The 41,607-nt window shown below is 68.8% G+C and carries 38 protein-coding genes and 2 pseudogenes; 16 read left to right on the top strand and 24 right to left on the bottom strand.

What is annotated here, in order from left to right:
* Together ACE3UA_RS16165 and ACE3UA_RS16160 are read left to right on the top strand one after the other, a co-directional pair.
* Positions 1-101 (top strand): annotated as a pseudogene (locus ACE3UA_RS16165) (IS5/IS1182 family transposase); the annotation flags it as partial.
* Complete coding sequence (locus ACE3UA_RS16160; protein WP_374646943.1) at positions 98-1,153, top strand: HNH endonuclease family protein; 1,056 nt, start codon at positions 98-100, stop codon at positions 1,151-1,153. The pseudogene ACE3UA_RS16165 and the gene ACE3UA_RS16160, both read left to right, overlap by 4 nt.
* A 122-nt stretch (positions 1,154-1,275) precedes the next feature.
* Here ACE3UA_RS16160 and dacB read toward each other — a convergent pair whose 3' ends face one another.
* Positions 1,276-2,751, bottom strand: a complete 1,476-nt coding sequence (dacB, locus tag ACE3UA_RS16155; protein ID WP_374646941.1) for a D-alanyl-D-alanine carboxypeptidase/D-alanyl-D-alanine-endopeptidase — start codon at positions 2,749-2,751, stop codon at positions 1,276-1,278.
* A gap of 66 nt (positions 2,752-2,817) precedes the next feature.
* Complete coding sequence (locus ACE3UA_RS16150; RefSeq protein ID WP_374646939.1) at positions 2,818-3,420, bottom strand: nicotinate-nucleotide adenylyltransferase; 603 nt, start codon at positions 3,418-3,420, stop codon at positions 2,818-2,820.
* 116 nt (positions 3,421-3,536) lie between these two features.
* On the opposite strand from ACE3UA_RS16150, the gene ACE3UA_RS16145 reads away from it, so the two are divergent.
* The 3 genes and pseudogenes from ACE3UA_RS16145 (at position 3,537) to ACE3UA_RS16135 (ending at position 6,079) form a co-directional block, all read left to right on the top strand.
* A complete protein-coding gene (locus ACE3UA_RS16145) occupies positions 3,537-4,004 on the top strand; it encodes a GNAT family N-acetyltransferase (RefSeq protein WP_374646937.1) in 468 nt (155 codons plus the stop codon).
* Positions 4,005-4,088: 84 nt separating this feature from the next.
* Positions 4,089-5,723: pseudogene (gene ettA / locus ACE3UA_RS16140) on the top strand (energy-dependent translational throttle protein EttA); the annotation flags it as partial.
* Between the two features lie 197 nt (positions 5,724-5,920).
* Positions 5,921-6,079 (top strand): DUF3309 family protein, encoded by a 159-nt coding sequence (locus ACE3UA_RS16135; protein ID WP_197645210.1) that lies wholly within the window; start codon positions 5,921-5,923, stop codon positions 6,077-6,079.
* A gap of 171 nt (positions 6,080-6,250) precedes the next feature.
* Here ACE3UA_RS16135 and parA read toward each other — a convergent pair whose 3' ends face one another.
* Complete coding sequence (parA, locus tag ACE3UA_RS16130) at positions 6,251-6,871, bottom strand: ParA family partition ATPase (RefSeq protein ID WP_374646935.1); 621 nt, start codon at positions 6,869-6,871, stop codon at positions 6,251-6,253.
* Positions 6,872-7,106: 235 nt separating this feature from the next.
* On the opposite strand from parA, the gene ACE3UA_RS16125 reads away from it, so the two are divergent.
* On the top strand, positions 7,107-7,313 hold the full coding sequence (locus ACE3UA_RS16125; protein ID WP_103258321.1) for a cold-shock protein: 207 nt from the start codon (positions 7,107-7,109) through the stop codon (positions 7,311-7,313).
* Positions 7,314-7,352: 39 nt separating this feature from the next.
* Here ACE3UA_RS16125 and ACE3UA_RS16120 read toward each other — a convergent pair whose 3' ends face one another.
* Positions 7,353-7,721 (bottom strand): hypothetical protein, encoded by a 369-nt coding sequence (locus tag ACE3UA_RS16120; RefSeq protein WP_197645214.1) that lies wholly within the window; start codon positions 7,719-7,721, stop codon positions 7,353-7,355.
* 327 nt (positions 7,722-8,048) lie between these two features.
* Here ACE3UA_RS16120 and ACE3UA_RS16115 point away from each other — a divergent pair, with 327 nt between their 5' ends.
* Together ACE3UA_RS16115 and betC are read left to right on the top strand one after the other, a co-directional pair.
* Complete coding sequence (locus tag ACE3UA_RS16115; protein WP_374646933.1) at positions 8,049-8,795, top strand: class II aldolase and adducin N-terminal domain-containing protein; 747 nt, start codon at positions 8,049-8,051, stop codon at positions 8,793-8,795.
* 87 nt (positions 8,796-8,882) lie between these two features.
* The gene (gene betC / locus ACE3UA_RS16110; RefSeq protein ID WP_374646931.1) at positions 8,883-10,388 is read left to right on the top strand and encodes a choline-sulfatase; all 1,506 of its coding nucleotides are present in this window, start codon (positions 8,883-8,885) and stop codon (positions 10,386-10,388) included.
* A gap of 184 nt (positions 10,389-10,572) precedes the next feature.
* Here the strand turns inward: betC and ACE3UA_RS16105 are convergent, their stop codons facing one another.
* The 8 genes from ACE3UA_RS16105 to ACE3UA_RS16070 form a co-directional block, all read right to left on the bottom strand.
* Positions 10,573-12,186, bottom strand: a complete 1,614-nt coding sequence (locus ACE3UA_RS16105) for a GMC family oxidoreductase (protein WP_374646929.1) — start codon at positions 12,184-12,186, stop codon at positions 10,573-10,575.
* Between the two features lie 172 nt (positions 12,187-12,358).
* Complete coding sequence (locus ACE3UA_RS16100) at positions 12,359-12,829, bottom strand: OsmC family protein (RefSeq protein WP_374646927.1); 471 nt, start codon at positions 12,827-12,829, stop codon at positions 12,359-12,361.
* A 69-nt stretch (positions 12,830-12,898) separates the two neighbouring features.
* On the bottom strand, positions 12,899-13,702 hold the full coding sequence (locus tag ACE3UA_RS16095; RefSeq protein WP_374646925.1) for a carnitinyl-CoA dehydratase: 804 nt from the start codon (positions 13,700-13,702) through the stop codon (positions 12,899-12,901).
* Complete coding sequence (locus ACE3UA_RS16090) at positions 13,702-15,693, bottom strand: acetate--CoA ligase family protein (protein ID WP_374646923.1); 1,992 nt, start codon at positions 15,691-15,693, stop codon at positions 13,702-13,704. Before ACE3UA_RS16090 ends, ACE3UA_RS16095 begins: the two co-directional genes overlap by 1 nt.
* Before the next feature lie 268 nt (positions 15,694-15,961).
* Positions 15,962-17,125, bottom strand: coding sequence for an acyl-CoA dehydrogenase family protein (locus tag ACE3UA_RS16085; RefSeq protein ID WP_374646921.1), 1,164 nt, complete (start codon positions 17,123-17,125; stop codon positions 15,962-15,964).
* A gap of 4 nt (positions 17,126-17,129) precedes the next feature.
* A complete protein-coding gene (locus ACE3UA_RS16080) occupies positions 17,130-18,608 on the bottom strand; it encodes a carnitine 3-dehydrogenase (RefSeq protein WP_374646919.1) in 1,479 nt (492 codons plus the stop codon).
* Between the two features lie 10 nt (positions 18,609-18,618).
* Complete coding sequence (locus ACE3UA_RS16075; protein ID WP_374646917.1) at positions 18,619-18,948, bottom strand: hypothetical protein; 330 nt, start codon at positions 18,946-18,948, stop codon at positions 18,619-18,621.
* Positions 18,945-19,859: a 3-keto-5-aminohexanoate cleavage protein gene (locus ACE3UA_RS16070; protein WP_374646915.1), complete on the bottom strand. Its 915-nt coding sequence runs from the start codon at positions 19,857-19,859 to the stop codon at positions 18,945-18,947. The genes ACE3UA_RS16075 and ACE3UA_RS16070 overlap by 4 nt, the downstream gene beginning before the upstream one ends.
* A 73-nt stretch (positions 19,860-19,932) precedes the next feature.
* Here ACE3UA_RS16070 and ACE3UA_RS16065 point away from each other — a divergent pair, with 73 nt between their 5' ends.
* Entirely contained in the window at positions 19,933-20,895 is a 963-nt protein-coding gene (locus tag ACE3UA_RS16065; protein WP_374646913.1) for a GlxA family transcriptional regulator, read from the top strand.
* Between the two features lie 48 nt (positions 20,896-20,943).
* Here the strand turns inward: ACE3UA_RS16065 and ACE3UA_RS16060 are convergent, their stop codons facing one another.
* The 4 genes from ACE3UA_RS16060 to ACE3UA_RS16045 form a co-directional block, all read right to left on the bottom strand.
* Positions 20,944-22,953, bottom strand: coding sequence for a M3 family metallopeptidase (locus ACE3UA_RS16060; RefSeq protein WP_374646911.1), 2,010 nt, complete (start codon positions 22,951-22,953; stop codon positions 20,944-20,946).
* Between the two features lie 169 nt (positions 22,954-23,122).
* Positions 23,123-23,917 carry an amino acid ABC transporter permease gene (locus ACE3UA_RS16055; protein ID WP_374646909.1) on the bottom strand — a complete coding sequence of 265 codons (795 nt, stop codon included), beginning with the start codon at positions 23,915-23,917 and terminating at the stop codon, positions 23,123-23,125.
* 34 nt (positions 23,918-23,951) lie between these two features.
* A complete protein-coding gene (locus tag ACE3UA_RS16050) occupies positions 23,952-24,734 on the bottom strand; it encodes a transporter substrate-binding domain-containing protein (RefSeq protein WP_374646907.1) in 783 nt (260 codons plus the stop codon).
* A gap of 68 nt (positions 24,735-24,802) precedes the next feature.
* The gene (locus tag ACE3UA_RS16045; protein WP_374646905.1) at positions 24,803-25,117 is read right to left on the bottom strand and encodes a hypothetical protein; all 315 of its coding nucleotides are present in this window, start codon (positions 25,115-25,117) and stop codon (positions 24,803-24,805) included.
* Between the two features lie 287 nt (positions 25,118-25,404).
* On the opposite strand from ACE3UA_RS16045, the gene ACE3UA_RS16040 reads away from it, so the two are divergent.
* Complete coding sequence (locus ACE3UA_RS16040) at positions 25,405-26,832, top strand: amidase (protein WP_374646903.1); 1,428 nt, start codon at positions 25,405-25,407, stop codon at positions 26,830-26,832.
* Positions 26,833-26,882: 50 nt separating this feature from the next.
* On the opposite strand, the gene ACE3UA_RS16035 is transcribed toward ACE3UA_RS16040, so the two are convergent.
* The 5 genes from ACE3UA_RS16035 to ACE3UA_RS16015 are packed head-to-tail and all read right to left on the bottom strand — an operon-like array spanning position 26,883 to position 31,324.
* On the bottom strand, positions 26,883-27,914 hold the full coding sequence (locus tag ACE3UA_RS16035; RefSeq protein ID WP_374646901.1) for a ThiF family adenylyltransferase: 1,032 nt from the start codon (positions 27,912-27,914) through the stop codon (positions 26,883-26,885).
* Positions 27,911-28,381: a dUTP diphosphatase gene (dut, locus tag ACE3UA_RS16030; RefSeq protein WP_374646899.1), complete on the bottom strand. Its 471-nt coding sequence runs from the start codon at positions 28,379-28,381 to the stop codon at positions 27,911-27,913. Before dut ends, ACE3UA_RS16035 begins: the two co-directional genes overlap by 4 nt.
* Positions 28,382-28,437: 56 nt before the next feature.
* A complete protein-coding gene (gene coaBC, locus ACE3UA_RS16025; protein ID WP_374646945.1) occupies positions 28,438-29,634 on the bottom strand; it encodes a bifunctional phosphopantothenoylcysteine decarboxylase/phosphopantothenate--cysteine ligase CoaBC in 1,197 nt (398 codons plus the stop codon).
* Between the two features lie 52 nt (positions 29,635-29,686).
* Complete coding sequence (locus ACE3UA_RS16020; RefSeq protein WP_374646897.1) at positions 29,687-30,391, bottom strand: gamma-glutamylcyclotransferase; 705 nt, start codon at positions 30,389-30,391, stop codon at positions 29,687-29,689.
* Positions 30,392-30,445: 54 nt separating this feature from the next.
* Positions 30,446-31,324, bottom strand: coding sequence for an RNA polymerase factor sigma-32 (locus ACE3UA_RS16015; protein WP_374646895.1), 879 nt, complete (start codon positions 31,322-31,324; stop codon positions 30,446-30,448).
* A 42-nt stretch (positions 31,325-31,366) separates the two neighbouring features.
* On the opposite strand from ACE3UA_RS16015, the gene cobU reads away from it, so the two are divergent.
* From cobU to ACE3UA_RS15995, 4 genes are all read left to right on the top strand, one after another.
* A complete protein-coding gene (cobU, locus tag ACE3UA_RS16010; protein ID WP_374646893.1) occupies positions 31,367-31,897 on the top strand; it encodes a bifunctional adenosylcobinamide kinase/adenosylcobinamide-phosphate guanylyltransferase in 531 nt (176 codons plus the stop codon).
* A 37-nt stretch (positions 31,898-31,934) separates the two neighbouring features.
* The gene (locus tag ACE3UA_RS16005; protein WP_374646891.1) at positions 31,935-32,501 is read left to right on the top strand and encodes a histidine phosphatase family protein; all 567 of its coding nucleotides are present in this window, start codon (positions 31,935-31,937) and stop codon (positions 32,499-32,501) included.
* Positions 32,502-32,571: 70 nt separating this feature from the next.
* Positions 32,572-33,444, top strand: coding sequence for a glutathione S-transferase (locus ACE3UA_RS16000; RefSeq protein WP_374646889.1), 873 nt, complete (start codon positions 32,572-32,574; stop codon positions 33,442-33,444).
* Between the two features lie 176 nt (positions 33,445-33,620).
* Positions 33,621-35,138 carry a YifB family Mg chelatase-like AAA ATPase gene (locus tag ACE3UA_RS15995; RefSeq protein WP_374646887.1) on the top strand — a complete coding sequence of 506 codons (1,518 nt, stop codon included), beginning with the start codon at positions 33,621-33,623 and terminating at the stop codon, positions 35,136-35,138.
* Positions 35,139-35,251: 113 nt separating this feature from the next.
* Here the strand turns inward: ACE3UA_RS15995 and gshB are convergent, their stop codons facing one another.
* Genes gshB through rsmI form a run of 3 tightly spaced genes read right to left on the bottom strand, consistent with a single transcriptional unit; the run spans position 35,252 to position 37,546 of the window.
* On the bottom strand, positions 35,252-36,196 hold the full coding sequence (gene gshB, locus ACE3UA_RS15990) for a glutathione synthase (RefSeq protein ID WP_374646885.1): 945 nt from the start codon (positions 36,194-36,196) through the stop codon (positions 35,252-35,254).
* Positions 36,197-36,253: 57 nt separating this feature from the next.
* On the bottom strand, positions 36,254-36,652 hold the full coding sequence (locus tag ACE3UA_RS15985) for a YraN family protein (protein ID WP_374646883.1): 399 nt from the start codon (positions 36,650-36,652) through the stop codon (positions 36,254-36,256).
* A 3-nt stretch (positions 36,653-36,655) separates the two neighbouring features.
* Positions 36,656-37,546, bottom strand: coding sequence for a 16S rRNA (cytidine(1402)-2'-O)-methyltransferase (gene rsmI / locus ACE3UA_RS15980; RefSeq protein ID WP_374646881.1), 891 nt, complete (start codon positions 37,544-37,546; stop codon positions 36,656-36,658).
* A 71-nt stretch (positions 37,547-37,617) separates the two neighbouring features.
* On the opposite strand from rsmI, the gene ACE3UA_RS15975 reads away from it, so the two are divergent.
* Together ACE3UA_RS15975 and ACE3UA_RS15970 are read left to right on the top strand one after the other, a co-directional pair.
* The gene (locus ACE3UA_RS15975; RefSeq protein WP_374646879.1) at positions 37,618-38,793 is read left to right on the top strand and encodes a penicillin-binding protein activator; all 1,176 of its coding nucleotides are present in this window, start codon (positions 37,618-37,620) and stop codon (positions 38,791-38,793) included.
* A 4-nt stretch (positions 38,794-38,797) separates the two neighbouring features.
* Complete coding sequence (locus ACE3UA_RS15970) at positions 38,798-41,563, top strand: [protein-PII] uridylyltransferase (RefSeq protein ID WP_374646877.1); 2,766 nt, start codon at positions 38,798-38,800, stop codon at positions 41,561-41,563.
* Positions 41,564-41,607: the final 44 nt, after the last annotated feature.

Below are 41,607 nucleotides of genomic sequence, written 5' to 3'. Positions count from 1 at the left end.
GTCTGAAGGACTGGCGCAGGGTCGCGACCCGCTACGATAGATGCCCAAAAGTCTTCCTCTCCGCCGTCGCACTCGCCGCAACCGTCATGTTCTGGCTATGATCCGAGAACGAGTCCTGACCCTAGCACTTTCTGATCTACTCAAAAACCACTTTACGAAAACGATCAAACAGAGAACTCCGGTAAATTTTGCGAAAGTCCATTGGACCGAGCTTCTGTCTGTAATCAATCAAAGTCCAATTGATATCGACCCTGACACGTTCTTCACTCACTCCTGGTCATCCAGGTTCGAGGCCACGACCCAACAGAAAGCTTACAAGGCGATCAAAGCAGATGTTGTTTCCACAAATGCAAAGAAGCACTTGCTGGATTTTGTTGAAGACGCACGGCACTATCTTTCAATTTTCAGCCCGGAAACGGGATGGCAGAAGGGGCAGGGGGAGATCGTTCGATCTCTTCAAGCCTTAAGAATATTTCGTGTTTCTCAGCACACTCCGGGCGTTCTGTCACTAGTTCGGGCCAATAAATCTGGCATCATAGCCGACAAAGCGTTGAAGCGGGCGCTTCGCGCCATTGAGAACTTTCACTTTCAATTCACGGCCGTAACATCGTCTAGATCTTCCGGCGGTATTTCTGCCATGTACTCATCCTTTGGCCGGCGCCTCTACGAAGCGCCAGACTCAAATGCTGCGGGGATTTTAATTTCTGAATTGATTGATAAACTTGAGGAGCGTAAGCCATCGATCTCCGAATTTATGGCCGGTTTTGAGCAAATTAATTTTTTGAACAGCAATACGAAGCAATCTGCGCTTGTTAGATACATCCTGCAGAAAATCTCAACCCATTTGGAGCTGGCCTTTACAGAAGATCAAGCAATGCTCACAATAGAGCATCTTCATCCGCAGTCTATGATAGATCATGCTTGGACACCAGATATCGTCGGCAGTATTGGGAACCTCATTCTGCTTCCCAGCAAGCAGAACGGGTATTTAAAGGACGACGACTTCAAGACGAAGTCTAAAACTTTGCAAGCATTTGGGGCGTCCATCCCGCGGGATATTTTGAATGCATCTGAATGGGAACCTGATCAAGTCTGGCAGCGAACGTCGAACCTTGCAGAGCTTTCCTACTCTACTATCTGGAAGATTGGGTGAGGTAAGGGTTTGCTTTACCAACCCATTAACCACCCCCTTAACAAACCCTTACCACCCACACCCATTCCCCAGCAAAATCAACCCCTTACCAAACCTGTCCACCGTGGACACACGCCCCCCCCTCACCCATAGGCCCCCGCCCAGCGGCTCACCAGCTGCCCCTGCAGCCGCCGCGCCCGGCGGGTCCAGGACTTGGCTCCCTCCGGTGCCTCGCGCAGGCTGACCGGCACCGCGTCCCGCCGCGCCGGGTCGCCCGAGAAGATCGCGAAGACCAGTTCCCTGCCGCCGTTTCCTGAAGTCGGGGGCACCACCACATGCCCCGCCAGCCCCGAGACGAAGTTCAGCGTCCCCGACTTCGCCAGCACCTTCACCGGGTGCTTCTCGATCACCTTGCCCTGGTCGTCCTTCATCCCCACGTCGCGCAGGATCGGCTTCAGCCCGCGCCCCTCCCGCTCCGCCTGGACCAGGACTCGCGCCATCCCCCCCGCCGTCACCCGGCTCGCCCCCCCGAGGCCCGAATGGTCGCGCAGGTCGAACTCCACCCCGAATGTCGCCTTGACCCAGGCCTGCATCGCCCGCGCCGACCCCTCCAGGTCCCGCACCCCCGAGGCCGTCAGCCCCACGCATTCCGCCGTCAGGTTGGTCGAATAGCGCAGCATGTCGCGCAGGACCTCGGGCAGGGGCGCGCTTTCCACCCGGCCGATCTCCTGCCCCGGCGGCAGCACCTCGATCCGCTCCCCCGGCTCCAGCCGGATCCCCTGCGCCCGGGCGAGCGTGCGGAACACCTCGGCCACGTAGCGGCCCGGTTCGCGCACCGGCAGCCAGCGGCTTCCCCCCTTGCCCAGCGCGGCGGAGGCCACGGTCCATTCCTCGACCTGGCCCCGGTCATAGGTGAACAGGGGCGCCTCGCGCGAACGGATGCCGACGCGGACCATGCCGACCTCGGGCCGGAACCGCTCGCCGCGCGCGTCGACCGCGACCTGCCAGTCGCCGCCGGCCCGCTGCCACTCGAAATGCACCCGGTTGAAGTTCAGGCACAGCCCCGAGACGGCGGCGTTGTAGCCGACATGCTCGGGCTGGTCCGCCGCGATCCCCTCGACCCCGGGCAGCGCGCCCTCCCACCAGAGGAACCGTCCCGTCGCCCCCTTCAGCCCCGAGGCCGCCAGCCGCGCCACCAGGTCGCCCAGCTGGTCGGTCTGCAATGTCGGATCGCCGCCCCCCGCCAGCACCAGGTCGCCCTGCACCATGCCGCCCGAGACCGGCCCCGTCGCCAGCACCCGCGTGGCGAAGCGGTGCCCCGCCCCCAGCCGGTCCAGCGCGTAAAGTGCGGTCACCGCCTTGGCGACGCTGGCGGGCGGCAGCGGCAGGTCGGGTTGCCGCGACTCGAGCACCGCGCCGGTCTTGGCGTCGACCACCACCCAGGCGACCTCGCCGCCAAGCTTGGCCGCCGCGACCAGCGCCGAGGCATCCCCCAGCGGGGCGGGCGCCGGCCGTCCGCCGCGCGGCACGGGGCGCGGAGAGCTGACGAGCCCCTCGCCCAGCGCGGGCAGGGCCACCCCTGCCAGGAACCCGCCCAGAACCATCCGCCGCGTGATCACGCCATCACCCTCCCGCTTTCGCCGGTGATACCGCCTTGCGGGGCGATTCCACCAGTCCGCACCAGCCTATTCGCCGCGTCCCCAGCCGCCCCTGGCCCGGATCTCGGTCGAGGAGGCGTCGTTCATCGGCAGGTTCACGAAGGCCCAGACCGGGGGCTTGCGGCCCCGCAGCGTCTCGCCCCGTTGCGTGCGATGCACCCGGAAGGCGCGGGCCGCCACGCTCAGCCGCGCGGCGACGCCCGAGCCGGGCCGCGCCAGCACCCCCACCGGGACCGAGCGCAGGATGTCGCGCCAGCGGTCCCAGCGGTGGAACTGCACCAGATTGTCCGCCCCCATCAGCCAGACGAAGGTGACGCCGGGATAAAGCGCGCGCAGCCGCGTGATCGTGTCGAAGGTCGCCCGCGTCCCCAGCCGCTCCTCCAGCGCGGTGACCTTCACCCTGGGGTGCTGCATGACCTTGCGCGCCCGGACCAGCCGGTCGGCCAGCGGCGCGGGCTGGCGCGCCTTCAGCGGGTTGCCGGGCGTGACCAGCCACCAGATCTGGTCGAGCGCCATCCGCTTCAGGGCCTCGCGCGTGATATGGACATGCCCCTCATGCGCCGGATCGAAGGAGCCGCCCAGAAGCCCGATCACCATTCCCCGGCGCGCCACCGGAAACCCTTGCCGCATAAGACCATCCCTGTCCCTCGGCCGCCACTTGACCGCAAAGCCCCAGGCTTGACAATGGCGCGATGCCGCCGCGTAGGGTGGGCGATATTGCCCATCCTGCCCCGCATGGAACGCCGATGTCCCGCCCGCCGCCTTTCGCCGAGGCCACGATCACCCTGGCCGATCCCGCCGGACCCGAGGCGCAGCACTGCCTCTCCGCCTATTTCCACGAGCTTGACCGCCGCTTCCCCGGAGGCTTCGACCCCGGCCCGCCCACCGATCCCGCCCGTTACCGCCCGCCGCTCGGCGCCTTCCTGATCGCCAGCCGCAATGGCCGGCCCCTCGGCTGCGTCGCGCTGTCCATCCCCGATGCCGAGGTCAAGCGGCTGTGGATCGCGCCCGAGGCCCGGGGCCAGGGCCTTGCCCGCCACCTGATGGCCGCCATCGAGGACCAGGCCCGCGCCATGGGCCTTGCCCGCCTTCGCCTTGACACCAACCCCAGCCTGACCGAGGCGCTGGCCCTGTACCGCAGCCTGGGCTGGAGCGAAATCCCGCGCTACAACGACAATCCCCATGCCCAGGCCTGGTTCGCCAAGGCCCTCTGACGGCCGCCTGCCAGCCGTTGCAGCGCAGCGCCTTCGTCGCTACATAGGCGCCAACCCCCCGAATGCCCTTATGGAGCCCGACCCATGGCCAGCTACCAATATGTCTATCACATGGAGAACGTCTCCAAGACCTACCCCGGCGGCAAGACCTGCTTTGAAAACATCCACCTGAACTTCCTGCCCGGCGTGAAGATCGGCGTCGTCGGCGTGAACGGCGCGGGGAAATCCACGCTGCTGAAGATCATGGCCGGGATGGACAAGGACTTCAAAGGCGAGGCCTGGGCCGCGAAAGGCGCCAAGGTCGGCTACCTGGCGCAGGAGCCCTATCTCGACCCCAAGCTGACGGCAAAGGAAAACGTCATGCTGGGCGTGGCCGAGCAACAGGCGATCCTCGACCGCTACAACGAACTGGCGATGAACTACTCGGACGAGACGGCGGACGAGATGGCCCAGTTGCAGGACCAGATCGACGCCGGCAACCTGTGGGAGCTTGAGGCGACCGTCGGCGTGGCGATGGACGCGCTGCGTTGCCCGCCGGACGATGCCGACGTGACCACGCTGTCGGGCGGGGAACGCCGCCGGGTGGCGCTGTGCAAGCTGCTCCTCGAAAAGCCCGACATGCTGCTTCTCGACGAACCGACCAACCACCTCGACGCGGAATCGATCGCCTGGCTGCAGAAGCACCTGATCGACTACAAGGGCACGATCCTGATCGTCACCCACGACCGCTATTTCCTGGACGACATCACCGGCTGGATCCTGGAGTTGGACCGCGGCCGGGGCATCCCCTATGAGGGCAACTACTCCGCCTGGCTTGACCAGAAGGCCAAGCGGATGGCGCAGGAAGCGCGCGAGGACAAGTCCAAGCAGAAGGCGCTGGAAAAGGAACTGGAGTGGATCCGCTCCGGCGCCAAGGCGCGGCAGGCCAAGGGCAAGGCCCGTCTCACCCGCTACAACGAGATGGCCGGCCAGACCGTCATGGAACGCGCCACCACCGCGCAGATCATCATCCCGAACGGCGAGCGTCTGGGCAACAAGGTGATCGAGGTCGAGGGCCTGAAGAAGCACATGGGCGACAAGCTTCTGATCGAGGACCTGTCCTTCACCGTGCCGCCGGGCGCCATCGTCGGCGTCATCGGCCCGAATGGCGCCGGCAAATCCACCCTGTTCCGCATGATCACCGGGCAGGAGCCGCCGGACGAAGGCACGATCAAGCTGGGCGATACGGTGAAACTGGCCTATGTCGACCAGTCGCGCGACGCGCTTGACCCCAACAAGAACGTCTGGGAGGAAATCTCCGGCGGGGCGGAAGTCATCCACCTCGGCGACATGCAGATGAACTCCCGCGTCTATACCGGGGCCTTCAACTTCAAGGGCACCGACCAGCAGAAGAAGGTCGGGCTTCTCTCCGGTGGGGAGCGCAACCGCGTCCACATGGCCAAGCTCTTGAAATCGGGCGGCAACGTGCTGCTCCTCGACGAGCCGACCAACGACCTGGACGTCGAAACCCTGCAGGCCCTGGAAGCCGCCATCGAGGATTTCGCCGGCTGCGCGATCATCATCAGCCACGACCGCTTCTTCCTCGACCGGCTCTGCACCCATATCCTCGCCTTCGAGGGCGACGCGCATGTGGAATGGTTCGAGGGCAACTTCGAGGCCTATGAACAGGACAAGGTCCGCCGCCTCGGCCCCGACGCGCTGGAGCCGAAGCCGGTGAAAGCGGTTCGCCCCGCAGGTCGGGTTCACCCCCGGCTTTCCGCCCCGCCTGAAGGCTGCGCATCCCTTGCGCAGCCCATCCACCCCGTAGGGTGCGCTACAGCGCACCATGCCCCGGCGCCGTGCCGGAACCACAAGCCACCGCTCGCGTTTCCTTGCCAGCGGAGCCATTCCGGCCCCTTTCACGAAAGGCGCTTCCCATGACCCTTGGCACGATCCTCCTCATCATCCTGATCCTGATCCTGATCGGCGCGCTGCCGACCTGGGGCTATTCCAGCTCCTGGGGCTATGGTCCCTCGGGCGTGGTCGGGCTGATCGTCGTGGTCCTCCTGATCCTTGTCCTGATGGGACGCATCTAGACCCGCAGGGTCCGCCTCCCTCTCCACCGTCCCGTATCATTCCAATCGAGGAGTCACCCAATGAAAGGCGCACTTGCCTGGCTGATCGGCATCCCGATCCCGATCATCATCATCCTCTACCTGCTCGACGTCTTCTGACGCCCGCCCCGGGCGGCACGCCGCTGCCCGGGGTTACTCCAGCAGCCCCAGCACCTCGTCGGCCAGCTTGCCGACCTCGCCCGCGGCCAGGCCGCGGACCTCGCAGGCGCCCAGCCCCTGGCCCAGGGTCTCGGCATAGACGACGCGCTGGCCAAGGCTCGCCCCCGCCACGCCGCCGACCTCGGCCGCCGCAGTCGCGACCTCCTCGCCCAGCCGCGTTCCCGCCTTGACCCGGTTCAGCACGATCACCGCCCGCCGCCCCTCGCGGCCGATCAGGTCGAAGACCCCGTCCGTCGCCCAGAGATCCACCATCGAGGCCGCGACCGGCACCAGCACCAGGTCCGCCTCGCGCAGGGCCGGGCGCAGGTCGGCGTCCACCTTGGGCGGCGTGTCCACGATCACCACATCGGCCTGCTTGCGCAGCTTCTCGCATTCATAGCCCACGCCCCAGGCCGAGGCGGTCGAGAATTCCATCCCCGCCTCGCCCAGCCTGTCGCGCCGCGCCATGAACCAGCGGCCAAGGCTGCCCTGGGGATCGGTGTCCAGCAGCGCCACCCGCAATCCCCGGCGCCGGAACTCCACCGCCAGGTTGACGGCCAGCGTCGTCTTGCCGCTGCCCCCCTTCTGCTGCGCCACGGTCACGACCTTGCCCATCGCGAATCCTCCTGTTGCCGCAGCGCAGCATAGCGGCAAATCCGGGCCCGGCACAGGCCCTGCAACCCCCTGCACCGGCAAGGCTTGGATTCCCGCGGCTTTTGTGCGATCCTGCAGGAAGCGACGTTATCTTCTCGACCACTGTCTCCGACTTTCGGCCACAGCAATCGACCTAAAGCTGACGGGGCCGGGCCGCCGCACTTCCGCGGGCGGCACAACGACAGGAGACTTCACGATGGCCAAGGGCACCGTGAAATGGTTCAATGAGACCAAAGGCTACGGCTTCATCGCCCCGGAAGGCGGCAAGAAGGACGTGTTCGTCCACATCACCGCGCTGGAGCGTGCGGGCCTGCGCAGCCTGAAGGACGGCCAGCCGGTCACCTTCGACATCGAAGCCGGCCGCGACGGGCGCGAATCCGCCACCAACCTCGCGCTCGCCTGAGCAGTTCCCGGCCGGGGGCGGTCCGCCGCCCCCGGCTTTTTACATCAGCGTCATTGCCACCCGGTCGCGCAGGACGTGATCGTAACCACGGCGAAAGCCCGCCTCGGACACCGGATCCGGCAGGCAGACCGCCGTCCGCCGCCCCATCGGATAGGCCGGCACGTCGAAATCCCGGCTGACCAGCATCACCCGCATCCGCGCCTCGGCCGCCACCAGCGCCGAAACCGCGCGGTGGGCGCCGGCCATGCCGCCGAAGGCGTCGCAATCCATCACGAAAAGATCAAAGCCCAGCGGGTCGTCCACGACCGCCGCAAGGGCAAGGTCCAGCTCGCCCTCGATCTCGACCAGGCTGCCATAGCTTGCCAGGCGCTGCGCGCTCTCTCCCTCGGGCCGGTCGGTCAGCAGCATGACCCGCGCCCCTGCGGCCTGTGGAAAAGCCCCTTGTCCTTCGATCCCCGGAAACGTCTGCACCGCGCACCTCCATTATCCTGGGCCTGCGTAACCTGGCATTGCAGCCAGCATTTGCCGTAAACAAGGAAACTTACAGGTAAAAATCGGGTACAGCGCCACATTCCAGCACAGGTTGCCGGGCCAGCGGGGATGCCCCCGTCACGGTTGCACGAATTCGGTTTCCGGGAGTTGTTAACGGTTCATCCTCTCCTGTTAACCTATTTCATCTCGGAATGCAGCCCTTGATGGGCCAAACTGGGTGCGAATCACCAGGAGATGATCGCGATGAACCAGCATGCGAACCTTGCCCATTGGGACCTGCGCCAGGACCTTGCCGCCGCCTTCCGCTGGACCGCGCGGCTGAACCTGCATGAGGCGGTGGCCAATCATTTCTCGCTGGCGGTCAACCCCGAGGGCACGCGCTTCCTCATCAATCCGAACGGACGGCACTTCAGCCGGATCACCGCCTCCTCGCTGGTCGAGATCGACGCCAACGATCCCGCCACCATGTCGCGCCCCGATGCGCCCGATCCCACCGCCTGGGGCCTGCATGGCAGCATCCACCGCGCCTGCCCGCATGCCGCCTGCGTCATGCATGTCCACTCGATCCATGCCACGGTCCTGGCCAGCCTCGCCGACTCGCGCCTGCCGGCCATCGATCAGAACACGGCGATGTTCCACAACCGCCATGTGGTCGACGACCATTACGGCGGCATGGCCTTCGGGGAAGAAGGCGCGCGCTGTGCCCGGCTTCTGGCCGATCCCGGGATCACCACCATGGTGATGGGCAACCACGGCGTCCTGGTGATCGGCCGCACCGTGGCCGAGACCTTCAACCGGCTCTATTATTTCGAGCGCGCGGCCGAGACCTATATCCGTGCCCTGCAGACCGGCCGCCCGCTGCGTGTCCTGCCCGAGGAAATCGCCGAGAAGACCGCCCAGGAATGGGAGGCCTACCCCGGTTTCGCCGAGGCCCACCTGCGCGAGTTGCGCGCCATCCTGGACGCCGAGGATCCCGGCTACGCCGGATGACGGATATGGGCAGCCCGGGTCGGTGAAGGACCAGACCCGAATCCCGCCTCGGGGCAGGAAAACCGCAAGCAAGTGAAGGGCGCCCCGATGGCCGAGAAGCCGAATCTCCTGATCCTCATGGTCGACCAGCTGAACGGGACGCTGTTCCCCGACGGCCCGGCCGATTTCCTGCACGCCCCGAACCTGCGGCGGCTGGCCTCGCGTTCGGCCCGCTTCGCCAATTGCTACACCGCCTCGCCGCTCTGCGCCCCGGCGCGGGCCAGCTTCATGTCGGGGCAACTGCCCAGCCGAACCCGCGTCTACGACAACGCCGCCGAATTCGCCTCGGACATCCCGACCTATGCCCACCACCTGCGCCGGGCGGGCTACCAGACGGCTTTGTCGGGCAAGATGCATTTCGTCGGCCCCGACCAGCTGCACGGGTTCGAGGAGCGCCTGACGACCGACATCTACCCCGCCGATTTCGGCTGGACCCCCGACTACCGCAAGCCGGGGGAACGGATCGACTGGTGGTATCACAACCTCGGCTCCGTCACCGGCGCGGGGGTGGCCGAGATCACCAACCAGTACGAATACGACGACGACGTGGCTTTCCAGGCGGTGCAAAAGCTATACGACCTGTCGCGCGGCCTGGACGCCCGCCCCTGGTGCCTGACCGTCAGCTTCACCCACCCGCACGACCCCTTCGTCGCGCGTCGCAAATACTGGGACCTCTACGAAGGCGCCCCCGAATGCGAGCCGCCCGAACCCCTTGCCTACGAAGACATGGACCCCCATTCCAAGCGCCTGATGGACGCCTGCGACTGGCGCGGGATGGAGATCACCCCGGATCACATCCGCCGCGCGAAACAGGCCTATTTCGCCAATATCTCCTATATCGACGACAAGATCGGCGAGATCCTGGCGGTGCTTGAGGCGACGCGGCAGGAGGCCCATGTCGTCTTCGTCTCCGACCACGGCGAGATGCTGGGCGAACACGGCCTCTGGTTCAAGATGACCTTCTTCGAAGGCTCCGCCCGCGTGCCGCTGATGATCGCCGCCCCCGAGATGCCTGCGGGCCGCGTCGAGACCCCGGTCTCCTCGATCGACCTTGCGCCCACGCTGGCCGCGCTGGCCGGTATCTCGATGGAGGAAGTCGCCCCCTGGACCGAGGGCGTCAACCTGATCCCCGTCGCGAACGGCGCCCCGCGCGGCCCGGTGGCGATAGAATATGCCGCCGAAGGCTCGATCACCCCCCTCGTCGCCCTGCGCGAGGGTGCCTGGAAATACATCCGCTGCCCGGCGGACCCGGAGATGCTGTTCGACGTGGCGAACGACCCCGGCGAAGGCACCAACCTCGCGACCGACTCGCGCGCCGCCGAAATCCTGGCCCATTTCCGCGCGCTGGCCGACGCCCGCTGGGATCTCGCCGCCTATGACGCGGCCGTGCGCGAAAGCCAGGCCCGCCGCTGGGTGGTGTATGAGGCGCTGCGCAACGGCGCCTATTTCCCCTGGGACCACCAGCCCCTTCGCGCCGCCTCCGAACGCTACATGCGCAACCACATGGACCTGAACGTGCTGGAGGAGCGCAAACGCTTTCCCCGCGGGGAATGACGCGCTCCCCTGCCGTCGCAAGATGTGTATTTGGGAAAAGAGCAAACCCGCATGATTTGCTCTTTTCCAGAAATACTCCCGCCGGAGGCTCCATCCCCCGCACCAGACGACCCCGCCGGGCTCCTGTCCGCGGCAGCGCCGTCCGCGTGGCTCGATGCCACAAGGACGGCTCGCCCGGCCAGGATCAGCGCGCGTCGCGCAAGACCGCCTCGGCCCCCTTCCAGCCCATCAGCATGGCCGGGGCATTGGTGTTCCCCGCGATGATGTTCGGGAATGCGCTCGCGTCGATCACCCGCAGCCCGCCCACCCCATGTACCCTCAGCCCCGCATCCACAACGGAACCCGAGGCATCCCGCCCCATCCGGCAGGTGCAACTCGGGTGATAGACCGTCCCCGACCGCGCGCGGAAATCCGCGATCAGCGCCGCGTCCGTCACCACCTCCGGCCCCGGCCGCAACTCCTCCCTGATCAGCCGCGCCAGCGCCGGCCCAGCCGCGATCCGGCGCAGGAACTTCACCGCCGCCAGCATTTCCTCGACATCATTGTCGGTGGAAAACGCGTTCGCCGTGATCACCGGATGATCCTCGGCGCGGTCCGTCCGCAGCCTTATATGTCCCCGGCTGGTCGGGCGGCAGTTCGACAGCCCGATCGACATCCCAGACCATGGGTCCGGCGTCAGAAGCGGCCGCTCGCCCTCCCTCGGGATCAGCGTCGAGAACGCCTGGAAGTACAACTGCATGTTCGGCCGGTCCAGATCGGCCCGCGTGCGGAAGAACCCGCCGCCGTGGTTGATCGACTTCGCCAACGGCCCGCCGCCGCCCAGGACATACTGCAATCCCGCCCGCAGCTTGCCCCACCAGGGCCGCAGCTCGTCATTGTAGGTCGGCACCTGCATCGACCAGGTGTAATTGATCCCCTGATGGTCGCTCAGATGGTCGCCCACGTTCGGGTTCTCGCGCAGCACCGGAATCCCCAAGCCCTGCAGCACGGCCCCCGGCCCGATCCCCGACAGTTGCAGCAACTGCGGCGAGTTGATCGCGCCGCCCGCAAGGATCACCTCGCCCCGCGCCCGCAAGACCCGCGCCTCGCCGCCCCGGCGGTATTCCACCCCCACCGCCCGGCCGCCCTCGATCAGCACCCGGCTGACCAGCGCCCCGGTGACAACGCGCAGGTTCCCGCGCCGCATCGCCGGCCGCAGGAAGGCCCGCGCCGCCGAGTTCCGCCGCGCCCCCTTGATCGTCATCTGGTAGACGCCCGCGCCTTCCTGCACCGCGCCGTTGAAATCCGGGTTCTCCGCCAATCCCGCCTCGCCGCAGGCCGCGACATAGGACTTCACCAAAGGATGCAGCCCCGCGCGATTGGCCGAGATGTGGAGCGGCCCGCCCGTCCCGCGCCAGTCATCCGACCCGGCTTCGTTGTCCTCCATCGCCCGGTAGGCCGACAGGCAGTCCTCCCAGCCCCAGCCCGGGTTCTCCCGCCCCCAATCCTCGTAATCCGCCCGATGCCCGCGGATCCAGACCATCGCGTTGATGCTGGAGGATCCGCCCAGAAGCTTGCCCCGCGGCCAATGGTCCCGCGCGCCGGCCAGCCCCGGGTCGGGCTCGGTCCGGTAAAGCCAGTTCACCGCCGGATCGTAGAACAGCTTGCCGTAGCCCAGCGGCAACTGGACATAGAACCGCCGGTCCGTGCCCCCCGCCTCCAGCAGCGTGACCCGGTGCTTGCCCGAGGCGGTCAGCCGCTCGGCCAGCACGCAGCCCGCCGAGCCTGCGCCCACGATGATGTAATCGCTCTCGTCCACCCGCGCGCCCCCGCCCCCGGCTTCCTCCGCATCCGCGACCCTAGCGGCGGGGAGGCCCCGGAACCGTCCGGTTTGCGACAGCGCATGTCGCGCCGGGCATGGCTCCTCGTTCGGCTTCGCCTCCTCCTCGCCCCGCCGCGAGGAGTGACGAAGTCATCGACGAGCCACTGCCTCAGCCCTCGACCTCGAAGGTCGGCTGATACTCCACCGGAAAATTCACCGACCGGGCAATGAAACAAACCTCGTGGATGCGATGATGGATCGCCTCGGCCTTGGCCAGATCGGCCCCCGCCTTCACCACCACATGCGGCCGCAGCACCGCCTTCACGAACCGCCCCGCGCCGCCGCGCCCGACCTCGCCCACTCCCAGCGGGCTGTCGGAATACCCGGTCACCACGATCCCCGCATCGCTGGCATAGTGCAGATACCACAGCATGTGACAGGCCGAGAGCGCGCTCAGCAGCAGGTCCTCCGGGTTCATCTTCCCCGGATCGCCGCCCAGAAGCGGATCGTTCGAGCAGTGGACCGGGGCCTTCCCCGGCACCGCGATGTCCCAGGTCCGGTCATAGGCCTTGTAATGCGCCGTTCCCTCGCCCCGGTTGCCGGTCCAGAGGATGCGGGTGGTGTAGTCGTGGCTGGGCATGGGGGCCTCGTTGGCAGCTTTGGTAGGGTGCGCTACAGCGCACCCTCGGACGGTGCGCCGTAGCGCACCCTACCTCCCCTTCCAGACCGGGTCGCGCTTTTCCGCAAAGGCCCGCGCGCCTTCCAGCTGGTCCTCGCTGGAATAGAGCCGGTCCACCGTCGGCAGCAGCCGCTTGGACACCCGGTTCAGCGCGTCCTGGAACCGCATGTTCTCCGCCTCGCGCACCACTTCCTTGATCGCGGCATAGACCAGCGGCGGGCCGCTTTCCAGCAGCCGCGCCAGATCCCAGGCCTTGGCCAGCAGATCCTCGGGCGCGCAGATCTCCTTGACCAGGCCCCAGCGGAAGGCCTCCTCGGCGTCGAACCAGCGCCCGGTCAGCAGCAGGTCCATCGCCACGTGATACGGAATGCGCTTCGGGAGTTTGATGCTGGCGGCATCGGCCACCGTGCCCGAGCGGATTTCCGGCAGGGCAAAGGTCGCGTTGGTCGAGCACAGGATCAGATCCGCCGAGAGCGCCAGTTCCAGCCCGCCGCCGCAGCAGATGCCCTGCACCGCAGCGATCACCGGCTTGTTGAGGTTCGGCAACTCCTGCAAGCCGCCGAACCCGCCGACGCCATAGTCGCCGTCCACCGCATCGCCCTCGGCCGCCGCCTTCAGGTCCCAGCCGGGGCAGAAGAACTTCTCCCCCGCCGCGCGCAGGATGCAGACCCGCAGGCTGTCGTCATCGCGAAAGTCGCGGAACACCAGCCCCATCACCCGGCTGGTCTTCAGGCTGATCGCATTGGCCTTGGGTGCGTCCAGCGTGACCTCCAGAATCGCCCCCTCGCGCCGGGTCTTTACCGGCCCCTCGGTCCGCATCTCCATTTCGGCCATCATATCCTCCTGACCAGTGCATCAACCGCCACGGCGCCGCTTTGCCGCACCATGACCGGGTTGATCTCGATTTCCTCAAGGCTCTCGTCCGCCAGCATCAGCGCGCCCAGCCGGACCGCCATCGCTGCGACCGCCCCCATGTCGGCGCGGGGACGCCCGCGATAGCCGTCGAGCAAGGGCCAGAGCCGCAACCCCCGCGCCGCCTCCAGCACCTGTCCTTCCGTCACCGGCAGGACCAGCGTCACCGTATCGGCCAGCACTTCCGCCGTGACCCCGCCCATGCCCAGCGTCAGGGTCACGCCATAGACCGGATCGCGGCGCAGGCCCAGAAGCACCTCGGCCACCGCGCCCGTCACCATCTCCTCGACCAGATAGCCCGCGGCCCCCGGCATCTCCGCCTGTCCCTCAAGGCTGGCAAGCCCCAGCCGCACCGCCCCCGCCTCGGTCTTGTGCGCGAAGCCCAGCCCCTTCAACGCATAGGGCGGGTGCAAACCCACCGCCGCCTGCGCCACCTCCTCCAGCGTCGCCCCCGTCACCGCCCGCGGCACCGCCACCCCTGCCGCAGCCAGCAGCGCCTTCCCCTCGGCCTCCGACAGCATCCGCGTCTCGCGCGGGGGCAGCGCCGCCGCAGGCCGCCAACCCGGCACTCCGGCCGGAGTCTGTGCCGCCCGGATCGCCGCCAGCGCCGTCTCCAGCCCCAGCAGGGCCGAGACGCCCTCCGCCATCATCGCCTGCACCCGGCCCTCGCCGAAGTTCTCGGCCATCGAGGCGACCGGAAAGGCCGGCCGCCCCACCGCCTTCTGCGCAGCCACGATCGCCCGGAAGGCCGGATCATAGCCCGAAGGATCGCAGCGGTCGGCGCGGGGCGAATCGATGATGTAGATCCCGGCGTCATAGGCCTCCAGCATCGCGCTGAAGACTTCCGTGGTCTTCGGCCCGTCACCCCAGATGAAGGTGTGGTAATCCAACGGGTTGGAAATCGTCGGAATCTCGCCCAGCACCGCGAACAGCCGGTCGTGCGTGGCCTGCGGCACCGGCGGAAACTCCAGCCCATAGGGTGCGGCCAGGTCCGCGACCAGCCCCGCCTCGCCCCCCGAACAGGACAGCGAGCAAAGCCGCCGCCCGATCTGCGGCCCGTGGACATGGAAGATCTTCAGCGTCTCGACCAGTTCCGAGGGCGTGTTCACCTCCGCCACCCCGATCTGCCGCAGGAAGGCGCTGGAGGCCGCCCCCCCGCCCGCCAGCGACGCGGTATGGCTGGCCGCCGCCGTGCGCGACAGCTCGGTCTTGCCCGACTTGATCGCCACGACCCCCTTGCCCATCGCCCGCGCCTTCTCGGCCAGCGCCGCAAAGGCCGGGGCATCGTCGATCCCCTCGATATAAAGGCCAACCGCCGTCACCCGCGGATCGTCGAGCAGCGCTCCGGTCAGCTCGGCCAGCCCCACCACGGCGGCATTGCCCAGACAGGCGACATAGGCCACCGGCAGGCCCCGCTGCTGCATGCCGAGGTTGATCACGATATTCGAGGACTGGCTGACCAGCGCCACGCCCTTGTCGACCGGGATGCCGCCATGCTGGTCCGGCCAAAGCAGCGCCCCGTCGAGGTAGTTGATCACCCCATAGCAGTTCGGCCCCAGGATCGGCATCCCGCCCGCCGCCGCGACCAGCCGGTCCTGCAACCCGGCCTCGCCCGCCTCGGTCCAACCGGAGGCGAAGCAGATCGCCCCGCCCGCCCCCATCGCCGCAAGCTCGGCCACCACTTCCAGCGTCGCGAAACGGTTCACCCCCACGAAGACCGCATCCGGCGGCTCGGGCAGGTCGGCGAGACTCGGGTAAGCCTTCAACCCCCCGATCTCGGCCTTGGTCGGATGCACCGGCCAGACCGGACCCTTGAAGCCCATCTTGCGGCACTGTTCGATGACATTCAGCGCCCAGCCCGCCCCCAGGACGGCGATGTGGCGCGGGCGGAGCAGACGGTCGAGGCGGCTCATGCCCGCATTCCGCCTGCTGCATCGAGCACCGGGGGCGCTTCGCCCCCCGGACCCCCCGAGGATATTTTTGAACAGAAGAAAGTGCTTGGAAAAGAAACGCCCCGCCCAGACCAGCCAGACGAGGCGCCTTCTCCCGTTACGGTCATCGGCGTCCCCGCCTGTACCGTGTCCCCAGATTGACCGCCAAAAGTTAACATTTCGTTGCTTCTTCTGTTCTCAAATATCCCACGGGGGGTCCGGGGGGTGTGAAACCCCCCGGTCCGACATTTCAACCCCCGACCGCCCGCAACAATTCGCGGCTGATGATGTGGCGCTGGATCTCCGAGGTGCCCTCCCAGATCCGCTCCACCCGGCTGTCGCGCCAGATGCGTTCCAGCGGCAGCTCGTCCATCAGCCCCATGCCGCCGTGGATCTGGATCGCCTCGTCGGCGATATGCGCCAGCACTTCGGTCGCCTTCAGCTTGGCCATCGACATGTCGGCTTCCGTCACCGTGCCCTGGTCGTATTTCCAGGCGGCCTCGCGGGTCAGAAGCTCCGCCGCCTTCAGTTCCATCGCCATGTCGGCCAGCTTGAAGCTGATGCCCTGGAACTTGCCGATCTGCTGGCCGAACTGCTTGCGCTCCGCCGCGTAGGACACCGCATGCCCCAGCGCCCGCTCCGCCCGGCCGAGACAGGTCGAGGCCACCTGCAATCGCGTCGCGCCGAGCCAGGAATTCGCCACCTCGAAGCCCTTGTGCACCTCGCCCAGCACATTCGCCGCCGGAACCCGGCAGTCGTCGAACTCCAGCACGGCGTTGGTGTAGCCGCGATGCGAGACGTTGCGATACCCCTCGCGCACCGTGAACCCCGGCGTGCCCTTGTCGACGAAGAAGGCGGTGATCAGCTTCTTCGGCCCGCGCGGGGTCTGTTCCTCCCCGGAGGCCATGAAGCAGATCGCAAAACCGGCAAGGTCGGCATGGCTTATGAAATGCTTGGTGCCGTTCAGCACCCAGTCGCCGCCGTCCTGCCGGGCGCTCGCTTTCATCCCCCGCAGGTCCGACCCCGCGCCGGGTTCGGTCATGGCGAGGCAATCCCAGGTCTCGCCCCTTATGCAGGGCATCAGATAGCGTTCGCGCTGGTCGGCGTTGCCCGCCAGCAGGATGTTCGACGGCCGCGCCACGCAGGTCCAGTGCAGGGCATAGTTCGCGCGGCCCAACTCCTTTTCGTAGAGGAGCCAGGAGAGGGTATCGAGGCCCGCGCCGCCCAGTTCCACCGGCATGTTGGCGGCGTAAAGCCCCGCCGCCATGGCCTTCTGCTGGATCTCGCGGATCAGCTCCAGCGGCATGTGGCCGGTGCGTTCGACCATCTGCTCATGCGGATAGAGTTCCGTTTCGACGAAGGCGCGGGTCGTCTCGACGATCATCGCCTGTTCTTCGGTCAGCCCGAAATCCATCGCCCTATTCCTTCTTCTGTCCGACCGCCCGGCCCGCGCCCTCGGGCAGCGGCAGCCCGGCATGGGCCTTCGCCACATTTTGCAGCTTGGCCCAGACCTCGGGCGCCGCTGCAACGGTCTTGCCCGCCTTCGCGTCGACATGCAGGCACAGCTGCTCGATCGTGGCGACGCATTCGTCGCCCTTCATCACGCGGACGAAGGACCGGAACCGCTTCTCGTCGGCCGAGATGATCTGCAATTCGCCCCGGATCTGGTCGCCCAGCTTCGCCTCGCCCAGATGGCGGATATGCGTCTCGGCCGAGTAATAGGAATGCCCCGCCGCGACGTAATCCATCCCCGCGCCGATCATCCGCAGGAAGTTGTCCAGGGTTTCCGAGTTGCAGAAATAGTAGCGGCTTTCGGTCATGTGGCCGTTGTAGTCGATCCAGCCCGGCAGGACCTGCCCCTGCCACATGACCAGCGGAGCCGCCTTCGCCCCGGTGTCGAGGCCCTTCGCCACTTCGGCATGGAAGGCCGCCGCGCGGCGTTCGTCGTGTTCCTTCAGCACCTTGCCCGCGCCCCAGTCGCGCTCCTTCAGGCTGCGCAGGAAGCCGACCAGGTTGCGGTCGCGGATGCGTTCCAACTCGCGGATGCCGTATTTGCCGGACTGCGCGTCGGACTGGTTGGCGACCAGGTCGACCAGTTCGTCGTTGAACTCCGGCACGTCCATCAGCTTGGTCCAGGGCCATTTCAGCGCCGGGCCGAACTGGGCCATGAAATGCCGCATCCCGGCCTCGCCGCCCGCGATGCGGTAGGTCTCGAACAGACCCATCTGCCCCCAGCGCAGGCCAAAGCCCATGCGGATCGCCTCGTCGATCTCTTCGGTCGTGGCGATGCCGTCCTTCAGCATCCACAGCGCCTCGCGCCAGACGGCTTCAAGGAAGCGGTTGCCGAGGAAGGCGTCGATCTCGTGCCGGATCACCAGGGGGAACATCCCGATGTTCTTCATGATCTGCACCGTCCGCTCCACCACTTCCGGCGGGTTGGCGGGCGAGCCGCTGATCTCGGACAGAGGGAGGAGATAGACCGGGTTGAACGGATGCGCGACGATGATGTTTTCCGGGCTGACCGCAGATTTCTGCAAGTCCGAGGCCTTGAACCCGCTGGTCGACGAGCCGATCAGCACGCCGGGGTTCGATTGTTGCAACTGGGCATAGACCTTGTGCTTCAGTTCGATCCGCTCGGAGACCGATTCCTGCACATATTCCGCGCCCTCCACCGCCTCGCCGATGGTGCCGTGGAAGGTCAGCTTGCCTTCCTTCGGCATCGGCACGTCGCTGAGCGCGGGCAGCGCGGCTCGCGCATTCGCCATCACCTCGGCAATCTTGCGCTCCGCCTGCGGATCGGGGTCGAAAACTCCCACATCCCAGCCGTTCAGCAAGAACCGCGCGGCCCAGCCGCCGCCGATGACCCCGCCCCCGATGATTGCCGCCTTGCGCGCCATGCTCTTTCCCTCAGTCAATGCAGATGCCGACCGTCTTGCCGGCCTCGTCCAGATAGTCGAAACAGCCGAACATCGGCGTCACCGGGGAACAGGTCCCCTCCTCCGCCAGACACTGGCCGATGCAATCCGTCTTCTTCGTGCAGGCCTTGCCCGCATCCGGCTGCGGCAGGAAGCAGACCTCGTCCGGCAGCAGCCCGCCGCGCCCGACCGTTCCGCCCTGCATCAGGCATTCCGCCCGCTCGGCCTTGCCCAGGGGCTTGCCCTCCGGCCCGGTCGGAGGCTCCTCGACACAGGCCGCCAGCGCCAGCACCGTCAGCAGCCAGACCCGCCGCAGCCTCACTTCGCCACCGGAGCGCGCTTTTCCAGCTTCAGCCGCGCCCGCACCTCGGCCGGGGTGATCACCCGCGCGCCCAGGTTCTCGATGATCGTGGCCGCGCGCTCGACCAGTTGCGCATTGGTCGCCAGCACGCCCTTGTCGAGCCAGAGGTTGTCCTCCAGCCCCACCCGCACGTTGCCGCCGCCCAGCACCGCCGCCGCGACATAGGGCATCTGGTGACGCCCAAGCGAGAAGGCCGACCAGTGCCAGTCCGACGGCACGTTGTTGACCATCGCCATGAAGGTGTTCAGGTCATCCGGCGCGCCCCACGGCACGCCCATGCAGAGCTGCACCAGCACCGGCTCGGGGATCACGCCCTCCTTGACCAATTCCTTGGCCAGCCAGAGGTGGCCGGTGTCGAAGGCCTCGATCTCGATCCTGACGCCCGCCGCCGTCATCCGCCGCGCCATGTCGCGCAGCATGCCCGGCGTGTTGACCATCACGTAATCGGCCTCGTTGAAGTTCATCGTGCCGCAATCCAGCGTGCAGATCTCGGGGCGGCAGTCGACCACATGCGCCACCCGCTCGGTCGCCCCCGCCATGTCCGAGCGCGGGCCGATCCGGCCCATGTCCTCGGTCCCCTCGAAATAGATGTCGCCGCCCATGCCCGCCGTCAGGTTCAGGACCACATCCGTATCGCTGTCGCGGATCCGCTCGGTCACCTCGCGATAATACTCCAGCTTGCGCGAGGGCTTGCCGGTCTCGGGGTCGCGGACATGGCAATGCACCACCGCCGCGCCCGCCTTGGCCGCCGCGATCGCGCTTTCGGCGATCTGTTTCGGCGAACGCGGCACATGCGGGCTGCGATCCTGCGTCCCGCCCGAGCCGGTGATGGCACAGGTGATGAAGACTTCGCGGTTCATGGTCAGCGGCATGGCATCCTCCCCTTGGGCTTGCCCCCAGCATAGCCGCCTTGCGCGCCGCCGCTTTGCACATTACGAAATCCCGATGACGGAAAACGCGATCTTCTCGCCCTCGGACCAGCCGCTGAGCATCGCGCTCTTCGTGCTGCCCCAGGCTTCGATCCTCGAGGTCGCCTCGGCGCTCGATCCCCTGCGCAATGCCAATCGCCAGCTCGGGTCCGAGGCCTATCGCTGGCGCGTGGTCTCTCCGGACGGGGGCCCGGTGCCGCTGACCTGCGGGATCGAACTCCCCTCCTCCGGCCCCCTCGCCCATGCCGCCGGGGCCGAGGCGCTGATCGTCGTCGCGGGCTACCGGCTGCACCAGGTCGCCACCCGCCCCCTGATCCGCGACCTGCGCCGCATCGCCCCGCGCTTCCGGCTGGTCGGCGGCATCGACGCCGGTCCCTGGGTCCTGGCCCGCGCCGGACTGCTCGACGGCTACCGCGCCACCGTGCATTGGGAGGACCTCGAGGACCTCGCCGCCGCCCATCCGCATATCGACGTGGTGCCCGACCGCTTCGTGATCGACCGCAACCGGGTGACGATCTCGGGCGCCGCCCCGGCGGCGGATTTCATGCTGCACCTGATCCGCGCCCGCCACGGCGCGGCCCTGTCCCGGCAGGTCGCGAACAGCTTCCTGACCCGCGCCCGCCCCGGGCACGAGCCGCAGATCGCCCCGCCCCGACCCGAGCCCGCGCTCGATCCCCGCGTCGCCGCCGCGCTGGCCCGGATGGAGGCCGGGATCGACGCGCCCGAATCCATGGCCGAGACCGCCCGCGCCGTCGGCCTCTCGCCCCGGCGGCTGGAAACCCTGTTCCGCGATGCGCTCGGCACCACCCCGGCCGCCCATGCCCTCGGCCTGCGCCTTGCCGCCGCGCGCCGGATGCTGACCGACACCCGCCACCCGCTGGCCGAAGTCGCGCTGCGCACCGGATTCTCCAGCCCCGCCACCCTGTCGCGCGCCTTCAGGGCCCGCTTCGGCCAGCCGCCGGGGGCCTTGCGCCGCTGACTTGCTCTTTTTGCAAATACTCCGGGGGTGCGGGGGCTGGCCCCCGCCTCAGGCCGCGTCCAGCAGCCCCCGGCCCTTCAAGAGCGCCTCGACCCCCGGCATCCTTCCCCGGAACTGCAGATACAGCGCCTCCGCCTCCTCCGACCCGCCGGCCGAGAGGATGAACCGCTCCAGCCGCGCCGCCACCTCGGGGTCGAAGGGATCGCCGGCCTCCTCGAAGGCCGCGAAAGCGTCGGCATCCATCACCTCGGACCACATGTAGCTGTAATAGCCGCTGGAATAGCCGTCGCCGCTGAACACATGCGAGAAATGCGGCGTCGCATGCCGCATCCGGATCGCCCGCGGCATCCCCAGGCTTTCCAACACTTCGGCCTGTTTCTGCATCGGATCGGCCGGGGGACTGCCGGTATGGAACTCCAGGTCCACCATGGCGCTGGCGATGAATTCCACGGTGGCAAAACCCTGGTCATAGGTCGCCGCAGCAACAAGCCGCCGCAGCATGTCGGCCGGCATCGGCTCGCCGGTCAGATAGTGCTTCGCATGCGCCTCCAGCACCGATGGCACCTCCAGCCAATGCTCGTAAAGCTGGCTCGGCAGTTCCACGAAGTCCCGCGCGACCGAGGTGCCGCTGATGAAGCCATAGGTCACGTCCGACAGCATCTGGTGCAGCGCATGGCCGAACTCGTGGAACAGCGTCCGCGCATCGTCATAGGACAGCAGGCAGGGATCGCCCTTGGCGAAGTTGCAGACGTTCACCACGATCGGCCGCACCTCGCCGCCCAGCTTGCGCTGCGACCGCATCGCCGAACACCAGGCCCCCGACCGCTTGGACCCGCGCGCGAAATAATCGCCCAGGAAGACGGCCAGATGGGTGCCCCCGCGCGTGACCTCCCAGCCCCGCACGTCCGGGTGATAGAACGGCCCCTCGATCTCGCGAAACTCCAGCCCGAACAGCCGGCTCGCGCAGTCGAACATCGCCCCCAGCATCGACTCAAGGCCCAGGTAAGGCTTCAGCGCCGCCTCATCCAGGTCATGCTCGGCGCGGCGCCGCTTCTCGGAGTAATAGCGCCAGTCCCAGGGCTCCAGCGGCCCCGCGAATCCGTCCGCGTGCAACATCCCTTGCAGCACCGCCCCATCCGCCAGCGCCTTCGTCCGCGCCGGCGCCCAGACCCGCAGCAGCAGGTCCCGCACCGCCTCCGGCGTCCTGGCCATCTCGGGTTCCAGCTTGAAGGCGGCGAAATCCTTGTAGCCCAGCAGCGCCGCCCGCTCGGCCCGCAGCGCCAGCGTCTCGGCCGCGATCGCCCGGTTGTCGGTCTCGCCCCCGTTTGCGCCCCGCGCGACCCAGGCCTCATAGGCCTTTTCCCGCAAGGCCCGGTTCGGCGAGAATTGCAGGACCGGCACGATCAGGCTGCGGTTCAGCGTCACCACCGGCCCCAGCCCCTTTTCCGCCCCCGCCGCCTGCGCCGCCTCCTGCACGAAACCCGGCAGCGCCGCCAGATCCTCCGGCGCAAGCTCCAGATGCCAGGCCCGCTCGTCCGCCAGCAGGTTCTGCGAAAACTGCGTCCCCAGCACCGCCAGCCGCGCCTTGACCGCCGTCAGCCGCTCGGCCGCCGCCCCCTCCAGCGCCGCGCCCGAGCGGAGGAACATCCGCCGGTACAGTTCCAGCACCCGCAACTGCTCGGCGCCGAGGCCCAGCCCCTCGCGCCCCTGCCACAGCGCGTCGATCTTCGCCCACAGCGCCTTGTTGTTGGTCACTTCGCTGGAAAACGCGCTCAGCTTCGGCGCCAGTTCGCGCATCAGCGCCTCGCGGGCGTCGTTCGAATCCGCGCCCGCCAGGTTGTAGAACAGCCCCGACACCCGGTCGAGGTCGCCCTCCGCCAGTTCCAGCGCCTCGATCACCTCGGCGAAGGACGTCCCCGGCCCCTCGGCAATCGCCAGGATCGCCGCCCGCGCCCGGTCCAGCGCCACGTCGAAGGCCGGCCCGAAGTCCTCGTCCCGAATCGCCGCAAAGGGCGGCAGGCCGAAAGGCGTATCCCATCTGTCCAGAAGCACGTTCATTGCCAGGTCTCCTTTGCCGCAAAGCTAGGCCCTGATCCCGCCAACTTCCACCCCTTGCTCTTTTCGGCAAATACTCTCGGGGGGTTCGGGGGGCGAAGCGCCCCCGACGGCCGAGGAGGAGGCGAAGCCCGACGACGAGACAAAAGGCTCGCGGCGCATGCCGCTCCGCCTATGACCCGTCCCGCCCGCGCGACCGCATCCGCGCCTCGAACCGGCGCAAGAGCAGCGACAGCCCGATGGTCATCACCAGATAAAGGAAGGCCGCGACGTTATAGGTCTCGAAATAGCGGAAGTTCCCCGCCGCCGTGACCTTCGCCAGCTGCGCCACGTCAGAGATTCCCAGCACCGCGACCAGGCTTGAGTCTTTCACCATTGCAACGAAATCATTGCCAAGCGGCGGCAGGATCAGCCGGAACGCTTGTGGAAATCGAACTAGCCGGAACCTTTGCCACCCGTTCAGCCCCAGCGCCATCGCGGCCTCGACCTGGCCCTTGTCCACCGCCTGCAGACCGGCGCGGAAGATCTCGGCCAGGAAGGCGGAATAGGCCAGCATCAAGGCCAGCACCGCGCGGTAGAGAAGCGGCACGTCCCGCGTGCGCAGCACATCCTCCCCCGCCAGAAGGTTCGCGCCCGAGACCAGCCCCGGCACCAGCACGAAGGCGACGTAGAGCAGCAGCACGATGATCGGCACGCCCCGCATCACCTCGATATAAAGCCGCGCCGCCTGCCGCAGGACGAGATGCTTCGACAACCCCATCACCGCCAGCCCCAGTCCGATGACGCAGGCCCCGAGATAGGCCACCACCGCCACCGCCAGCGTCACCCCCAGCCCCTTGGTCAGGATGCGCAGCGCCCCGGCATAGACCTCGTCCGACAGCATCTCGTACAAAAGCCAGAGGCCGGTGACCGCAAGGATCACCAGCCACCAGGGAAAGTCGTTCTCAGGTTCGGCGTTCGGCGTCATGCGGATGCCCCCGGGCCCGGCCGGGGGCGGCCCTTCACTCGCCCATCTTGTAGTCGACGAACCACTTCTGGTTCAGACCGTCCAGCGTGCCATCCGCCTTCATCGCCGCGATCGCCGCATTGACCGGCGCCACCAGGTCCGAGCCCTTGGGGAAGATGAAGCCGAAATCCTCGCTCGCCAGCGGGGCGCCGATGATCTTCAGCCCCCCTTCCGAGGCCGCGACATAGCCGTTGGCGGCGGTCGAATCCGACAGCGTCAGGTCCACGTCCCCCGCCTTCAGCGCCTCCAGCCCCGCGCCGAAGGTCTCGAACTTGATCACGCGGGGGTTCTCCTCGTTCCCGTCCAGGATCTCGTAGACCGCCGCGTAGAAGGGCGACGTCCCAGGCTGGGCCGAAACCAGCAGCTCCGGGATCGCCGCAAAGCTGGCCGCGTCGGTGAACCGGCTTTCGTCGCCGCGCACGATCATCAGCATCTCCGACCGCATGTAGGGCTCCGAGAAGTCGACCTGCTCCTTGCGCTCGTCCTTGATGGTGATCCCGGTCATGCCGATGTCATACTGGCCCTCGGCCACCGCCGGGATCATCGCATCCCAGCTGGTGTTCTCGTATTTCACCGCCAGGTTCAGCCGCTTGGCGATCTCGGCCATCGCGTCGTATTCCCAGCCGACCGCCTGGCCATCCTTGTCGATGAACTGCAGCGGCGGATAGGCATTCTCGGTCACCACCACGACCTCGCGGCCCGCCAGATCCGGCAGGTCCTGCGCCATGGCTGGCAGGGTGGACAGGGAAAGCCCCATCAGGGCGGCGGTCAGTTTCATCGGTCAGCTCCCGGCTGGTGTGTCGCCGCCGACTATGCCACCTGCGCCCGCCGATGCAAGGCCGCGGCTCACGCCCCCCAGACCGCCTCGCCCAGCGCCGCGTCCAGCATCACCGCCGCATCCGTCGCGCCGGTCCAGCCCTGGCCCGAGGTCACGATGCAGCTGATCCCGTCGCCGCCGTGATGCACGACCGTCCAGGTCCCCATCAGCTCCGAGGCCCAAAGCTCCATCGTCATCCCTTCCGCGGTGACCTGCATCCGGCGCGGGGTCTCGTCGAAATCATGCCGCAGGGTGACGGCCACCACGTTGCGCGCGTCGCAATAATTCTCGGTCAGCGACAGCGACTCCTCGGCCCGCGGATCGGGCGCGGCCGCAAGCGCCACGGTAACGCTCAGCCCCACCCCGCCCAGGTAAAGGCCGGTCCGCCCATGAGCGGGGCAAGGCTCTGGAACATCGGTGACATGACCATCGGGTTCCTCCGATTGCTGCTGCCCCGGGACAACGTCCCCCGCTCGCCCCAGTTCCCCCGCACCGCGCCTCCCCAGGCCACCACGGCTTGCTCTTTTCCGAAATACTCCCGCCGGAGGCAGCCACCCTTCCGGCCCGCGTGACATCGGCCGGTGTTCCCCCACCCTGCCCCCTTCCCAGCCGGACGGATCCGGTCCACAAGATGCCGATGGATCCCGCCACGCTCACCGCCAGCGCGCTTGCCGCCCTGATCCGCAGCCGCCGGCTCCCGGCTCTCGAGGCGGTGCAGGCCAGCCTCGCCCGCATCGACCGGCTGAACCCCGGCCTCAACGCCATCGTCCAGCGCATGGATGACGCGGCCCTGGCCCAGGCCCGCGCCATCGACCAGCGGCTCGCAAGGGGCGAGGACCCCGGCCCCCTCGCCGGCGTGCCCGTCACCGTCAAGGTCAACATCGACCAGCAGGGCCAGGCCACCACCAACGGCCTCCGCATCCAGAAGGACCTGATCGCCAGCGAAGACAGCCCGCCCGTCGCCAACCTCCGCCGCGCTGGCGCGATCATCATCGGCCGCACCAACACGCCGGCCTTCAGCCTGCGCTGGTTCACCCGCAACAGCCTGCATGGCGCGACGCGGAACCCCGCCTTCCCCGGCCTGACCCCCGGCGGCTCCTCCGGCGGCGCCGCCGCGGCCGTCGCCGCCGGGCTCGGCCCGATCGCGCATGGCACCGACATCGCGGGCTCGATCCGCTACCCGGCCCATGCCTGCGGCATCCATGGCCTCCGTCCCGGCCTCGGCCGCGTCGCCGCCTTCAACGCCACCGGCGGCGACCGGCTGATCGGCGGGCAGCTCATGGCCACCTCCGGCCCCCTCGCCCGCTCCGCCGCCGATCTGCGCCTCGGCCTCGCCGCCCTGTCGCAGCCCGACCCGCGCGATCCCTGGTGGACCCCGGCCACCGCCGCCCCCTACGCCAGGCGCGCCGCCCTGGCCCTTGCCCCCGACGGCCTCGCCACCGACCCCATGCTCCGCGACGCGATCATCGCCGCCGCCCGGACCCTCGAAGCGAACGGCTGGGAGATCGGCGAACCGACCCTCCCCCCCTTCCGCGAGGCGATGGAACTGCAGCTCAGCCTCTGGCTCTCCGAATTCGCCCTCAGCGGGGCCGGGGCCGTCGCCCGCGAGGCCGACCCCGACGCCAGCTTCGTCCACGCCGAACTCCTGAAGCTCGCCCCGCCCCCGACGCTCGAGGGCTTCATGCGCGCCCTGCAATCCCGCGCCCGCCTCGCCCGGCTCTGGCGCGGCTTCTTCACCGACTGGCCGGTCCTGCTGACCCCGGTTTCCGGCCGGCTTCCCTTCCCCGACCACTACGACACTTCCTCGCCCCGGGCCTTCGCCGAGGTGATCGAGGCCCAGATGCCCCAGATCGCGCCGCCCTTCATGGGCCTGCCGGGCCTGACCGTCACCACCGGCCGCACCGCCACGCATCCCCTGGGCATCCAGGCCCTCGCCGACCGGGGATGCGAGCACATCCTCCTCGACCTCGCCGACCTCCTCGCCCCGGAAATCCCCGCGACCGAGGTCGGGCCTCGGCCCGAATCCTCCCCGCCCGCCGCCAGGGCCCTCGACCCGTAGGCTGCGCTACAGCGCACCGAACCCGCAGGTCGGCGCCACGCGGGCGCCCCTCAGTGCCGCCCGCCGCAGACCGCGCAATCCGCCCGCCGCCTCACCGCGATCACCCTTGTCTCGGCAAAGAGGGCATCGTGGATCATCAGCCGCCCCGCCAGCCCCTCCCCCGCCCCGGTGACCCATTTCACCGCCTCCATCGCCATCATCGCCCCGATCACCCCCGGCAGCGGCGCGGCCACCCCCGCCTCGGCGCAGGTCGGCACCAGGCCGGGCGCCGGCTTCACCGGAAAGACGCAGGCATAGCAGGGCGCCCCCGTCGCGGGATGGAACAGGCTCAGCTGCCCCTCCCATTGCGTGATCGCGCCACTGAGCAGCGGCACCCCGGCCGCCACGCAGGCCCGGTTCACCAAATAGCGGGTGTCGATGTCGTCGGTGCCGTCCAGCACCAGATCATAGTCCCGGACCAGATCGACCGCGATCTCCCCGGTCAGGCGGCGGTGATAGGGCCGGACCTCGATGAACGGGTTCAGCGCCCGCATCGCCGCCTCGGCCGAAAAGACCTTGGGCATCCCGATCCGCCCGTCGCTGTGGATCACCTGCCGCTGCAGGTTCGACCCCTCCACCACGTCGTCGTCGATCACCCCGATCACCCCCACCCCCGCGGCGGCCAGATACAGCAGGACGGGGGATCCCAGCCCCCCCGCGCCCACGACCAGCACCTTCGCCGCCATCAGCCGCTTCTGCCCCGGCCCGCCGATCTCGCGCAGGATGATGTGGCGGGCATAGCGGTCCAGCTCCGCCTCGCGGAAAGCGCCGGGCGCGGCCGGCACAGGCTCGGCGACCTTCCGCCGCCGCACCGCCCGCAAGACCTCCCGATACCCCAGCGCGACCAGCGCGAGCAGCCCGAAGACCAGCCACGCCTCGACCCGCCCGCCCAGAAGCCGCGCCGGCAAAGTGCCCGCAAGGATGGGCAGGCCGGCCAGCATCAGGACCAGCCACCACCCCGCCGCCGCCAAGAGCCAGCCATCGCCCCAGCCGCGCCAGCGGCCCAGGGCCCAGAGGCCGACAAAGCCCAGAAGCCCGATCACGACCCGAAACCCGTCGACCCGAACCCGCCCGTCCCCCGCGCCGTCTCGTCCAGCCCGTCCACCACCGCGAATCCCGCCTGCACCACCGGGGCCACCACCACCTGCGCCACCCGGTCGCCATGGCGGATCCTGTAGGGCTCGCACCCCAGGTTGATCAGCGACACCCCCAGCGGCCCCCGATAGTCGCTGTCGATGGTCCCCGGCGTGTTCGGCAGGGTGATCCCATGTTTCGACGCCAGCCCCGAGCGCGGCCGCACCTGCATCTCATAGCCCTCGGGCAGCGCCACCCTTATCCCGGTCGGACAGATCGCCCGCCCCATCGGCGGCAGCAGCAGCCCTTCCTCCCGCGCCTCCGGCGGGAAATTCGCGCAAAGGTCCGCCCCCGCCGCGCCCGCCGTCTGATAGGCAGGCAAGGGCAGGGTCCGATCCGCCCAATCCTCCCAAAGCACCTGCACCACCGGCCCCATCGCCCGCCCTTTCATACTGGTCCAAATATCCCCGCCGGAGGCTCCGACCCCGGCCCTCAGCGCAACGCCTCGGCAATCCGCGCCGCCAGCTTCCGCGCGACCTCGTCCTTGCCCATCCGCGGCCAGGCCTCGGCCCCCGCGTTCGAGATCAGCGTCACCGCATTCTCCGCCCCGCCCATGATCCCGGTGCCCGGCGAGACATCGTTCGCCACGATCCAGTCGCAGCCCTTGCGCGCCCGCTTGGCCGTGGCATGGGCCACCACATCCGTGGTCTCGGCCGCAAAGCCCACCACCAGACGGGGCCGCTGCACCCCCTTCGACACCGTCGCCAGAATGTCCGGGTTCTCGGCGAATTCCAGCGCCGGGGCCTTGCCCGAGCCATCCTTCTTCAGCTTCTGCCCGGCCGCATTGGCCACCCGCCAGTCCGCGACCGCCGCCGCCATCACCGCCGCATCGGCAGGCAGCGCCGCCGCCACCGCCGCCGCCATCTCGCGCGCGGTTTCCACCGCCACCACCGTCACCCCGGCGGGTGGCGGAACCGTCGCAGGGCCGGTAACGAATGTCACCCGCGCGCCCAGATCGCGCAGCGCCGCCGCCAGCGCCGTCCCCTGCGCCCCCGACGACCGATTGGCGATATAGCGCACCGGGTCAATCGGCTCATGCGTCGGGCCAGAGGTCACCAGCACATGCCGCCCCGCCAGAGGCCCGCCCGCCAGCGCCGCCTCGATCGCCGCCACGATCTCCAGCGGCTCGGCCATCCGCCCCTCGCCCGCCTCGCCACTTTCGGCCATCTCGCCGCGAGCCGGGCCGACGAAGCGCACCCCGTCCGACAGAAGCTGCGCATGGTTGCGCCGGGTCGCGGGATGCGCCCACATCCGGGGATTCATCGCCGGGGCCATCAGCACCGGCTTGTCGGTCGCCAGCAGGACCGCGCTGGCCAGATCGCCCGCCAGCCCCTGCGCCAGCTTGGCCATCAGGTCCGCCGTCGCCGGGGCCACCACGATCAGGTCGGCCTCGCGCGACAGCCGGATATGGCCCACGTCCTGCTCGTCCTGCCGGTCGAAAAGATCGGTAAAGACATGATCCGCCGTCAGCGCGCCCACCGACAGCGGCGTGACGAACTGCTGCGCCGCCGCCGTCATCACCGCCCGCACCACGGCCCCGCGCTCGCGCAGGCGCCGGATCAGATCCAGCGCCTTGTAGGCCGCGATCCCGCCGCCGATGATCAGAAGTATGCGCTTGTCCGCCAGCATCGGCAGGCCCCCCATCGCCTGCCCCAAGGTGTAGGGGCGGGCGGCGGCAAACTCAACTCCCCGGCGGCATCCGGTCGATCTCCTCGGCCACCAGCGCCTGCAACCGCCAGAGGCCCGCATCGCGAATGCCGCGCGCCTCCAGCTGGGTGACGGTGTTCAGCAGATACTCCGCCCCCGTGCCCCAATGGCCGCAAGCGCGCGAGAGCGTGCGGGCCGCCTCCTCGGGCGGCAGGCGGCCCGCGTAATAGGGCGAGGCGCGATTCATCACGAAGCCCAGCGCCTTCACCGGCCCGTCCGGCGTCTGCACCATCAGCCAGCGCGGGATGTTGTTGATCGGCTTCACCGTGAACTCGCGCCGGAACAGCCGGTCCAGCTGCACGGCCGGGTCCTCGGACGGCAGTTCCAGCACCACGCCCCGGCACTGGCCACCCCGGTCCAGCGCCATCATCAGGCCGGGCTGGTCGGGCGTGCCGCGAAAGCGGTGCATCCGCAGGCAGAAGGCGCGATGCCAGCCCCGCGCCACGGCAGGACGCTCGGCCCGGTGGTCGATCTCGGGCTTCCAGATCAGCGAGCCCGAGGCGAAAAGCTGGATCGGGGCGCCCGGCGCATGGCCCTTCAGGATATGTGACACCCAATGCGCGTAATCGGCATCGGTCTGCTGCTCGACCCCCGGCGCGGGCCCGGCATCCGCGATCTCGCGATGCACCCGGGCGATGTGGTCCGGCGTCAGGCTTGGCGGGTCCGGGACACGGGGCATGATCTCCCCCCTTTCCTGCCGGATGGTCCACGCGGGACAGCGCCGCGTCAAGGGTCAGCCCAGGAACTGCCGCACCTCACCCGACTGGGTTTCCAGACTGCGGCGCATCTTGGCGAAGGCCGCCGCTTCCAGCTGGCGCACGCGCTCTTTCGACAGGCCCAGCTCGTCGCCCAGGCTCTCCAGCGTCCGGCCCTCGCCCTTCAGCTTGCGCTCGGCCACGATATAGCGTTCGCGCGGGTTCAGCGCCTGCATCGCCGCGACCAGCCAGCCGCGCAGCCGCTCGCCGTCATGCGCGCCCTCGACCGCCTCGGCGGCCTGCGGGGCCTCGTCCTCCAGCACGTCGATCCATTCGCGCCCGTCCTCGTCCCAGGACTGGGTGGCGTTCAGCGAATAGTCGCTGCCGGAAAGCCGCCCCTCCATCATCTCGACATCTGCGACCGGGACGCCGACCTCGGCCGCCACCATCTGCCGCAGCTGGCGCTGGTCCAGCACCTCGCCGCGCTGGCTCGCCTCGCGCTCCAGCTTGGCCTGCACCCGGCGCAGGTTGAAGAACAGCGTCTTCTGGCTCGAGGTGGAGCCGGTGCGCACCATCGACCAGTTGCGCATCACGTAGTCCTGGATCGAGGCCTTGATCCACCAGACCGCATAGGTGGAAAAGCGCACCCCGCGTTCGGGATCGAACTTGTCGGCCGCCTTCATCAGGCCAAGGCTCGCCTCCTGGATCAGATCGTTCATCGGCGCGCCATAGCGGCGAAAGCGCGCGGCCATGCTGATCGCCAGCCGCATGTAGGCGGTGATCAGCCGGTGCAGCGCGCGCTCGTCCCGCCGGTCGCGCCAGGCCCGGGCGAGACGCACCTCCGTCTCGGCATCCAGAAGTTCGGCGCGCATCGCTTGGCGTGACACGTTCAGGTCGGTATATCCGTCAAGCGCCATGACCACCTCCTGCCGTCCCTGTTCCTTCTGCGAGGCCCGCCCGTGACCGGATCCCTTCCGCCCCTCACCCTCGTCGTCGGCGGCGCGCGGTCCGGCAAATCCGCCTTCGCCGAGCGGCTGATCGCCGCCACCGCCCGCCCCCGCCGCTACATCGCCACCGCCGAGGCCTGGGACGACGAGATGCGCGCCCGCATCGCCCAACACCGCGCGGACCGCGCCGGCGGCTGGACCACGGTCGAGGCCCCGCTCGACCTTTGCGCCGCGCTGCACTCCGCCCGCCCGGACGAGGCCGTCCTGGTGGACTGCGCGACCCTCTGGCTCACGAACCATCTCCTGGCCGGGCATGACCTCGCCGCCGAAACCCTTTGCCTCATCGCCGCCCTCGCCGCCTGCCCCGCCCCCGTGGTCGTGGTTTCAAACGAAACCGGCTGGGGAATAGTTCCCGAGAACGCGCTCGCCCGGCGGTTCCGCGACGAACAGGGCCGCCTCAACCAGCGTCTCGCCGCCGAGGCCGCCCTGGTCGTCACCGTGATCGCCGGCCTGCCGCTGGCGCTGAAGGGCGCCCTTCCCTGACCCCGCCAAGTGCCACCCCCCTCCACACGAGACGCAAATGACCCGCTTCTGGCTCGTCCGCCACGGCCCCACCCATGCCAGGACCATGATCGGCTGGACCGACCTGCCCGCCGATCTCTCCGACTGTGCCGCCCTCGACCGCCTCTCCGCCCATCTCCCCGCGCGCGCGCCCGTGATCTCCTCCGACCTCGCCCGCGCCGTGGCCACCGCCGACGCGCTCGGCCCCCGGCGGCCGCGCCTGCCGCACGACCCCGCCTTCCGCGAGATCCACTTCGGCCATTGGGAGGAACGCAGCTTCGCCGAGGTCGAGGCCCGGGACCCCGCCCTGATCCGCGCCTTCTGGGACCAGCCCGGCGACATCCGCCCCCCCGGCGGCGAAAGCTGGAACGACCTGACCGCCCGCAGCTGGGCCGCGCTCGACCGGCTGCAGGGCCGGGCCCCCGACCTGATCGTCGTCGCCCATTTCGGCCCGATCCTCGCCGCCCTGCAACGCGCGCGCGGCGTGACCGCGACCGAGGTCTTCGCCCAGAAGATCGACAATCTCTCCGTGACCTGCCTGACGCTCTCCCCGCCCGGCGTGCAGGCGATCAATCATTGCCCGTGATCCCCGCCCGCACAAATCGGCATTTCCCTTTCCCGCCGCCCCGCGCTTCACTGCCGCGAAAGGAGACCCCATGACCTATGACCTCGTGATCGGCGACCGCGCCTATTCCAGCTGGAGCTTGCGCGGCTGGCTCCTCTTCGACGCTTTCGGCATCCCCGTCCGCACCCTCTCGGCCCGGCTCTATACCGACGAGTTGGCCATTCTCCTCAAGGACTTCTTTCCCGCCCGCACCGCCCCCACGATGCGCACGCCCGAAGGTTCCATCGTCCCCGAGACCATCGCCATCGCCGAGGAACTGGCCACCCGCCACCCCGAGGCCGGGATCTGGCCCGCCGCCCCGCAGGCCCGCGCCGCCGCCCGGGTGCTGGCGGCCGAGATGCACGCCGGCTTCACCGCGCTGCGCAGCCATTGTCCGATGAACCTGCGCGTCAGCTATACCGACTGCCAGCCGTCCGCCGAGGTCCTGGCCGACCTCCGCCGGCTGGAGACCCTCTGGACCTGGGCGCGCGACACGACGCAATCCACGACCCCCTGGCTCTGCGGCGCCTATTCTGCGGCGGACGCCTTCTTCGCCCCCGTCGCCAGCCGGATCGCCACCTACAACCTGCCGGTCAGCGCCGACGCCATGCTTTACGTCGACGCCCATCTCGCCCATCCGTCGTTCCGCCGATGGCGCGCGATGGGCATGGTCGACGGCGCGGATCAGGACTTCTACCGCCGCAGCTACCCCCGCCGCGACTGGCCCGGCCCCGTTCCCCTGCCCGCCCGCGCCCTGTCCGGCAGCGCAAGCGAGAACGCCGCCTGTCCCTATTCCGGCAAGCCCGTCACCCATATTCTGGAACTCGGCGGCCGCCGCTTCGGCTTCTGCAACGCCTTCTGCCGCGACAAGACCGCCGCCGACCCCGAGGCCTGGCCAGCTTTCATCGCCCTTTACCAGTCGTAAACCATTTCGCCCTACCCGTTAACCAGGGTGAACCGGATGGGGCGGATGCAGACAGGAACCGGACGCAAGGCCACGGCACGGGCGCCGACCCCCTTCGCGCGCGCCAGCGCGGGGCACGGGGCGCCTCCCCTCCGGGGGAGGGGCCGGGGGTGGGGGGCGACCCAGGGGTTCCCGGCATGACCGCCCGCACCTATACCGTCGCCTTCGAAGGGGTGGAGGCCCGCCTGGTCGAGGTGCAATGCGCCGTCTCCGCCGGCTCCCCCGCCTTCACCCTGGTTGGCCTGCCCGACAAGGCGGTGTCCGAGGCCCGCGAACGTGTCCGCGCCGCGCTGCAGGCGCTCTCAATCGCGCTGCCCAGCAAGCGGATCACCGTCAACCTCTCGCCCGCCGACCTGCCGAAGGAGGGGTCGCATTTCGACCTGCCGATCGCCGTCGCCCTGCTCGCCGCCCTCGACATCATCCCCCGCGACCTGGTCGAGGGCGTGGTCTCCCTGGGCGAATTGTCGCTCGACGGCCGCCTGATCGCCGTCGCGGGCGCGCTTCCCGCCGCCATGGCCGCCGCGGTCGAGGATCGCGCGCTCCTCTGTCCGAAACCCTGCGGCGCCGAGGCCGCCTGGGTCGGCGCGACCCAGGTCCTCGCCCCCGCCTCGCTGGACGAGGTCCTGCACCATTACACCGGCCGCGCCCCGCTTTCCCCGGCCGAGGCGGGCGAGGTCGCGGGCACCGCCTCCCCCCGCGACTTCCGCGAGGTGAAGGGCCAGGAACGCGCCAAGCGCGCGCTGGAAATCGCCGCCGCCGGGCGGCACCACCTGTTCATGGTCGGCACGCCGGGCAGCGGCAAATCCATGCTGGCCGCGCGCCTTCCCGGCATCCTGCCGCCGCTCTCGGCCCCCGAGGCGCTGGAAACCTCGATGATCCACTCGCTTGCGGGCCTGCTGACCGAAGGCGGCATCTCGCGCGACCGCCCCTTCCGCGAGCCGCACCATACCGCCTCGATGGCCGCCATCGTCGGCGGCGGGCGCGGCGCGAAACCGGGCGAGATCAGCCTGGCGCATAACGGGGTCCTGTTCCTGGACGAGTTTCCCGAATTTCCCCGCACCGTGCTCGACACGCTCCGCCAGCCGATCGAGACCGGCAGCGTCATGGTCGCCCGGGCCAATGCCCATGTCCGCTATCCCTGCCGCTTCCTGCTGATCGCGGCGGCGAACCCCTGCAAATGCGGCTATCTCTCGGACCCCAACCGCGCCTGCGGCCGCGCGCCGCTCTGCGGCGAGGATTACCTGGGCCGGATCTCCGGCCCGCTGATGGACCGTTTCGACCTCAGGGTCGAGGTGCCTCCGGTGGCCTTCGCCGACCTCGACCTGCCCGCCTCGGGCGAAAGCTCCGCCAGCATCGCCGCCCGGGTCGGCGCGGCACGCGCGCGTCAGTCCGCCCGCTTCGCCAGCCACCCCGGCCTGCGCGTCAACGCCGATCTCGAAGGCGCCACGCTCGAGGATTTCGCGACCCCGGATAGCGAAGGCAAGGAACTGGTCGGCCGTGTGGCCGAACGCATGGGCCTCTCGGCCCGGGGCTACCACCGCGTGCTCAGGGTCGCGCGCACCATCGCCGACCTCGACGCCAGCCCCACGGTCCGCAAACCCCATGTCGCCGAGGCCATCAGCTTCCGCCTCTCCTCAGCCACCGGCGGGCTTTAAGGGCAGCAACCTCGCCAAGCCTGCGCCGGCACGAATTCTTAAGAATCGGTGAACGCCCAAAGTCATGTCATTGAAATCAATGGTGAACTGGATTCTGTCCACCGTGGACAGGCTCATCCCCGCCGCTTCGCCTCGATCACCTCCCAGATCCGCGCCGCCGCATTGGTCCCGTCGAACCGCTCCATCTCCTGGATCCCGGTGGGCGAGGTCACGTTGATCTCGGTCAGCCAGTCCCCGATCACGTCGATCCCGACGAAAACCTGGCCCTTTTCCCGCAGGACCGGCCCGATGGTCCGGCAGATTTCCAGGTCCCGCTCGGTCAGCCCCACCTTCTCCGGCCGCCCCCCCGCATGCATGTTCGACCGCGTCTCCCCGGCCTGCGGCACCCGGTTGATCGCCCCCACCGGCTCACCGTCGACCAGGATCACCCGCTTGTCCCCCTTCGCGACCGCCGGCAGGAACTTCTGCACGATCAAGGGCTCGCGGTTGATGCCCATGAACAGCTCATGCAGGCTGGAGAGGTTGCGGTCGTTCGGATCCAGCCGGAACACCCCCGCCCCCCCGTTGCCATACAGCGGCTTCAGGATGATGTCGCCATGCCGCGCCTTGAAGTCGCGGATCGTGGCCAGGTCGCGCGCGATGGCGGTGGGCGGGGTCAGGGTCGGGAAACGCAGGACCAGCAGCTTCTCGGGGCTGTTCCTGACCCAGAACGGATCGTTCACCACCAGGGTCCGGGGATGGATCATCTCCAGCAGATGCGTCGTCGTGATATAGCCCATGTCGAACGGCGGATCCTGCCGCAGCCAGACCACGTCCAGCGTGCCAAGGTCGACCTCGGTCTCCTCGCCATAGCTCACGTGATTGCCCAGCTCGCGCCGGACCTCGATCCACCAGCCGCGGGCCAGGACGCGGCCCTCGACATAGGTCAGCCGGTCGGGCGTGTAGTAGAACAGCCGGTGCCCGCGCGCCTGGGCCTCGAGCGCGATGCGGAAGGTCGAATCGGCGTTGATGTTGACCGACCCGATCGGGTCCATCTGCAGGGCGACATTCAGGGGCATCACATTCTCCGGTCAGGTCCTGCAGAAGTGATGACCCAAGCCCGGGGAAGATGCAATTCAACCCGCGAAGGCGTTTTCGACCACTTCGATCCGGCCCATGCCGTCCACCAGCGCCAGGTCGATCCGCACATCGGTCAACAGACCCCTGGGTTCGCCGCCAAGGAATTCGTCCACCGTGGTGAAGATCCGCGCGATCTGGGCCGGGGTGACATGCGAGGCGGCGAGGTCATGGGTGCGGCTGTACTTGACCTCGACAAAGACCACCTCGTCGCCGTTGCGGCCGATCAGGTCGACCTCGCCGCCGCTGCCGCGCCAGTTGCGGGCGCAGATCGGGATGCCGAGTCCTTCGTAGTGCCGGGCGACGGCGGCTTCGGCGGCATGGCCCGCGTGGTAATTGGCAAGGCCGCGCGCAGAGCGGCGGCGGCGGACAGGTTCGGGGACGAAATCGAAGGGCATGGCCTATTCCTGCTGGCGCGCGAGGGCGATCCTGTAGGCGATCTTGCGCGCTACCTTCAGATCTTGCGACACGAAAGTTGCGGCATCCTTAACGGACATGCGGGCCAGCGCCGCATCCAGCGCGGCGGCGATCCTCTCCTCGGACACCGCCTCGGGCGGGGCGCGGTCGATCAGGACGACGATCTCGCCCTTCAGCTCCCGTCCGGCCAGCAGCGCCGCAAGTTCGGCCAGCGTCCCGCGCGTGACCTCCTCGAACCGCTTGGTCAGCTCGCGGCAGATCGCGGCGCCTCGGGTCTCGCCCAGGACCCGCGCCGCATCCGACAGGAACGCGGCCAGGCGCTTCGGGCTTTCATAGAGGATCAGCGTCGCCTGGACCGGGGCCAGCTCCTCCAGCGCCGCGCGGCGGGCCGAGGCGGCGGCGGGCAGGAATCCCGCGAAAAGGAATCGGTCCGAGGGCAGGCCGGAGAGCGTCAGCGCGGCGATCGCGGCGCAGGGGCCGGGGGCGGCGGTCAGGGGCAGGCCCGCCGCGGCAACGGCGCGGGCGAGTTCGAAGCCGGGGTCCGAGATCAGCGGCGTCCCGGCCTCGGAGGCATAGGCGAGGCTCCTGCCCTCGGCCACCAGCCCCAGCAGGCGTTGCAGCTGCCCCGCGCCGGAATGGTCGTGGTAGGCGATCACCGGGCGGCCGTTCAGGGCGATCCCGTGGATCTCCATCAGGTGGCGCAGGGTGCGCGTATCCTCGGCCACCAGCACATCCGCGCCGGCCAGCACGTCCAGCGCCCGGAGCGTGATGTCACGCGCCGCGCCGATCGGCGTCGAGACCAGGTGCAGACCCGGCGGAATGGCGCGCAGGCCGGGTCTGGTGGCCGGATCGGCGGGTTCTGGCGTCTGCCTCACAAGTTTACTTCCCTTTGCGAACCCTTTACCTTCCCCGGGCCATCATCGCGCCACGAGAGTGAGGAACCCTGATGTTGTCCGCAATTCGCCGGGCCCGCAAGTCGCTGGGCCAGATCTTCCTTGTCCTCGCGGCCGCCGTGGTCTCGGCCTGCGTCCCGGCCGGGGGGCCGTCCACCGGCCCGGCGCAGGGCAGCGGCGGGGCGGTGCAGGTCGCGCTCCTGATCCCGTCGGGCTCGGGCCAGTCGCAGGACGAGATCTTCGGCTCCAATCTGGAAAACGCGGCACGGCTGGCGATGGCGGACCTGTCGGGCGTGCAGATCGACCTGCGCGTCTACAAGACCGGCGGCAGCCCGGCCAAGGCCAGCGCATTGGCGAAGCAGGCGGTGGACGAGGGCGCGCAGGTGATCCTGGGGCCGTTCTACTCGGAAGAGGCGAATGCGGCCGGCGTCGCGGTGGCCAATTCCGGCGTGAACGTGCTGGCCTTCTCGAACAACGCCGCGATCGCGGGCGGCAATGTCTTCGTCCTGGGCCAGACCTTCGACAACACCGCCCGGCGGCTGGCGAATTACGCGGTGCGCAGCGGCAAGTCGAAGATCCTGGTCGTGCATGACCGCAATGTCGCGGGCGAGATCGGCAAGGCCGCGATCGAGCGCGGGGTGCAGGCGGCGGGCGGCTCGGTCGTGGGCGTGACCTCGTATGAATTCTCGCAGAACGGCATCGTCCAGGCGGCCAGCGGCATCGTGAACACCGCGAAATCCTCGGGCGCGACGGCGCTGTTCCTGACCGCCGACACCGCCGGGGCGCTGCCCCTGCTCAGCCAGCTTCTGGTCGACAACGGCATCGACCGGGCGACGACGCAGTTCATCGGCCTGACGCGCTGGGACATTCCACCCGCGACCCTGGCCCTGCCGGGGGTCCAGGGCGGCTGGTTCGCCATGCCGGATCCGGGCCTGCATGCGCAGTTCCAGTCGCGCTACCAGGCGGCCTATGGCAGCCAGCCGGCCGCGATCGCCGGCCTTGCCTATGACGGGATCGCCGCGATCGGCGCGCTGGCGCGGGCCTCGAAGGGCGCCCCGCTGAGCAGGAACGCGCTGACGCAACCGGCCGGTTTCGCGGGCGTCTCGGGCATCTTCCGCCTGCTGCCGAACGGCACGAACGAGCGGGGGCTGGCCGTGGCCACGATTCGCGGCGGCCAGGTCGTCGTCATCGACAGCGCGCCGCGCAGCTTTGCCGGGGCCGGGTTCTGACATCGTGACAGCCGTCGCCGAGGCCCCTCTCGCACAGGAGACCGGGCCGGACTATCCCCTGCCGGATGCCGGGGCGCTGCTGCAGGCCGTGCGTCTCGATCTGGCCGGGGCCGAGGATGGCAAGGCCGGGCGGGCGGTGGTGGTGCGGCATCTGCAGGCGGCCAAGGCGGCGGCGAATGCGGCGCTTCAGGCGCGCTTCCTGCAGACCCCGCGCGCCGCGCGCGGCCTGGTCGCGGCCCAGGCGGCGCTGACCGATGTCCTGGTCCGCGTGGCCTTCGACTCCGCCCGGCTCCTGCATCCGCTGGCCAATCCGACCGAGGCCGAGCGCCTTGCCGTCCTGGCCGTCGGCGGCTACGGCCGGGCCGAGATGGCGCCGCAATCCGACGTGGACCTTCTGTTCCTGTCGCCCTGGAAGATCACGCCCTGGGCCGAGAGCGTGATCGAGACCATGCTCTACATGCTGTGGGACCTGAAGCTGAAGGTCGGCCATGCCAGCCGCACGGTGAAGGACTGCGTCCGCCTCGCGCGCGAGGACATCACCATCCGCACCGCGCTCCTGGAGCATCGCTTCATCTGCGGCGATGCCTCGCTGGCCGAGGCGATGGACAGCGCGCTCTGGTCCGAACTCTTCCGCAACTCGGGCCCCGAGTTCATCGAGGCCAAGCTGGCCGAGCGGGGCGAGCGGCACAGGCGCCAGGGCGGGCAGCGTTATGTGCTGGAACCGAACGTCAAGGAAGGCAAGGGCGGGCTGCGCGACCTGCAGACGCTGTACTGGATCGGGAAATACCTGCACCGGGTGCCTTCCGCCGAGGGGCTGGTCGAGGCCGGCCTCCTGTCGCGCGAGGAGTTCGACAGCTTTGCCAGGGCCGAGGATTTCCTCTGGGCCGTGCGCTGCCATCTGCACCACATCACCGGCCGGCCGGCCGATGTGCTGACCTTCGACCTCCAGGTCGAGGTGGCGGCGCGGATGCTCTATCGCGATGCGGGCGGCAGGCGGGCGGTCGAGCATTTCATGCAGGACTACTTCCGCCACGCGACCCGGGTGGGCGAGCTGACCCGGATCTTCCTGACCGAGCTGGAAGCCCGCCACGCCAAGCGCGAGGCCAGCATCTTCGGCATCTTCAAGCTGACCAAGCGCGTCCGCCGGGGCTACAAGCTGGTGCAGGGCCGGATCGACGTGGCCGATCCGCAGGCCTTCCTCGCCGACAAGCTGAACATCCTGCGCGTCTTCGAAGAGGCGTTGCGGACCGGCTACCTGCTGCATCCCAACGTGATGCGGCTGGTGGCGGCCAACCTGCACCTGATCGACGACGAGCTGCGCGAGACCCCCGAGGCGCGGCGGCTGTTCCTGGACCTGCTCCTGAAGCACGGCAACCCGGAGCGCAGCCTGCGGCGGATGAACGAACTGGGGGTGCTTTCGGCCTTCATCCCCGAGTTCGAGCCCATCGTCGCGATGATGCAGTTCAACGTCTACCACCATTACACGGTGGACGAGCACATCATCCAGACCATCTCCTGCCTGGCCCAGATCGAGCGGGGCGAGCTGATCGAGGACCTGCCGCTCTCCTCCTCGCTGCTGAAGGGCGGGATCAACCGGCGGGTGCTTTACGTCGCGCTGCTCCTGCACGACATCGGCAAGGGCCGGCCCGAGGACCATTCGATCCTCGGCGCGCAGATCGCGCGGCGGATCTGTCCCCGGCTGGGGCTGGAGCCGGAGGAATGCGAGACCGTCGAATGGCTGGTGCGCTATCACCTGCTGATGTCCGACACGGCGCAAAAGCGCGACATCGGCGATCCCCGGACAGTGCGCGACTTCGCCAAGGCGGTGAAGTCGAAAAAGCGGCTGGACCTGCTTACCGTGCTGACCGTCTGCGACATCCGCGGCGTCGGGCCGGGGACCTGGAACAACTGGAAGGCCATGCTGCTGCGCCAGCTTTACCAGCAGACGGCGGATGCGCTGGAGGGGGGCCTCGAGACGCTGAACCGGGAAAACCGGATGGGCGACGCCACCCGCGCGCTGCGCGAAAGGCTTTCGGGCTGGAGCAAGGCCGAGCTGGAGCATGAGACGACACGGCATTACGCCCCCTACTGGCAAGGGCTTTCGACCGACACCCACGTCGTCTTCGCCCAGCTTCTGCAGGGCCTTTCCGACGACGAGATCCGCATCGACCTGCACCCCGATCCCGACCGCGACGCGACGCGGGCCTGTTTCGCGCTGGCCGACCATCCCGGCATCTTCAGCCGCCTGGCCGGGGCGCTGGCGCTGGTCGGCGCGAATGTCGTGGATGCGCGGACCTATACCTCGAAGGACGGCTATGCCACGGCCGTCTTCTGGGTCCAGGACATCGAGGGCCACCCCTACGAGGTCAGCCGCCTGCCGCGCCTGCGGCAGATGATCGACAAGACCCTGAAGGGCGAGGTCGTCGCGCGCGAGGCGCTGAAGGACCGCGACAAGCTGAAGAAGCGCGACCGCGAGTTCCGCTTCCCGACCCATATCACCTTCGACAACGAAGGGTCGGACATCTACACCATCATCGAGGTCGACACCCGCGACCGTCCGGGCCTGCTCTACGACCTGACCCGGACGCTGGCGGGCAACAACATCTACATCGCCTCGGCCGTGATCGCGACCTATGGCGCACAGGTGGTGGATACCTTCTACGTCAAGGACATGTTCGGCTTGAAACTGCACCAGAAGCACCGGCAAGAGGCGCTGGACCGCAAGCTCCGCGCCGCCATCGCCGAGGGTGCCGAGCGGGCGCGGGCATGAACCCGGCCGGGGGGGGGGGGGGCGCGGGGGCGGCGGCGCGGGCG

Origin of the sequence: Tabrizicola sp., from assembly GCF_041919135.1 — a bacterium.
In the GTDB taxonomy this organism is placed as follows: domain Bacteria; phylum Pseudomonadota; class Alphaproteobacteria; order Rhodobacterales; family Rhodobacteraceae; genus Tabrizicola.
Note: the sequence above shows the minus strand (reverse complement) of the source record. Positions and strands in the feature narration are given on the sequence as shown.

Bases quoted from the DNA above. Each gene is read 5' to 3' on its own strand.
- ACE3UA_RS16125 (WP_103258321.1), top strand. From the start codon at position 7,107: ATGGCCAAGGGCACCGTGAAATGGTTCAATGAGACCAAAGGCTACGGC.
- ACE3UA_RS16085 (WP_374646921.1), bottom strand. From the start codon at position 17,125: ATGGATTTCGGGCTGACCGAAGAACAGGCGATGATCGTCGAGACGACC.
- ACE3UA_RS16065 (WP_374646913.1), top strand. From the start codon at position 19,933: ATGACGGAAAACGCGATCTTCTCGCCCTCGGACCAGCCGCTGAGCATC.
- ACE3UA_RS16055 (WP_374646909.1), bottom strand. From the start codon at position 23,917: ATGACGCCGAACGCCGAACCTGAGAACGACTTTCCCTGGTGGCTGGTG.
- ACE3UA_RS16020 (WP_374646897.1), bottom strand. From the start codon at position 30,391: ATGCCCCGTGTCCCGGACCCGCCAAGCCTGACGCCGGACCACATCGCC.
- ACE3UA_RS15985 (WP_374646883.1), bottom strand. From the start codon at position 36,652: ATGCCCTTCGATTTCGTCCCCGAACCTGTCCGCCGCCGCCGCTCTGCG.
- gshB (WP_374646885.1), bottom strand. From the start codon at position 36,196: ATGCCCCTGAATGTCGCCCTGCAGATGGACCCGATCGGGTCGGTCAAC.
- ACE3UA_RS16040 (WP_374646903.1), top strand. From the start codon at position 25,405: ATGCCGATGGATCCCGCCACGCTCACCGCCAGCGCGCTTGCCGCCCTG.
- dut (WP_374646899.1), bottom strand. From the start codon at position 28,381: ATGGGGCCGGTGGTGCAGGTGCTTTGGGAGGATTGGGCGGATCGGACC.
- ACE3UA_RS16120 (WP_197645214.1), bottom strand. From the start codon at position 7,721: ATGCTGCTGACCGACCGGCCCGAGGGAGAGAGCGCGCAGCGCCTGGCA.
- ACE3UA_RS16080 (WP_374646919.1), bottom strand. From the start codon at position 18,608: ATGGCGCGCAAGGCGGCAATCATCGGGGGCGGGGTCATCGGCGGCGGC.
- ACE3UA_RS16090 (WP_374646923.1), bottom strand. From the start codon at position 15,693: ATGAGCCGCCTCGACCGTCTGCTCCGCCCGCGCCACATCGCCGTCCTG.
- ACE3UA_RS16070 (WP_374646915.1), bottom strand. From the start codon at position 19,859: ATGCCGCTGACCATGAACCGCGAAGTCTTCATCACCTGTGCCATCACC.
- ACE3UA_RS16115 (WP_374646933.1), top strand. From the start codon at position 8,049: ATGAACCAGCATGCGAACCTTGCCCATTGGGACCTGCGCCAGGACCTT.
- betC (WP_374646931.1), top strand. From the start codon at position 8,883: ATGGCCGAGAAGCCGAATCTCCTGATCCTCATGGTCGACCAGCTGAAC.
- ACE3UA_RS16150 (WP_374646939.1), bottom strand. From the start codon at position 3,420: ATGCGGCAAGGGTTTCCGGTGGCGCGCCGGGGAATGGTGATCGGGCTT.
- ACE3UA_RS16135 (WP_197645210.1), top strand. From the start codon at position 5,921: ATGACCCTTGGCACGATCCTCCTCATCATCCTGATCCTGATCCTGATC.
- ACE3UA_RS16050 (WP_374646907.1), bottom strand. From the start codon at position 24,734: ATGAAACTGACCGCCGCCCTGATGGGGCTTTCCCTGTCCACCCTGCCA.
- coaBC (WP_374646945.1), bottom strand. From the start codon at position 29,634: ATGCTGGCGGACAAGCGCATACTTCTGATCATCGGCGGCGGGATCGCG.
- ACE3UA_RS16005 (WP_374646891.1), top strand. From the start codon at position 31,935: ATGACCCGCTTCTGGCTCGTCCGCCACGGCCCCACCCATGCCAGGACC.
- parA (WP_374646935.1), bottom strand. From the start codon at position 6,871: ATGGGCAAGGTCGTGACCGTGGCGCAGCAGAAGGGGGGCAGCGGCAAG.
- ACE3UA_RS16100 (WP_374646927.1), bottom strand. From the start codon at position 12,829: ATGCCCAGCCACGACTACACCACCCGCATCCTCTGGACCGGCAACCGG.
- ACE3UA_RS16060 (WP_374646911.1), bottom strand. From the start codon at position 22,953: ATGAACGTGCTTCTGGACAGATGGGATACGCCTTTCGGCCTGCCGCCC.
- ACE3UA_RS16015 (WP_374646895.1), bottom strand. From the start codon at position 31,324: ATGGCGCTTGACGGATATACCGACCTGAACGTGTCACGCCAAGCGATG.
- ACE3UA_RS16095 (WP_374646925.1), bottom strand. From the start codon at position 13,702: ATGGCCGAAATGGAGATGCGGACCGAGGGGCCGGTAAAGACCCGGCGC.
- ACE3UA_RS15975 (WP_374646879.1), top strand. From the start codon at position 37,618: ATGTTGTCCGCAATTCGCCGGGCCCGCAAGTCGCTGGGCCAGATCTTC.
- ACE3UA_RS16000 (WP_374646889.1), top strand. From the start codon at position 32,572: ATGACCTATGACCTCGTGATCGGCGACCGCGCCTATTCCAGCTGGAGC.
- ACE3UA_RS15995 (WP_374646887.1), top strand. From the start codon at position 33,621: ATGACCGCCCGCACCTATACCGTCGCCTTCGAAGGGGTGGAGGCCCGC.
- ACE3UA_RS16160 (WP_374646943.1), top strand. From the start codon at position 98: ATGATCCGAGAACGAGTCCTGACCCTAGCACTTTCTGATCTACTCAAA.
- ACE3UA_RS16145 (WP_374646937.1), top strand. From the start codon at position 3,537: ATGTCCCGCCCGCCGCCTTTCGCCGAGGCCACGATCACCCTGGCCGAT.